Source organism: Burkholderia arboris (genome assembly GCF_902499125.1).
Classification (GTDB): domain Bacteria; phylum Pseudomonadota; class Gammaproteobacteria; order Burkholderiales; family Burkholderiaceae; genus Burkholderia; species Burkholderia arboris.
In genome coordinates, this window is record NZ_CABVPX010000025.1 from 1 (window position 1) to 54,524 (window position 54,524).

The window sequence follows — 54,524 nt, forward strand, 5'->3', positions numbered from 1 at the left end:
CGCCGCGCAGGCGCGCGCGTCGGCCGCGTCGCGGCCGGCCTCGCCGGGCGCGGTCGCGATCGAATTCGACGAGCAGGGCGCGGTGCTGCATGCGGCGGGCGCGCGTTACGCGCTCGAAGCCGCGCATCCGCTCGCGGACGACTGGATCGCGGCGCTCGCGGCATTCCTCGATTGCGGCTTCGCGCCGGTCGACGCGCTGGTGCTCGCGCTGGCGTGGCGCGACGGCGACGAGACGCGCGCCGACGACGCGTGGCCGGTCGACGCCGCGCGGTTCCCCCGTGTTGCCGGGCTGCCGCCCGCGCCGGAGCCGGCGTTTGCGCCCTGCCCCGCGCAACTCGGCCTCTATCCGGTCGTACCGGACGCCGAATGGGTCGAACGCGTGCTCGATGGCGGCGCGCGGACCGTGCAACTGCGCGTGAAAGGCGCAACGCCGGACGCGCTGCGTCGGGAAATCGCGCGTGCGGTCGCAGCAGGGCGCCGCTATCCGGATGCGCGCGTGTTCATCAACGATCACTGGCAGATCGCGGTAGATGAAGGCGCGTACGGCGTTCATCTGGGTCAGGAAGACCTCGAAACGGCCGATCTGGCGGCGATCGCGCGCGCGGGCCTGCGGCTCGGACTTTCGAGCCATGGTTATTACGAGATGTTGCGGGCGTTTCACGAGCGCCCGAGCTACCTCGCGCTCGGCCCCGTATACGCCACCGCCACCAAGGCCGTCGCCGCGCCGCCGCAAGGACTGGCGCGGATCGCCCGCTACGCGCGCTTCGCGGGCGCGCGGGCGCCGCTCGTCGCGATCGGCGGGGTGGGGCTCGATGCGCTGCCGGCCGTGCTGGAGACGGGCGTCGGCAGCGTCGCGGTGGTGAGTGCGGTCACGGGCGCCGCCGACTATCGGGCTGCGCTTATTGCGCTGCAGCAATGTTTTGCCGGACAATTTGACAATCATTGACCGCAGGGCCTGGAACGGCGTCACGACATCATTCCAATGCAGGCCCTATAATTCGGCGTTCTGCGTAAAAGGACTGCCAGCTCCGTGAGCCCCACTCCTACCGAGACCCTGCTGGAACTTCGCGACGTCGACTTTGGCTACGGCGACCGCCTCGTCCTGTCCAACCTGAACCTGCGCTTCGGGCGGGGGCAGGTCGTCGCGGTCATGGGCGGGTCGGGTTGCGGCAAGACCACCGTGCTGCGCCTGATCGGCGGCCTCGTGCGCGCGCGTCGCGGCCAGGTGCTGTTCGACGGCGCCGATGTCGGCACGCAATCCCGCGACGGCCTGTATGCACTGCGCCGCAAGATGGGCATGCTGTTCCAGTTCGGCGCGTTGTTCACCGACATGTCGGTGTTCGAGAACGTCGCATTCGCGCTGCGCGAGCATACCGACCTGCCCGAAGACCTGATTCGCGACCTCGTGCTGATGAAGCTCAACGCGGTCGGGCTGCGCGGCGCGCGCGACCTGATGCCGTCCGAGGTGTCGGGCGGGATGGCGCGCCGCATCGCGCTGGCGCGTGCGATCGCGCTCGATCCGCAGCTCATCATGTACGACGAGCCGTTCGCGGGCCTCGACCCGATCTCGCTCGGCATTACGGCGAACCTGATCCGCACGCTGAACCAGGCGCTCGGCGCGACCTCGATCCTCGTCACGCACGACGTGCCGGAATCGTTCGCGATCGCCGATTACGTGTACTTTCTGGCCAACGGCGGCGTGCTCGCGCAGGGGACGCCCGACGAGCTGCGCGCGTCGACCGATCCGAGCGTGCGGCAGTTCATCGACGGCGCGCCGGACGGCCCGTTCAAATTTCATTACACGAGCCCGCCGCTCGCAGCGGATTTCGGGCTCGGCGGAGGGCGCGCATGATCAGCGCGATCGGACGTTACGTCATCGGCGGCCTCGAGCGCGCGGGCTACGGCACGCGGCTGTTCGTGCGCCTCGTGCTGGAATTCTTTCCGCTGCTGCGCCGGCCGCGGCTGGTCACGAAGCAGATCCACTTCCTCGGCAACTATTCGTTCGTGATCATTGCCGTGTCGGGGCTGTTCGTCGGCTTCGTGCTCGGCCTGCAGGGGTATTACACGCTGAACCGCTACGGTTCCGAGCAGGCGCTCGGCCTGCTGGTCGCGCTGTCGCTCGTGCGCGAGCTCGGGCCGGTCGTCACCGCGCTGCTGTTCGCGGGCCGCGCGGGCACGTCGCTCACGGCCGAGATCGGTCTGATGAAAGCCGGTGAACAGCTCACCGCGCTCGAAATGATGGCGGTCGACCCGATCAAGAACGTGATCGCGCCGCGCATGTGGGCCGGCATCATCGCGATGCCGCTGCTCGCCGCGATCTTCAACGCGGTCGGCGTGCTCGGCGGTTACTTCGTCGGCGTCGTGCTGATCGGCGTCGATCCGGGCGCGTTCTGGTCGCAGATGCAGGGCGGAGTCCAGGTCTGGGCCGACGTCGGCAACGGCGTGCTGAAGAGCATCGTGTTCGGGTTCGCCGTGACCTTCATTGCGCTGTATCAGGGGTATGAAGCGAAGCCCACGCCGGAAGGCGTGTCGCGCGCGACCACCAAGACGGTCGTGTTCGCGTCGCTCGCCGTACTCGGCCTCGATTTCCTGCTGACCGCGCTGATGTTCAGCTAAGCCTCAGCCAAGCCAAATTTTGGGATGACGATGAAAAAGACTGCTCTCGACTTCTGGGTCGGCCTGTTCGTGGTGGTGGGCTTCCTTGCGGTGCTGTTCCTGGCGCTGAAGGTCGGCAACATGAGCTCGCTGTCGTTTCAGCCGACCTATGCAGTGAAGATGAAATTCGACAATATCGGCGGATTGAAGCCGCGCGCGGCCGTGAAGAGTGCCGGCGTCGTGGTCGGCCGCGTGAAGTCGATCGGCTTCGACACGAATACCTACCAGGCGCTCGTGACGATCGATGTCGACGGCCAGTACCCGTTCCCGAAGGATTCGTCGGCGAAGATCCTGACGTCGGGCCTGCTCGGCGAGCAATATATTGGTCTCGATCCGGGCGGCGACACGGAAATGCTGAAGGCCGGCGATACGATCACGATGACGCAATCGGCGATCGTGCTCGAGAACCTGATCGGCCAGTTCCTGTACAGCAAGGCCGCCGATGCGGGCGGTGCGAAGCCGGCAGCCGGTGCATCGGCTGCGCCGGCACCGGTGGCGGTACCGGCGTCGGCGGTGTCCGGCGCGGCGGCCCAATAACCACACGAGAGAAAACAAGAGGGTAATGACCATGCAGACGATCCGCATCAGGCACGCAGCGCTGGCGGTAGCGGCAGTCGCCGCGTTGAGCGGCTGCGCGACCGTGCAGACGCCGACCAAGGGCGATCCGCTCGAAGGCTTCAACCGGACGATGTACAAGTTCAACGACACGGTCGACACGTACGCGCTGAAGCCGGTCGCGCAGGGCTACCAGTACGTGGTGCCGCAGCCGGTGCGCGACAGCGTGACGAACTTCTTCTCGAACATCGGCGACGTCTACATCGCGGCGAACAACATCGTGCAGCTGCGGATCGCGGACGGCGTCGGCGACATCATGCGCGTCGTGATCAATACGGTGTTCGGCGTGGGCGGCCTGTTCGACGTCGCGACGATCGCGAAGCTGCCGAAGCACACGGCCGACTTCGGGGTCACGATGGGCCGCTACGGCGTGCCGTCGGGCCCGTACCTCGTGCTGCCGCTGCTCGGCCCGAGCACGCTGCGCGACACGGCCGGCCTCGGCGTCGACTACGTCGGCAACCCGCTCACCTACGTGAAACCGGATGGCCTGAGCTGGGGCCTGTTCGGCGTCAACCTCGTGAACACGCGTTCGAACCTGCTCGGCGCGGGCGACGTGCTGGATGCCGCGGCGCTCGACAAGTACTCGTTCGTGCGCAATGCGTACCTGCAGCGCCGCCAGATGCTGATCAGCAACGCGCGCGGCGAGGCGGCCGCGACGTCGGGCAACGACGCGCTGCCGAAGTACGACCTGCCGGAAGACGGCGCGGCACCGGTGGCGGCCGGTACGGCGGGCGCAGCGGCACCGGCCGGCGCATCGGGCGCGGCGGTTGCGTCGCCGGCCTCGGGCACGGCCGAATCGCCGAATCCGGCCAGCGAAACGAACGTGCCGGCGATGCAGGTGGCGCCGCCGTCGCCGGGCGGGTTCCGTTTCCCGAGCATCCGGCTGCACTGACGGATTTACATTCGTTACAGCCGGAAACGATTCATTCGGTAGCGTACGCGAACTTGCGCGTAAGCTACCTGCTCCAAACTTTGCATCGACTCATTCATGCAGGTCACTATGATGAAAAAACTGTTCCTGATCCCCGTTTTCGCGGCGCTGTTCTCGTTCGGCAGCGCAGCTCACGCGCAAGTCGACCAGTCGAACCCGCAGGCGCTGATCAAGACGGCGACGCAGCAGGTGCTCGACGAAGTCAAGCAGCAGACGATCAAGCAGGGTGATACCAACCGCATCATCACGATCGTCAACAAGGACATCCTGCCGTACACCGATTTCCGCCGCACCACGCAGCTCGCGATGGGCCGCAACTGGCGCACGGCAACGGCCGAGCAGCAGCAGCAGGTTCAGGAGCAGTTCAAGCTGCTGCTGATCCGCACGTACTCGGGTGCGCTGGCGCAACTGAAGCCGGACCAGCAGATCCAGTACCCGCCGTTCCGTGCCGACCCTGCCGATACCGATGTCGTGGTCAAGACGGTCGCGATGAACAACGGCCAGCCGGTCCAGATCGATTACCGTCTGTACAAATCGGCGAGCGGCTGGAAGGTGTATGACCTGAACGTGCTCGGCGCGTGGCTGATCCAGACGTACCAGCAGCAGTTCAACGAGAAGATCCAGCAAAGCGGCGTGGACGGCCTGATCCAGTTCCTGACGCAGCGCAACCAGCAACTTGCCGCTGGCAAGCAAGCGTCGTGAGCGGCTTCGAAGCCGGTTCCTCGCTGACCGTCGCGAGCGCGAAGTCCGCGCTCGCGGACGGTCTTGCGCGCATCGGCGCGGGCGCTACCGCCGTCGATTGCGCGGCGCTGACGCAGTTCGACTCGTCCGCGCTCGCCGTGCTGCTCGCATGGCAACGTGCCGCCAAGGCGCGCGGCGCGACCCTCGACATCCTCAATCTCCCTCCGAAGCTCGCCAGCCTCGCGCGCGCCTACGGCGTCGACGCGCTCATCGAAGGCACCGGGCGACATTGACCCTGTCCGACCGGAGCCTGCCGCGCCAGCCGGCGTGCGCATGCTTCAGGCCGCGCGCCTCCGGCGCCGGCTCCACCAGCCGGTTTGCCCTATAATCAAGCGTTTTGCGGGGCAGTCAATCGGCGTCCGGCCCCCATTTTCATTCGCAGCAAGCACAGAATAGGCGTCGCGGCCCTTGCGTCGCGCACAGTCATGTCAGCCATAGAAATCCGTCACGTCAAGAAGCGCTACAAGTCGCTTCAGGCGCTCAAAGGCGTCAGCCTGTCGGTCGAGGAAGGCGAGTTTTTCGGTCTGCTCGGCCCCAACGGCGCAGGCAAGACCACGCTCATCAGTATCCTCGCCGGGCTCGCCCGGGCCGACGAAGGCAGTATCTCGGTGCGCGGCCACGACGTCGTCAAGGACTTCCGTGGCGCACGTCGCGCGCTCGGCGTCGTGCCGCAGGAACTCGTCTTCGACCCGTTCTTCTCGGTTCGCGAGACGCTGCGGATCCAGTCCGGCTATTTCGGGCTGCGCCGCAACGACGACTGGATCGACGAAGTGATGGCCAATCTCGACCTCACCGAGAAGGCCGACGCGAACATGCGCGCGCTGTCGGGCGGGATGAAGCGCCGCGTGCTCGTCGCGCAGGCGCTCGTGCACCGGCCGCCCGTGATCGTGCTCGACGAGCCGACCGCCGGCGTCGACGTCGAATTGCGCCAGACGCTGTGGAAATTCATCTCGCGCCTGAACCGCGAGGGTCACACGATCGTGCTGACCACCCATTACCTCGAGGAAGCCGAGTCGCTATGCGACCGCATCGCGATGCTGCGCCGTGGCGAAGTGGTCGCGCTCGACCGCACCGATGCGCTGCTGCGCCGCTTCGCGGGGCTGCAGCTCTACCTGCGGCTCGCGACGGGCGCGCTGCCGGCCGAGCTGCGCGGGCTGGAGTCCGATCCGGCCGCGCGCGCGCCGGGCGAGCACCTGCTGCGCCTCGCGAGCTACGACGATGTCGAACGCATCCTCGCGCAATGCCGCGCGGCGGGCTGCTCGTTCGACGAGATCGAGGTCCGCAAGGCCGACCTCGAGGATGTGTTCGTCCAGGTGATGAACGGGGCCGAGGTGATCGAGGGATTGGCATGAGCGGGTTTCAAACGCTGTTCCACAAGGAACTGCTGCGCTTCTGGAAGGTGTCGTTCCAGACGGTGCTGGCGCCGATCGTCACGGCGCTGCTGTATCTGACGATCTTCGGCCATGCGCTGTCGGGCCGCGTCGAGGTCTATCCGGGCGTCGAGTACGTGAGCTTTCTCGTGCCGGGCCTCGTGATGATGAGCGTGCTGCAGAACGCGTTCGCGAACAGTTCGTCGTCGCTGATCCAGTCGAAGATCACCGGCAACCTGGTGTTCATGCTGCTGCCGCCGCTGTCGTACCGCGACATCTTCGGCGCGTACGTGCTCGCGTCGGTCGTGCGCGGGCTCGCGGTCGGCACCGGCGTGTTCGTCGTGACGATCTGGTTTATCCCGATGCATTTCGCGGCGCCGCTGTTCATCATTGCGTTCGCGCTGCTCGGCTCGGCGATCCTCGGCACGCTCGGCCTGATCGCCGGGATCTGGGCCGAGAAGTTCGACCAGCTCGCCGCGTTCCAGAACTTCCTGATCATGCCGCTGACGTTCCTGTCCGGCGTGTTCTATTCGACGCACTCGCTGCCGCCCGTGTGGCGCGAGATCTCGCGTCTCAATCCGTTTTTCTACATGATCGACGGCTTCCGTTTCGGGTTCTTCGGCGCGTCCGACATCAACCCGTTCGCGAGCCTCGCGATCGTCACCGGTTTCTTCGTGCTGCTCGCGCTGATCGCGATGCGGCTGCTCGCGACCGGCTACAAACTGCGTCATTGATATCGACAGGCAGCGGCCGCCCCCGGGGCGGCGCGCGCCGACAGGAGCCTTACACCATGTTGCCGACTCCCGAACAGGTCAAGCAATACATCGCCGGCGGTCTCGCCTGCACGCATCTGGAAGTCGAAGGCGACGGCCAGCATTTCTTCGCGACGATCGTGTCGGCGGCCTTCGAAGGCAAGCGGCCGATCCAGCGGCACCAGCTCGTCTACGCGGCGCTCGGCGATCGCATGAAGCAGGAAATTCACGCGCTCAGCATGAAGACGCTGACGCCCGCCGAATGGCAGAACGCATAACCGGAAATCACTGAGTGCAAGTCACCGTCAACGAGCGCGACGCCGTCAAGAGCGTCGCCACGGCACACCCGGCCGCCAATGGGGAATCGCAGGGACAGGGGATGGACAAGCTCGTGATCGAAGGCGGCAAGCGCCTGTCCGGCGAGATCGTCGTGTCGGGCGCGAAGAACGCCGCACTGCCGATCCTGTGCGCGGGGCTGCTCACCGCCGATCCGGTCGACCTCGACAACGTGCCGAACCTGAAGGACGTGCGGACCACGCTGAAGGTGCTGAACCAGATGGGCGTGAAGAGCGAGACCGACGGCTGCCGCGTGCAGCTCGACGCGTCGCGGGTCGACAACCTCGTCGCGCCGTACGAGCTCGTGAAGACGATGCGCGCATCGATCCTCGTGCTCGGGCCGCTGCTCGCGCGCTTCGGCGAGGCGAAGGTGTCGCTGCCGGGCGGCTGCGCGATCGGCGCGCGCCCGGTCGACCAGCACATCAAGGGCCTGCAGGCGATGGGCGCCGAGATCAGCATCGAGCACGGCTTCATCGAAGCACGCGCGAAGCGCCTGAAGGGCGCGCGCATCGTGACCGACATGATCACGGTGACGGGCACGGAAAACCTGCTGATGGCCGCGACGCTGGCAGACGGCGAGACGGTGATCGAAAACGCCGCGCGCGAACCGGAAGTGAGCGATCTCGCGCACCTGCTGGTCGCGATGGGCGCGAAAATCGACGGCATCGGCACCGATCGCCTGGTGATCCAGGGCGTCGAGCGGCTGCACGGCGCGCGCCATTCGGTGATCCCCGACCGCATCGAGGCCGGCACGTTCCTGTGTGCGGTCGCGGCGGCCGGCGGCGACGTGATGCTGACGGGCGTGCGCCCGCACATCCTCGACGCGGTGATCGACAAGCTGCGCGAAGCCGGCGTGTCGATCGAGGAAGGCGACAGCTGGCTGCGCGTGAAGATGGACCGCCGCCCGTCGGCGGTGACGATCCGCACGTCGGAATACCCGGCGTTCCCGACCGATATGCAGGCGCAGTTCATGGCCCTCAACACGGTCGCGACGGGCACCGCGCAGGTCGTCGAAACCATTTTCGAGAACCGCTTCATGCACGTGCAGGAGCTGAACCGGCTCGGCGCGAACATCACGATCGACGGCAACACGGCGCTCGTGACGGGTGTCGAGAAGCTGTCGGGCGCGAACGTGATGGCGACCGACCTGCGTGCATCGGCGAGCCTCGTGATCGCCGGGCTGCGCGCCGACGGCGAAACGCTCGTCGACCGCATCTATCACCTGGACCGCGGTTACGACCGCATGGAAGCCAAACTGACCGCCGTCGGCGCGAACGTGCGCCGCCTTTCCGGGAGCCAAGCATGACCGCGCCGCTGACCCTCGCCCTGTCGAAGGGCCGGATTTTCGAGGAAACCCTGCCGCTGCTGGCCGCAGCCGGCGTGCAGGTGGCCGAGGATCCGGAAACGTCGCGCAAGCTGATCCTGCCGACGACCGATCCGAACCTGCGCGTGATCATCGTGCGCGCGAGCGACGTGCCGACCTACGTGGAATACGGCGCGGCCGACTTCGGCGTGGCGGGCAAGGACGTGCTGGTCGAGCACGGCGGCTCGGGCCTGTACCAGCCGATCGATCTGAACATCGCGCGCTGCCGGATGTCGGTGGCCGTGCCGGCCGGCTTCGACTATGCGAACGCGGTGCGCCAGGGCGCGCGCCTGCGCGTTGCGACGAAGTACGTCGAAACGGCGCGCGAACACTTTGCCGCGAAGGGCGTGCACGTCGACCTGATCAAGCTGTACGGCTCGATGGAGCTCGCGCCGCTGGTCGGGCTGGCCGACGCGATCGTCGATCTCGTCAGCTCGGGCGGCACGCTGAAGGCGAACAATCTGGTCGAGGTCGAGGAGATCATGGAGATCTCGTCGCGCCTCGTCGTGAACCAGGCCGCGCTGAAGTTGAAGCGCGCAGCGCTCAAGCCGATCCTCGACGCGTTCGAACGCGCGTCGCAGAATGGCGGTTGAGCGCATCACCGTAACGGAACTCCCATGTCCATCACCATCCGCAGGCTCGATTCGACGAACGAAGGCTTCGGCGCCGCGCTGCGCGCCGTGCTCGCATTCGAGGCGAGCGAAGACGAAGCGATCGAGCAATCGGTCGCGCAGATCCTCGCCGACGTGAAGTCGCGCGGCGACGCCGCGGTGCTCGAGTACACGAACCGCTTCGACCGGCTGAGCGCGAACAGCGTCGCCGCGCTCGAACTGCCGCAGGACGCGCTTCAGACGGCGCTCGACGGTCTCGCGCCGAAGGCGCGCGCGGCGCTGGAAGCTGCCGCGGCGCGGGTGCGCGCGTACCACGAGAAGCAGAAGATCGAGTGCGGTACGCATAGCTGGCAGTACACGGAAAGCGACGGCACGGTGCTCGGCCAGAAGGTCATGCCGCTCGATCGCGTCGGCCTGTACGTGCCGGGCGGCAAGGCCGCGTATCCGTCGTCGGTGCTGATGAATGCGATTCCCGCGCGCGTCGCGGGTGTCGGCGAGATCGTGATGGTCGTGCCGACGCCGGACGGCGTGAAGAACGACCTCGTGCTCGCCGCGGCGCTGCTCGGCGGCGTCGATCGCGTGTTCACGATCGGCGGCGCGCAGGCGGTCGGCGCGCTCGCGTACGGCACGGCGACGGTGCCGGCCGTCGACAAGATCTGCGGCCCCGGCAATGCGTATGTCGCGTCGGCGAAGCGCCGCGTGTTCGGCACGGTCGGCATCGACATGATCGCCGGGCCGTCGGAAATTCTCGTGCTGTGCGACGGCACGACCGATCCGAACTGGGTCGCGATGGACCTGTTCTCGCAGGCCGAGCACGACGAACTCGCGCAGTCGATCCTGCTGTGCCCGGACGGCGCGTTCCTCGACCGCGTCGCGAAGGCGATCGACGAGCTGCTGCCGTCGATGCCGCGCCAGGACGTGATCCGCGCATCGCTCGAAGGCCGCGGCGCGCTGATCAAGGTGCGCGACATGGCTGAAGCGTGCCGGATCGCGAACGACATCGCGCCGGAACACCTGGAAATCTCGGCGCTGGAGCCGCAGCAATGGGGCCAGCAGATCCGCCACGCCGGCGCGATCTTCCTCGGCCGCTATACGAGCGAGAGCCTCGGCGACTACTGCGCAGGCCCGAACCACGTGCTGCCGACGTCGCGCACCGCGCGCTTCTCGTCGCCGCTCGGCGTGTACGACTTCATCAAGCGTTCGAGCCTGATCGAAGTCAGCGCGGAAGGCGCGCAGACGCTCGGCGAGATCGCTTCCGAGCTCGCGTACGGCGAAGGGCTGCAGGCGCACGCGAAGAGCGCCGAGTTCCGGATGAAGAGCTGACGGGGCGGGGCCGGGGCGGGCGCCGATGCGCCGGCGCCGGCTGCATCCCCCCGGGGCTGGAGACGAGTGCAGGGCGGCAGCCGCCGCCTTGCCGACCATTTGATGCCGGCGCGACGCACGCCGGCTTGAGACCATGACGACGCCACAAGACATCATCCGCCGCGACGTGCTCGCGATGACGAGCTACCCGGTGCCCGACGCGAGCGGGTTCGTGAAGCTCGACGCGATGGAGAACCCGTATCCACTGCCCGAAGCGCTGGCGGCGGCGCTCGGCGAGCGTCTTGCGCAGGTCGCGCTGAACCGCTACCCGGCGCCGCGCCCGGCCGCGCTGCTCGACAAGCTGCGCCACGCGATGCGCGTGCCGGCCGGATGCGACGTGCTGCTCGGCAACGGTTCCGACGAGATCATCAGCATGATCTCGGTCGCGTGCGCGCAGCCGGGCGCGAAGGTGCTCGCGCCGGTGCCGGGCTTCGTGATGTACGAGCTGTCGGCGAAGCTCGCGCAGCTCGAATTCGTCGGCGTGCCGCTGAAGGCCGACCTGACGCTCGACGTCGACGCGATGCTCGCGGCGATCGCCGAGCACCGGCCGGCGATCGTCTATCTCGCGTATCCGAACAACCCGACCGGCACGCTGTACGACGATGCCGACGTCGAACGGATCATTGCCGCCGCGCGGCACAGCCTGATCGTGATCGACGAGGCGTACCAGCCGTTCGCCGAGCGTTCGTGGCTGCCGCGCGCCGCCGAGTTCGACAACGTCGTCGTGATGCGCACGGTGTCGAAGCTCGGCCTCGCGGGCATCCGCCTCGGCTATCTCGTCGGTTCGCCCGCGTGGCTGAACGAATTCGACAAGGTGCGCCCGCCGTACAACATCAACGTGCTGACCCAGGCGACCGCCGATTTCCTGCTCGACCACCTCGGCGTGCTCGATGCGCAGGCGGCCGAATTGCGTGCGGAACGCACGCGTCTCGCGCAGGCCGTGGCCGCGCTGCCGGGCGCGACGGTGTTCCCGAGCGCCGGCAATTTCCTGCTGGTGCGGGTGCCGGATGCGGCCGCCGTGTTCGATGCGCTGCTCACCGAGCGGGTGCTGGTCAAAAACGTGAGTAAAATGCATCCATTGCTGGCCGAATGCGTGCGGCTGACCGTCGGTTCTCCCGACGAAAACGCCCGCCTGCTGGCCGCCTTGAAACTCGCGCTGCCCGGTTGAGCCCAGGGCGCGGCGCGCGACGATCAATCCCCATTTACATCAGACTCAATCAAGGAATTGCCATGCGTGTGGCGGAAGTCGTTCGCAATACCAGCGAAACGCAGATCCGTGTGAAGCTCGATCTCGACGGCACCGGCCAGCAGAAGCTGGCCACCGGCGTGCCGTTTCTCGACCATATGCTCGACCAGATCGCGCGACACGGTCTGTTCGATCTCGAGGTCGAAGCGCATGGCGACACGCATATCGACGACCACCACACGGTCGAGGACGTCGGCATCACGCTCGGTCAGGCCGTCGCGAAGGCGATCGGCGACCGCAAGGGCATCCGCCGCTACGGCCATTCGTACGTGCCGCTCGACGAGGCGCTGTCGCGCGTCGTGATCGACTTCTCGGGCCGGCCGGGCCTCGAATTCCACGTACCGTTCACGCGTGCGCGGATCGGCACGTTCGACGTCGACCTGTCGATCGAATTCTTCCGCGGTTTCGTGAACCACGCGGGCGTCACGCTGCACATCGACAACCTGCGCGGGATCAACGCGCACCATCAGCTCGAGACGGTGTTCAAGGCCTTCGGCCGTGCGCTGCGCGCGGCGGTGGAGCTGGACGAACGTGCGGCGGGGCAGATTCCGTCGACCAAGGGCAGCCTCTGAACTTCCGAACGGACGGACGCTAAGGACAACCTCACGGCTTCGGCGCGCGGCGCCGGCTTGCGATGGATCTGCTCAAATCGTTCATTTCGCTGCTGGCGCTGATCAATCCGGTCGGTGCGGTGCCGTTCTTCCTGAGCCTGACGGCGCAGCAGACGGACGACGAGCGGCGTCGCACGATCCGGATCGCCGCGGTGTCGGTGTTCTGCGTGATGACGGTGACCGCGCTGCTCGGGCAGCAGATCATCAACTTCTTCGGCATTTCGGTCGGGTCGCTCGAAGTGGGCGGCGGGATCATCATGCTGCTGATGGCGATCAACATGCTGAACGCGCAGATCGGCAACACGCGATCGACGCCGGAGGAGCGCCACGAGGCCGAGCTGAAGGACAACATCGCGGTCGTGCCGCTGGCGATACCGCTGCTCACGGGCCCCGGCTCGATCAGCACGGTGATCATCTATGCGGCGAACGCGCATCACTGGTATGAACGGGCCGGGCTGGTCGCGATCGGCGCGGTCCTGGCTTTTCTGTGTTTCGTCGCGATGCGGCTCGCCGAGCCGATCGCGAACTGGATCGGCCGCACGGGCATCAACATCGCCACGCGGCTGATGGGTCTGATGCTGTCGGCGCTGGCGGTGGAATTCATCGTCAATGGACTGAGGGCGCTACTGCCTGCACTGAGATGAAAACTTCGATTGCGATTGTGGATTATGGGATGGGCAACCTGCGCTCGGTCGCGCAGGCGCTCAAGAAGGCCGAACCGGCCGCCGACGTGGCGATCGTCGACACGCCGGCTGCGATTCGCGCGGCCGACCGCGTCGTGCTGCCGGGCCAGGGCGCGATGCCCGACTGCATGCGCTGTCTCGGCGAATCGGGCCTGCAGGAGGCCGTGATCGAGGCGTCGCGCACGAAGCCGCTGCTCGGCGTGTGCGTCGGCGAGCAGATGCTGTTCGACTGGAGCGCGGAAGGCGACACGAAGGGCCTCGGCCTGTTGCCCGGCAAGGTCGTGCGCTTCGAGCTCGACGGCCGCCTGCAGGACGACGGCTCGCGCTTCAAGGTGCCGCAGATGGGCTGGAACCGCGTGCGCCAGTCGCAGCCGCACCCGCTGTGGGACGGCGTGCCCGACGACGCCTATTTCTACTTCGTGCACAGTTATTACGTGACGCCGGACAACCCGGCGCATACGGTTGGCGAAACGGCATACGGCGCGCCGTTTACGTCCGCGGTCGCGCGGGATAATCTCTTCGCGACCCAATTCCACCCCGAGAAAAGCGCGGAGGTCGGGTTGCGTCTGTATCGCAACTTCGTACACTGGAAACCGTGAACGTCGCGTGCGTGCCACAGTTGGCGGGCTGGAAAGGCCTGTCGCACGGGGCTCACACGAGGGCCTGTTCCCGCCGATAACGGGCTTGCGCTGGCCGCCAGAAGGGCCGAGCGCAAGGATTGCGACGAAGCGAATACTCGACGTATTCGCGACGAGTATGACGTGGCGATCGGCCCTTCTGGCGGCCAGCCCCAGGAAGGATTTTGTTGAATTGCGGGAACGTGCGTTGCCGGCCGTATTGCGGCGTCGATCGTCGCTTGTTTGGCTCGGCCAAACGGCGCTCCTCACTCGTTGCACGACGACCGGCAACGCACGTTCGCAAGCCCGTTATTGGCGGGAACAGGCCCTAAGCGCCGAAAGAGTTGTACTAAACTAGCGAGACGGCGCGGTACCGGATTGGCCGGTACGCGCCGGATTCTTTTCTTTTTCCACGACGACACCCGATTGCTATGTTGCTGATTCCGGCCATCGATCTCAAAGACGGTCAGTGTGTGCGCCTGAAACAGGGCGATATGGACCAGGCCACGATTTTTTCCGAGGACCCGGCGGCGATGGCCCGCAAGTGGGTTGATCTCGGCGCCCGGCGGCTCCATCTGGTCGACCTGAACGGCGCATTCGCCGGCAAGCCGAAGAATCTCGAGGCGATCGAAGCGATCCTCGACGAAGTCGGCGATGAAATCCCCGTACAGCTCGGCGGCGGCATCCGCAGCCTCGAGACGATCGAGAAGTACCTCGATGCGGGCCTGTCCTACGTGATCATCGGCACGGCGGCCGTGAAGGACCCGGGCTTCCTGCAGGACGCGTGCACCGCGTTCGCCGGCAGCATCATCGTCGGCCTCGATGCGAAGGACGGCAAGGTCGCGACCGACGGCTGGAGCAAGCTGACCGGCCACGAAGTGATCGATCTCGCGAAGAAGTTCGAGGACTACGGCGTCGAATCGATCGTCTACACGGACATCGGCCGCGACGGCATGCTGCAGGGCATCAACATCGATGCGACCGTGAAGCTCGCGCAGGCGGTCGGCATCCCGGTGATCGCCAGCGGCGGCCTGTCGAACCTCACGGACATCGAGAACCTGTGCGAAGTGGAAGAGCACGGCGTCGAAGGCGTGATCTGCGGCCGTGCGATCTACTCCGGCGATCTCGATTTCGCGGCCGCGCAAAAGCGCGCGGACGAACTGAACGGCGAACTCGACAACGCGTAACGCGGTTGTCCCGTTCGCCGGGGCTGCCCGCAGGCGGCCCCGACCGGAAGCCTCGCGCGAGGCTTCCGCAACCGGCCGTCCCAGCGCGGCATTTGGCGCAACATCATGGCTCTAGCTAAACGCATCATCCCCTGCCTGGACGTGACAGCCGGGCGTGTCGTCAAGGGCGTCAACTTCGTCGAGCTGCGCGATGCCGGCGATCCCGTCGAAATCGCCCGCCGCTACGACGACCAGGGTGCCGATGAACTGACGTTCCTCGACATCACCGCGACGTCCGACCAGCGCGACCTGATCCTGCCGATCATCGAAGCCGTCGCGTCGCAGGTGTTCATTCCGCTGACCGTCGGCGGCGGCGTGCGTGCCGTCGAGGACGTGCGGCGCCTGCTGAACGCGGGCGCGGACAAGGTCAGCATGAATTCGTCGGCGGTCGCGAACCCGCAGCTCGTGCGCGACGCGGCCGACAAGTACGGCTCGCAGTGCATCGTCGTCGCGATCGACGCGAAGCGCGTGTCGGCCGACGGCGAGACGCCGCGCTGGGAAGTCTTCACGCACGGCGGCCGCAAGAACACGGGCCTCGACGCGATCGAATGGGCGCGCAAGATGGCCGAGCTCGGCGCGGGCGAGATCCTGCTCACGAGCATGGACCGCGACGGCACGAAGTCGGGCTTCGACCTCGCGCTCACGCGCGGCGTGTCGGACGCGGTGCCCGTGCCGGTGATCGCATCGGGCGGCGTCGGGTCGCTGCAGCATCTGGCTGACGGCATCAAGGACGGCCGCGCCGACGCAGTGCTGGCCGCGAGCATCTTCCACTACGGCGAGCACACGGTCGGCGAGGCGAAACGCTTCATGTCCGACCAGGGCATCCCGGTGAGGCTGTGATGAATACGGAAACGAAATCCCTGCCCGCGTGGCTCGACAAGGTCCGCTGGGACGACAACGGCCTCGTGCCGGTGATCGCGCAGGAAGCGTCGACGAACGACGTGCTGATGTTCGCGTGGATGAACCGCGAGGCACTCGCGAAGACGATCGAGACGCAGCGCGCGGTCTACTATTCGCGCTCGCGCAAGCGGTTGTGGTTCAAGGGCGAGGAGTCGGGCCACGTGCAGCACGTGCACGAGGTGCGGCTCGATTGCGACGAGGACGTCGTGCTGCTGAAGGTCGAGCAGGTGTCGGGCATCGCATGCCACACCGGCCGGCATTCGTGCTTCTTCCAGAAATTCGAAGGCACCGTCGACCACGGCGACTGGGTCACGGTCGAACCGGTGCTGAAAGATCCCGAACACATCTACAAATGACGCAATCGACTCAAGACACGCTGCTGCGCCTCGCGGCCGTGATCGATGGCCGCAAGGGCGGCGACCCCGACCAATCGTACGTATCGCGCCTGTTCCACAAGGGCGACGATGCCGTGCTGAAGAAGATCGGCGAAGAGGCGACGGAAGTCGTGCTGGCCGCGAAGGACGTGCGCCAGGGCGGCGCGCCGACCGCGCTCGTCAGCGAGGTGGCCGACCTGTGGTTCCACTGCCTCGTGATGCTGTCGCACTTCGACCTGAGCCCGGCCGACGTGATCGCCGAACTCGAGCGCCGCGAAGGCCTGTCGGGCATCGAGGAAAAAGCGCTGCGCAAGCGCCGCGAGCGCGAGGAAAACGGCGGGTGACAGGCGTTGCCCCGCCGCGGTGGCGACAGTGCGGTAAGCTGTAAGAATTGTCATCTAACGGGGGTAGCATCATGAACGATACGTCGAACCAGTTTCCGACGCCTGCGGTGCCGGGGGCGGCGGATGCCGAGCGCCTGAACGGGCTGCGCACGCTGACTCACGTGCTCTACGGCCTTTATGCATTTCACTGGCTGACGGGCGGCGTCACGGGCATCATCGCGATCATCATCAACTACGTGAAGCGTGGCGATGTGGCCGGCACGCCGTACGCCGATCACTTCGAGTGGCAGATCCGCACGTTCTGGCGCGCGCTGATCGCTTACGTGATCGGGTTCGCGCTGGCGTTCGTGGTGATCGGATTTGCAGTGATGTTTGTCACATGGATCTGGACGCTGTACCGTATCATCAAGGGTTGGCTGTACCTGAACGACAACAAGACGCTCGATCCGCAGGCGTGGTTCTGACCGGCCGCGCGCGGGTGTCTGCAGGAGCAACATGAGTCACGATCCGAATTGCCTGTTCTGCAAGATCGCGGCAGGCGAGATCCCGAGCACGAAAGTGCACGAGGACGACGAATTCGTCGCGTTCCGCGACATCCGCCCGGCGGCCGAGACGCACGTGCTCGTGATTCCGCGCCAGCATCTGCCGACGCTGTCGGCGGCGGGCGAGGCCGATGCGCCGATGCTCGGCCGGCTGATGCTGCTTGTCGCGCGTCTTGCCGACCAGCTCGGCGTCGCGTATACGGGCGGCGAAACCGGTTTTCGCACGGTGATCAATACGGGTCCGGGTGGCGGGCAGGAGGTATACCACCTGCACGCGCATATCCTGGCCGGCCCGCGCCCCTGGCAGCGGATGGGTTGACGACGCGGGGCGTTTCCCCGCATCCGATAGTCGAAGCCGGCGCGTCGCCGGCGATTTGCGCCGCGTAGCGGCGTGGTTGAGGAGAGGTTTCATCATGGGTGGATTGAGCATTTGGCACTGGTTGATCGTGCTGCTGATCGTCGCGCTGGTATTCGGTACGAAGAAACTGCGCAACATCGGCAACGATCTCGGCAGCGCCGTGAAGGGTTTCAAGGACGGCATGAAGGAAGGCGAAACGCCGGCCGACGCGCAGCAACTGCCGCGCACGGGCTCGGTCGACGTCAACGCGAAGGAAACGACGCGTTCCGATTCGAACAAGGCGTAACGCCGGCACGCTGACAGGCATTCGCGATGCTGGATCTCGGTCTTTCCAAGATGGCGCTGATCGGCGTCGTCGCACTCGTGGTGCTCGGCCCCGAGCGCCTGCCGCGCGTCGCGCGTACGGCAGGCGCGCTGTTCGGCCGTGCGCAGCGGTACATCAACGACGTGAAGGCCGAGGTCTCGCGCGAAATCGAACTCGACGCGTTGCGGACGATGAAAACCGATTTCGAATCGGCCGCGCGCAATGTCGAGACGACGATTCACGACAACCTGCGCGAGCACGAGAAAGACCTGAACGACACGTGGCATTCCGCGGTCGGCGGTCTTGACGGGGCTTCCGGCGACGCCGGGTCCTACGGTTCCGGCGCCCCTGCGGCGCCGTCGTGGCGCGGCAGTACGGCCGCGCTTGCGCCGAAGCGCCGCAACTGGCGCGTGAAGCAGGCGGCGACGCCTGTCTGGTACAAACGCACGACCACCCGCCGTACGCATGTGCAGTCGGGCGCCGCGCGTGTCGCGCGCCACCAGCCGGCCAGCCTGCGCCGGCCGACGCGCTTCTTCTGAGCCGAGCGCATGCTCGCTCGTCAATCCTACCGAGGGCCGGCGTGAGCGACCCCCAGCAGAACCCGGGCGACGCCCCGGAAGAAACCTTCATTTCCCATCTCGTCGAGCTTCGCGATCGCATCATTCGCGCGGGCCTGGCCGTGATCGTCGTGTTCCTCGGGCTCGTCTACTGGGCGCCCGACATCTTCCGGCTGCTCGCGCGGCCGCTGATGGAGAACCTGCCGAAAGACGGCAAGATGATCGTCACCGACGTCACCGGCTCGTTCTTCGTGCCGATGAAAGTCACGATGCTCGTCGCGCTCGTGATCGCGCTGCCGGTCGTGCTGTACCAGATCTGGGCGTTTATCGCGCCGGGGCTGTACCAGCACGAGAAGAAGCTCGTCACGCCGCTCGTCGGCAGCAGCTACGTGCTGTTCCTGTGCGGGATGGCATTTGCGTACTTCCTCGTGTTCCCGACGATCTTCCGCGTGATGGCGCACTACAACGCGCCGCTCGGGGCCGAGATGACGACCGACATCGACAACTACCTGAGCTTCGTGCTCGGGATGTTCATCGCGTTCGGGGTGACATTCGAGGTGCCGATCGTCGTCGTGCTGCTCGTCCGGATGGGCGTGCTGTCCTTGAAGAAGCTGAAGGAGATGCGGCCCTACGTGATCGTCGGCGCATTCGTGGTCGCGGCGGTCGTCACGCCGCCGGACGTGTTCTCGCAACTGATGCTCGCGCTGCCGCTGATCGTGCTGTTCGAGATCGGGCTGCTGGCCGCGCGGTTCTTCGTGCCGAAGAAGCCGGCCGAAGAGAGCGAGGCGGGGAACGGCGAAGCCGCGAGTTGACGGCGGCGCGCCGGGTGGCGGGCTGGCCTTCCGGTCAGGCCTGAGCGGCCCGGCGGCGCCGTCAGCCGCCAAGCGTGTGGTGACCACGTTCCCGGCAACGCGAATCGATCGACGCAAAGCAAAAGGGCAGCCGACCGGCTGCCCTTTTTCATTTCCACCGACGGCAACGCGCGTGGTGTCGCGCCGCCCGTCTGTCGACCCTCATTCGGTATCGCTGTCCTGCTCGTCGAGCGCCTGCTTCGGCGGCGGCGGGCGCTTGCCGATCACGACGTTCACGTCCAGCTCCTTGCCCTTGCGCACGACGTGCACCTTGGTCGGCGTGCCGGGCTTGATCTGCGCGACGGTGTTCAGCAGCTTCGTCGTGTCGGTGATCTCCTCGCCGTTCACACTCACGAGGATATCGCCCGGCTTGATGCCGGCCTTGTCGGCCGGGCCGCCCTGCAGCACGCCCGCGACGATCGCGCCCGATTTCTGCTGGAGCCCGAACGACTCGGCGATCTCCGGCGTGACGTCCTGCGGCTCGACGCCGATCCAGCCGCGCGTGACCGAGCCCGTCGTGATGATGCTTTCGAGCACCGTGCGCGCGGTCGACACGGGAATCGCGAAGCCGATGCCGAGCGAGCCGCCCGAGCGCGAATAGATCGCCGTGTTGATCCCGAGCAGGTTGCCGTTCACGTCGACCAGCGCGCCGCCCGAGTTGCCGGGGTTGATCGGCGCATCGGTCTGGATGAAGTTCTCGAACGTGTTGATGCCGAGGTGATTGCGGCCGAGCGCGCTGATGATCCCCATCGTGACCGTCTGGCCGACGCCGAACGGGTTGCCGATCGCGAGCACGACGTCGCCGACCCGCGACTGGTCGGAGCGGCCGAGCGTGATCGTCGGCAGGTTCGTCATGTTGATCTTCAGCACGGCGAGATCGGTCTCGGGATCGCTGCCGATCACCTTCGCGGTGGCCGTACGGCCGTCGGCGAGCGCGACTTCGATCTGGTCGGCGCCGTCCACGACGTGCTGGTTCGTTAGAATGTAACCTTCAGGGCTCACGATAACGCCCGAGCCAAGGTTGGCTGCCGGTTCGTCCTGCTGCTTGCGGGCGTTGCGGTCGCCGAAGAAGTAGCGGAACAGCGGATCTTTTGCGCGCGGGTCGGGCGGCAGCGAGCCGTCCTTGCTGGAGAACACGTTGACGACGGCCGGCATCGCCTTCTGCGCAGCTTCGGCGTACGACGTGGTCGCCGGTGCGCCGCCGATGCCCGGCGCGACTTCCCGCAGCGCAACGATCGGCGTGGCGAGCTGCTTGCCGAGCTGTCCTTGCCGTTGCAGCCATTGCGGCTTGAGCGTCACGACGATGAACATCAGCGCGAGCAGCACGGTAACCGCCTGCGCGAAGAACAGCCAGAAGCGTCTAAGCATCTGAATGGATTAGAGGTTTATATGGATCGGATCGAACTTGAATTGTACTTGAACAATACCCTTGAAACCGCGCGCTTCAAGGACTATTGCCCGAACGGCCTCCAGGTCGAGGGGCGCCGCAAGATCGAGAAGATCGCCACCGGCGTGACGGCGTCGGTCGCGTTCCTCGAGGCGGCGCTCGAATGGGGGGCAGATGCCGTGCTCGTCCATCACGGCTATTTCTGGCGCAACGAGGCGCCGCAGATCACGGGCCGCAAGTACCAGCGCCTGAAGCTGCTGCTCGCGAACGACCTGAACCTGTTCGCGTTCCACCTGCCGCTCGACGCGCATCCCGAATTCGGCAACAACGCGCAGCTCGGCGACAAGCTCGGGCTGATCGGCGAGCAGCGTTTCGGCGAAGGCGATCTCGGCTGGATGGCGACGCTGCCGATGCCCGTCACGCTCGAGCACTTCGTCGCGAAGGTCGAGCGCACGCTCGGCCGCACGCCGCTCGTGCTCGGCGACCCGGAGATGCAACTGCGTCGCATCGCGTGGTGCACGGGCGCCGCGCAGAGTTATTTCGACGCGGCGATCGACGCCGGCGCGGACGTGTACCTGACCGGCGAGGTGTCCGAATACGTGACGCACACGGCGGCCGAGAGCGGCGTCGCGTTCGTTGCGGCGGGGCACCATGCGACCGAACGTTACGGAATCCAGGCACTTGGCGCCCACTTGTCCGAAGAATTCGATCTCGAACACCTTTTTATCGATATCCATAACCCGGTCTGAACGGCGGATTTGCGGCGGTGCATCGAAATTTCGCAATGAAGCGTTCGCTTAAATGCGAAATGATTTAATCGCTCCGATAGTGGGGGATAACCCTTAACTATCAATCACTTCGAAGGGATTTTCATCTCCGGGCCTTGTAAATGGCGACTCCATTCGAGCAAACTAGCGGCGGAATGGAAAGTCGTGACGGAAAATCCAACTCAGAAGTGGGGCGTGTGATGCGAGACAAGGAAGAGAAACGCGTCGACAGCGGCCGCCGTACCTGGCTGATTGCGACATCCGTAGCAGGTGGCGTAGGAGGCGTAGCCACCGTTATACCTTTCGCGGCGTCGCTGGCGCCGTCCGCGAAAGCGAAGGCGGCCGGTGCACCGGTCGAGGTCGATATCAGCGGCCTGAAGCCCGGCGAAATGGTCACCGTGCCGTGGCGCGGCAAACCCGTCTGGATCCTGAATCGCACCGATTCGATGCTGTCCGACGTGGTCAAGGCCGACAAGGAAGTGGCCGATCCGACCACGAAATCCCCGTATTCGATGCCGTTGCCCGCGTATTGCGCCAACGAATATCGCTCGCGGGCCGATCGCAAGAACATTCTCGTCGTGATGGCCGTGTGTACGCACCTCGGCTGCACGCCTAGCCAACGCTTTACGCCTGGTCCGCAGCCGAACCTGCCGGACGACTGGCCGGGCGGTTTCCTGTGCCCGTGCCACGGTTCGACCTACGACCTCGCCGGCCGTGTGTTCAAGAACAAGCCGGCGCCTCAGAATCTCGACATCCCGCCCTACATGTTCACGTCGGCGACGACCCTCGTGATCGGCAAGGACGAGAAAGGAGAAGCGTGATGGCTGCCGACAACAAAGAAGTCTCCACGACAGGTCTCACCGGCTGGATCGACCAGCGCTTCCCGCTCACGTCCACCTGGAAGAAGCACGTTTCCGAGTACTACGCGCCGAAGAACTTCAACTTCTGGTACTTCTTCGGCTCCCTCGCGCTGCTGGTTCTGGTCAACCAGATCGTCACGGGCATCTTCCTGACGATGAACTACAAGCCCGACTCGACGCTCGCGTTCGCGTCGGTCGAGTACATCATGCGCGAGGTGCCGTGGGGCTGGCTGATCCGCTACATGCACTCGACCGGTGCATCGATGTTCTTCGTGGTCGTCTACCTGCACATGTTTCGCGGCCTGCTGTACGGGTCGTACCGCAAGCCGCGCGAGCTCGTGTGGATCTTCGGTTGCGCGATCTTTCTGTGCCTGATGGCCGAGGCGTTCTTCGGCTACCTGCTGCCGTGGGGCCAGATGTCGTTCTGGGGCGCGCAGGTGATCGTGAACCTGTTCTCGGCGATCCCGTTCGTCGGCCCGGACCTGTCGCTGTGGATTCGCGGCGACTATGTCGTGTCCGACGTCACGCTGAACCGCTTCTTCGCGTTCCACGTGATCGCGATTCCGCTCGTGCTGGTCGGCCTCGTGGTCGCGCACCTCGTTGCGCTGCACGAAGTGGGGTCAAATAACCCGGACGGTATCGAGATCAAGGCGAAGAAGGACGAGAACGGCATCCCGCTCGACGGCATCCCGTTCCATCCGTACTACTCGGTGCACGATTTCCTCGGCGTGTGCGTGTTCCTGATGGTGTTCGCACTGATCGTGTTCTTCTCGCCGGAGATGGGCGGCTACTTCCTCGAGGCGAACAACTTCGTCCCGGCGAACCCGCTGCAGACGCCGCCCGAGATCGCGCCGGTCTGGTACTTCACCGCGTTTTACGCGATGCTGCGCGCGACCACCGACCCGTTCAAGATCGTGCTGATGATCGTGATCGCGCTGCTCGGCGTGCTGGCGCTGATCCGTGCGCGCGGCAAGTGGAAGGCCGGGCTGCCGGTGCTGGCCGCGGCGATCGTCGTGTTCATGTACCTGACGGAGTCGAAGTTCTGGGGCGTCGTCGTGATGGGTTCGGCGGTGATCACGCTGTTCTTCCTGCCGTGGCTCGACCGCAGCCCGGTGAAGTCGATCCGCTACCGGCCGCTGTTCCACAAGGTGTTCCTCGGGATCTTCGTCGCGGCGTTCCTGACCCTCGCGTTCCTCGGCACGCGGCCGCCATCGCCGGCGGCGACGCTGATCGCGCAGGCTTGCGCGCTGATCTACTTCGCGTTCTTCCTCGGCATGCCCGTCTGGACGCCGCTTGGCACGTTCAAGCAGCCGCCGGAGCGGGTGCGCTTCAAGCCCCATTAACGTGAGCGAGGAGAGAACGACATGAAGAAACTGCTTTCGACACTCGCGCTGATCGGGGCGACCGCGTGTGCGCTGCTGGTGGCGCCGGCCGTGCGGGCGGAAGGTAATTTTCCGCTCGACCGGGCGCCCGATAACACGGAAAATCTCGTTTCGCTTCAGCACGGCGCGCAATTGTTTGTAAACTATTGCCTGAACTGCCACAGCGCGAACCTGATGCGCTACAACCGTCTGACGGATCTGGGCATATCCCAGAAGGAGATCGAATCGAATCTCCTGTTCACGACCGACAAGGTCGGGAACACGATGTCCGTCGCGATGCGGCCCGAGGACGCGAAGAACTGGCTCGGCACCTCGCCGCCCGACCTGTCGGTCGAAGAGCGCGCGCGCGGCCGCGACTGGCTGTATACGTATCTGCGGAGTTTCTACCGCGACGATACACGGCCGACCGGCTGGAACAACGCGGTGTTCGAGAACGTCGGCATGCCCCATGTGTTGTGGCAGCTGCAGGGGCAGCGCATTGCCAAATTCGAAGACAAGACGGACGAGGAGACGGGCGAGAAGGTCCACACGCTCGTCGGCTTCCAGCAGGTCACGCCGGGGACGCTCTCGTCGCCCGACTATGATGCTGCGGTTGCCGACCTGGTGGCCTATATGACATGGATGTCCGAGCCGGCCCAGCAGACCCGCAAACGCCTCGGCGTGTGGGTGCTGATCTTTCTCGGTGTCCTGACTTTCCTGGCCTGGCGGCTCAATGCCGCGTACTGGAAAGATATCAAGTAAACACGCCTGACCGGCGTGGGGCCGGCGCAAGGCGGAACCCGTGAAAGGGGCTCCGCCGCGTGCCGGCCCTCGGCTTTTTTGAGGAAATGCAAATATGATGGTTCTGTATTCCGGCACAACTTGCCCGTTCTCCCAGCGTTGCCGGCTGGTGCTGTTCGAGAAGGGCATGGACTTCGAAATCCGCGACGTCGACCTGTTCAACAAGCCGGAAGACATTTCGGTGATGAACCCGTACGGTCAAGTGCCGATCCTGGTCGAGCGCGACCTGATCCTGTACGAATCGAACATCATCAACGAGTACATCGACGAGCGCTTCCCGCATCCGCAGCTGATGCCGGCTGACCCGGTGCAACGCGCACGTGCGCGCCTGTTCCTGCTCAACTTCGAGAAGGAGCTGTTCGTCCACGTCAGCACGCTCGAAAACGAGAAGGGCAAGGCAGCAGAGAAGAATCACGAGAAGGCACGCCTTGCGATCCGCGATCGCCTGACGCAGCTCGCGCCGATCTTCGTGAAGAACAAGTACATGCTCGGCGAAGAGTTCTCGATGCTCGACGTCGCGATCGCACCGCTGCTGTGGCGCCTGGATCACTACGGCATCGAGCTGTCGAAGAACGCCGCGCCGCTGATGAAGTACGCCGAACGGATCTTCAGCCGTCCGGCCTACATCGAAGCACTGACGCCGTCCGAAAAGGTCATGCGTCGTTGATGATGCAATGAAGGCAAGACGGAGCGGGTGGCGCGGCGTGCCGCGCGCCCGCTCCGGGTTCGAGGATTGTGATGCAAGAGATTTCAACGAAGCCTTATCTGCTGCGTGCGTTGTACGAGTGGTGCACCGATAACGGTTACACGCCGCACATCGCGGTGAGAGTCGACAACTCGACGCGCGTGCCGCGTCAGTTCGTGCGTGACGGCGAGATCGTGCTCAACATCAGCTTCGAGGCGACGAGCCAGTTGCAGATGGGCAACGAGTGGATCGAGTTCACGGCCCGGTTCTCCGGGAAGGCGCACAAGATCGAGATTCCGGTGGCCAACGTGCTCGCGATCTATGCGCGCGAGAACGGGCAGGGCATGGCGTTCCAGGTCGATGCGGTCGCGGGCGAGGGCGCGGATTCGGGTGCGTTCGACGAAGAAACGCCAACCGAAGACGTGCAGCGTGACGAGCCTGCGTCGCCGTTGACGCCGGTCGCCGACAGCGGCGCGAACGAGGAACCGTCCGAAGGTGCCGACGAACCGCCGAAAACTGACGGCGACGGCTCGAAAGGCGGCAGCAGACCTCGCCTCAAGATCGTGAAATGAGGTAGAATCTCGCGCTTACGCCGGCTTAGCTCATCTGGTAGAGCAGTTGATTTGTAATCATCAGGTGGCGGGTTCGAGTCCTGCAGCCGGCACCACATTGAACGAAGGGCCGGGAGATTGATTCTCCCGGCCCTTCGTCTTTTCTGCGCGCGCTTTTCGGTCGAGCGGATTGTTGCCGTGCCGCAGGCCAACCCCGATCACATCTGCCTGAACAACCCCGCATACGCACGACTGACCGGCAGCATCTCCCGCTGCCCGTGCACGCGAATCCGCAGCCTGCCCAGCAAGTCGCGCTCGACGCGATCGATCGCTGCGTACGCAACGATCACGCCGCGATGCACCTGCGCGAACCGCTCCGGATCGAGCCGCTGCATCAGTTCCTTCAACGGCGTACGAATCACGAGCCGCTCGCTGGCCGTGACGATTTCCGTGTATTTCTCCGATGCCTGGAAGTACAGCACGTCGTCGACCGACACGAGCCGCGTCGCGTCCTTCACGCCGACGGTCAGCCAGCGGATCGGCGCGGCATCTCGCGCTTGCGCTGCCAGCGCCAGCGCATCCGCATGCGCGACGGCCGGCCCGCCGCGCTGAAGCTTCGCGATACAGCGCAGCAGCCGCTCGTCCGTCACCGGTTTCAGCAGGTAGTCGACTGCCGCGCGATCGAACGCATCGACCGCATATTCGTCGTAGGCCGTGACGAACACGACATGCACGTCCGGCGCGAGCGCAGCGAGCTTCAGCCCGTCGATGCCGGGCATCCGGATGTCGAGAAACGCGATGTCCGGGCGCAGCGACGCGTTCAGTGCGGCCAGCGTTTCGACGCCATTGCGCGGCATCGCGACGATCTCCAGTTCGGGCCAGACCTGCCGCAACCGCTGCGCGAGCGAGGCGGACAGGTTCGGTTCGTCGTCGGCGATGAGGGCGGTCGGCATGTCAGTCGATCGGAATCAGCAAGGTGGCGGTGACGCCATGCGCGGCATTGGCGTTCGTTTCGACGGCGACGCGGCCGCGCTCGCCGTGCAGTGCGCGGATGCGCGCGGCGACGTTGGCGAGCCCGACGCCGCCGTGCAGGCTCGAGCCGCCCTGGCCGAGGCCGACGCCCGTGTCGATCACGTTCAATTCGAGCCTGTCGCCGCGCATCCTGCCGCGAATGACGATCACGCCGCCGTCGATCGACGGCTCGATCCCGTGCAGCAGCGCATTCTCGACGAGCGGTTGCAACAGCAGCGGCGAGAACGGCAGCGCGTGCAACTCCGGCGGCACGTCGATCGTATAGGACAGCCGCTCGCCGAGCCGGATCGACGCGATTTTCAGCAACGCGTCGACGAGGTCGAGTTCCTCGCCGAGCGTCGACGTCGCATCGCGCGTGCGCCGCAGGCTGGCGCGCAGATAGCGGTTCAGGCTGTCGAGCATCGTCGATGCACGGGCCGGATCGCGCTCGATCAGGCTTTGCACGTTCGCGAGCGTATTGAACAGGAAGTGCGGCTCGATCTGCGCCTGCAGCAGCGCAAGGCGTGCGGCCGTTTCGGCCTGGCGTGCTTCGGCGGCTTCGCGTCGCTCGGTTTCGAGCGTCGCGCGCATGCGCATCGACTGCAGGAACAGCGACACGCAGACGAACAGCACGGCCGACACGAGGAACGACGGACCGTAGTTGTCCCAGGTTCCGATGCGGGCGTGCCCGAACACGTGCGGCACGTTCCCGTTGACGATGAGCGCTGCGATCTCGAAGCCGGCGAACACGCTGACCGGTGCAATCACGACGGCCTTCAGCACGAGCCCCGGCTTGCGCGGCAGCAGCCGGTCGGCGGCGCGGCTGAGCAGCAGCGCGCAGAAACCGATCGTATTGGCGACGACGACGTAGGGCAGCAGCGGTTCGCCGACATGGATGACCCAGAAGCCCAGGCCGACGACCGAGTTGAAGCAGGCGAACGCGAGCAGCGCGACCGGATCGCGCAGCAGCCGCGGCGCGGCGCCGGCAGGCGGCGGGATCGGTGAAGGGTCGGAGGTGGCTCGCATGGTGTCGGATGAGTATGGGCGCGCGATACGCATGGCGTGACCTTAGCGCCGGATCGGCCGGCGGCACGCGCGTTGCGACGAACGGCGCGCGGCTTCGACGAAGCGCTTTGGCGGACGACGGACGGCCGGCTTCCGTCACGAGTGTAGTGGAACGGGGGGCGGAAGGACACCGGGCGGCGCCGGCTTCGCGTCGTGCCGGATGCGGCGCACGGCCATCGCCGCGATGTGCCACTCGTCCGCGAATTCCGGCCGCTCGTCGCAAGCCGTGCCGTATGGCGCAACCGCGCAGTACGGTGTCGCCGTGTCCACTCCGATCAGGCGACCTCGACCATGTCCGCGCTCCTTCACCTGAAGTCTTACGTGTACGTGATGTTCTGCGTGCTGCTCTATATCGGCATCAAGCGCTGTTTCCCGCGCGAGGTGCCGGCCGCGCGGCCGTTGATCTCGCCGGTCGCGTTCGGGATGCTCGGCATCGTCAGCCTGAACGGGCTTTTCCCGCATACCGGCATCGACGCGAACGCGATTGCGCTCGCGGCCGTCCTGGGCGGCGCGTCGCTGGGCTGGCTGCACGCGAGCCGGTGGCGGCTCGCGTACCGTGCGGTACCGTCCGGCCTGCGCGTGCGCCTGCCGGGCGACGCGAGCCTGCTCGTCACGCTGATGCTGACCTTCGTCGCCGAAACCTGCATGCATTACGCGGTCGCCGCGCGCGCGCCGTGGGCGGCCACGAGCGGCTTCGTGATGCTGTCGTTCGCGGTATGGGGCGTGCTCGTCGGGATGACGCTCGGGCGTGCGGTGAACGTGGTCGTGCGCTGCATGCGTCACGCGAGCGGATCGGGGGACGGCGGTTTCCCGTATTCGGTCGACCCGCGATGACGCAGGCGAGCGCGATGCAGTCCGGCGTCGATCGGAGCCACATAGGATGACAACGGCGTATCGCGCACGTCGGTTTGCCCCTGTTTTGCTGTCACGGCCGCGTCACGAGGCGCCCCTAAGGTTGCACGTTCCCATCGCGGCGGCATCGCAGGATCGGGGCCGCGCGCAACCTGCTTTCGACGACGTGCCCGCGTCGCGGGCAAGGCAACCGGGATCTCGCTCCCGGCGGCGCAGCGGTCATGCATCGCGCCATTTCATTCGAAAACACGATCGACGCCGGTTCGAACCGGATCGCGGACGATCAGGAGACAGGGACCATGCTGAGCCCGCATGAATTCTCGATGCTGTTGCGCATTGCGCGTGCGCCGGACAGTGTCGATCAATCGAATCCGGCTTTCGCCGTGCTGGTCGAGAAGCGGCTGGTCGACGCGTCGCAGTCGCGCATGAATGCGGTGGCCGCGCGCCCGGCGCTGACGCCGATCGGCGAGATGCTGCTGGCGCGCTTCGACGAAGCGGCCTGAGGCGGCGCGTCACGCCTTCGTCGACACGAAGGGCGTGACGCGTCGTAACGGCAGACCGGGCCGCTTACTGCGCGACCGGCACCGTCACGTCGCTGCCGAACCAGTGCATCGAGATTTTCTTCAACGAGCCGTCCTTGCGCAGCGAATCGAGCGCATCGTTGATCGCCTTCTCGAACTTCGGGTTGCCCTTGCGGAACGGGATCGCCATTTCCTGCTTGCCGCCGTTCAGCACCGCACCGGCGCGCAGCGGCAGGTTCGACGTCTTGATCATGTACGGCAGCATCAGGCGGTCGTCGAGCGTCGCCTCGATCCGGCCCGCGGCGAGGTCGCGCAGCTTCTCCGGCGCGCCCGGATACGTCTGCACCTCGATGCCCGGCACGGTGCGCGCCATCTGGTCGTAGTTGGTGCCGAGCGTCACGCCGAGCTTCTTGCCCTTGAAGTCGTCGAGCGACTTGAAGTTGCGCGTGTCGTCCTTGCGCTGGATCAGCTGCGCGGCCGAGTACGTGTACGGCTCGCTGAAGTCGAGCGCTTCCTTGCGCTGCGGCGTGATCGTGACCTGGTTGACGATCACGTCGAACTTGCCGGCCTGCAAGCCGGCAATGATGCCGCTCCATTCGGTCGGGATGAACTGCGTCTTCACGCCGAGCTTGCCGGCGACCGCATTCGCGACGTCGACGTCGAAACCCTCGAGCTGGCCGGACGTGCCGCGCGAGTTGAACGGCGGATACGTGCCTTCGAGGCCGACGCGCAGCACGCCGGCTTTTTTCACGGAATCGAGCAGGTCGTCCGCGTGCGCGGCGACGGCCGTGAAGCCGAGGGCCGACGCGAGCAGCAGGCCCGACAGCAGGAACTTCGAACGTTTCATCGCAGATCTCCAGTGTTCAGTGTCGTCGTGATGAGCGCCGGGTATCGGTCGAACCCCGGGGGTGGCCGGAATACGGGCACGTAGACACTACTCGCAACCGCGCTGCGCCGAAAGTCGAATTGGCCCTGATTGCAATCGATTTCACCGGAAACCGGTGACGTGCCGGCGCATGCGGAATAATCTGATGAAAGCCGTCCACCGGACGGCGTCGAAGCCGTCAGGCCAGGAGCAGACCGCCATGGATTTCAGGTTTTTCGCCGACGTCGCGACCTACGCGTTCGAGGACGGCGTGCACGTCGTCGGTCTCGCGGATCGCGATCCGCCGGCGAACTACGTGATTCTGCAGCGTGGAACCGAAGACGACGAACAGGACCAGGCGCTCGGCCTCGACACGTACTACATGGAAGTGTGCGAGAACGGTGTCGCGGGCTATGGCGGTGTCGAATCCGTATCGCTGCGCGGCGAAATGCTGAATATCGAACTGGCGCCGGATGCGGGATGGGCGCAAGGGCTGAGGCTGGTCACGATCGTGGTGCGCGCGACCGGCGACCTGGAGCGCGTGAAGCAGGGGCTGGCGGCGGTTTTCGCGGGGACCCCGGCGAGGCTGCGCATCGACTGACGTGTGCCGGGAGGCGGGCGGGCGAGGAATTGGCATAATCACGGCCTGCCGCGGAAGTCGCGCGGCCGATGCAACGCAATCAATCCGGATACCACCGCAATACCCATGTCGCTCGATTCCACGACCGCAGTGCCGCTGCACCATATTCTCGAACGCCCCGGCGATTTCTCCGGGTGGCTTTACCTGCCGCCGATGCCGTGGGCGCTCGATACGGAGGGCGCATTCTCCGACGACACCGACGGCGACGCAGACGCCGCGGTGCCCGCCATCGCCCGGCAACCCGGCTGGCGGGTCACGCTGGACGGCGCGACGATCGAGGACATCGTGATCAACGCGCATGACCAGATCGACGAGCCGAGCATGGCCCAGCTGTTCGATGCGTTCGTGTTCTACATCGAAAACGACGCATTCATTCTGTTCTGACGCGATGCCGGCCGCTCGCCGGCGGCATGCCATGTTCAATCGAGAGGGAGCGATGCACGACGTGAATCTGACACCGCTCGCCGAAGCGTTGCGCGATCGCGATTTCGACGAGATCCACGTCTATGCCGGCGATTCCGACGATGGGCCGGTCCACGAGGCGCTTCCGGCTTGCGAGGTCGAGCCGGGCGTTTACGCGCTGCTGGCGTCGCCGGGCCTGACGCTGAATCTCGCACGGGGTGACGTCATTCGCATCGACGACCCCGATCGCCCGGCGACCGTGCTCCGGCGCGGCGGAAACTACTGCATCCAGATCTACGGCGACGTGATTCCGGCCCATGAAATCGACCGGCTCGAACGTGAGGTCGGGAGCGCGCTGGGCGGAGCGCTCGATGGCCGCCACGGCGGTTCGCTGGCGCTATCCGTGCCGGCGAGGGTGGGCGGCGAGCGGATTCGTGCCGTGTTCGACGGCTTTACCGCACGCACCGGGATCGCGTGGTACTACGCGAACATCTACCGGAATTTCGAAGATCCGGACGATGAAACGCTGCTCGACTGGTGGCGCGAATGCGAACCACGAAAGTGATCGAGGAAACCACCGTCGGCAGCCGTTCGCACGTAACCGAAGCGCCATGTGACGACACCGCGCAAGTGATCGCGGCCGTCGAAAGACTGAATGGCATCGATCGCTCGACACTCGTTTTCGATGCGAGCGACGCAACGGTCATGACGATCGGCGGCGGCAACGACGGCCGGTATGTCGTCTTCATCGCATCGGAGATCGATGCCGTCCTGCTGAACCTGGCAACGCCGGAAGCGCCGGCCGACGAAACGATCGAACTCGTCACGGGTGGCCAGCGAGGCGGCTATCCGGCGCAGCAGTGTGTCGATCGCGCGACGGCGACGCGGGCTGCCGTCTATTTCGTGTCGACCGGCGGGGCCGATCCACGGCTATGCTGGCAAACCGGTTGACTCGCCGCATGACAGGAAGGGAAATGAACATGGCAGACGATCCCGCGACGCTGCGTGCGCAACAGGAAGCCATTTGCGCGCGATATGGCCTGCATGCCGTCGAGCCTGAAGACCGGGTCGCTGTCGCGATATCGACGCTCGGGCGCATGCCTGTCTACGGCACGCGCATCTCGCTGTCCGAGGGCGAGAACGTCAGCTGGTTCTTCCATTGCGGCGAATACGCCGACGCCGTCGATTTTTATCAACCGCTGCATGCCGCGCATCTGTCGACTTACCTGCCGTTGGTTCTGCCGTATCTGCGGTTGCCGGCCGGTACGCGTTTCATCATCGACGATGCGGGTTATGAAGACGTCTGGATCGAGTGACGTATTGAAACGCGCGCCAATAAAAAAGGACCGCCCGGCGGTCCTTTTTCCATGAAGCAGCGTTAGAACGACGCGCGCTTCTTACGGCAGCGAAATCGTCAGATTGGCCGATTCCGGCCCGACCTTGATGACCTGCGAATAAGGGGCAAGCGCCTGCAGCGTCTTGTCCTTCAGGTACGTGTTGAGCCCGAGAAAACCGAGCAGCGCAACCAGCGCGAACACGGTCCCGATCGCCCAGACCGGCACCTCGCGCTTCAACCGGTGCGCGATCTGATCCGGCAGCGGCCAGTGGGGCGCGAACGGTGCGCGCTTGCCCTTCATGTGCGCGATCTCGTCGCCGAGCCGGGCCGTCAGATACGCGAGCTTCTCCGGCCCTTCGAGCAGATACTTGCCCTGGAACCCGAGCAGCAGGCACATGTGAAACACCTCGAGCGACTGCAGCCGCGCCGCGCCTTGCGCACGCCCCTCCTCGAGATACTGGTAGAACTTCTCGCCCGCGAGCTGCTCGCCGAACAGCACGAGCTGCAGCGGCCGGCGTTCCCATTCGGTCCGGATCTTGAACTGCGACGACAGCACCATTTCGTCGATGGCCGCGCAAAACGCGAACTTCGCGCTGTAGACATCCTCGGCGGCGATATTCAGCTTCTTCGCGCCGCGTTCGAAATCCGACAGGAATTCCTGGATCCGCGTGCTGAATTCGCTGGCGCTGTCCGGCTCCCGCCCGTTCTTGAGCAGGAACAGCATGAAGAAACCGTCGTACAGCAGGTCGAGCAGCGAGCGGGCCTGGAACGCGGAGTCCGTCGACGCCGGGGTATGCAGGGGGGGCGGCGCGTTGTCGCCGAACAGGGAAGGCGCGTAGCTCATGATGTGACCGCGATCAGTTCGAACTTCAGGTCATTGATGCCAGTCGGCGCGTAGATCATCGCGGACTGGGCCTGCAGCATGCGCTCGTACAGCGGGCTGCGCGAATCGAGCGCGAAGTAGCACGCGCCGGGCCGCACGGGAATCGCGGGCGGTACCTGCGGCGTGTACGACAGCCGCACGCCGGGCATGGCCGACAGCACGAGCTTGTCGACGTCGTCGGGCGCGCCGACCTTGAAGCGGGCCGGCACCGCATCGACGAGCTCGACGCTCGGCATGTCTGCCGACACGGCCAGGTAGAACTCGGTCTTGTCGTCGATCTTGCCGGAATCGAGGCGGCCGAGGTGGAACGACGGACGCACCTCGTCGAGCGTGATCGCGAAGTAGCGCGTCGAGATCACGGTGTCGAGCAGTTCGCGCAGCATCAGGTCGAGACGCGCAAAGCTCGGGCCCGGATCGTCGTGGCGGTACACGGGCAGGTCGGCGAGCGCATAACCCTTCGAGAAGGTCATCAGCTGGCCGGCAAGGCGCAGCAGTTCCTGGAACAGCCGCTCCGGATGCAGCGCGGCGTGCTGGTGCAGGTGCGCGAGCGTCGCGAACGCGGCATTCGCGGTGTGCAGCAGCCAGAACGACGCGATGTCGCCCGAGCGGAACTCGATGATGTTCTTCGACGGCTCGCGGTGGAAGCCGTACAGCGCGTTCACCTTCGCCTGCAGTGCGTCGATCAGCTGGCGCAGCCGCTGGTGCAGGATCGGCGATGCGTCGATCGCGAGGCACGGCGGCACGAAGCTGTCGTCGATCTCGAAACCGGACGTCGCGGTGCGGCGCACGCGCACGAGTGGTACCGACAGCAACTGGTCGCGCGGTTCGCTGTGCGCGATCAGCTTGACCTGCGTCTTCAGGAACGTGATGTCGGCTTCGGCGGCGTCGGTGAAGTTGTCGGCGACGCTCGTCTGCTCGCTGGCGAAACGCGTCATGAAGCCGGCGGCCGGATCGTCGCTGTAGTTGGTGCCGTTCTCGCGCAGCGGGTGCAGCGCGAGATAGAACACGAATTCGTTGATGCCCTCGGGCAACGTGTCCAGCGCGATCGGCGGCGGCAGGTCGTCGGCCTGCGGCGCGGCATACAGTGCGCCGTCCGGGAACACGAGCGCGAGTTCGGCGACCCGCAGCACGTTGCTGCCGAGCGCGTCGCGGTCGATGCGCACCGAGCGCACGCCCCAGTTGTACGGCTGGATCGCCTGGATGGACTCGAACAGGCGCGCCTCGTGGTACGCGTCCTGCCGCTGAAAGTGTTGAGGCCGGAGGAACAGCCCTTCCCCCCACAGCACCTTGGCCGAATAACTCATGTCAAATCCGGTTAATGTCGCGTTGCGATGTAATCGATTTGTTCGTGCCCGAATTAAATCGCCAATTGTTAACTCTTGTTAATTGACATTCGTGCGTCATGTTTAACCGCAGGACACCGAAGAAAGCAAATTCAGCGGTTGCGAAGGCGCACCCTGTTGCGGTGCGATGACCGTGCCGTCGGTGACCGTCATCGCGCAATTATGCAGGCCGATGATTATGCCGGATTTCTCCGACTTCACCGGATCGAACGTCAGTTTCCATCGTTGCAGTGCGGGATCGCGGAACAGCGCGACGATCCCGAATGCCTGCGCTTCGCGCGAAACCTTCTCGGTTGCGGTATAGCGCTGGCCGGGAATCAGCGTGATTTCACGCACATTCAGCAGGTCGGCGCCGAGTGCGGCCTTTTCTTTGGCCGGATCGGTAAAAGCGTCGAACGGCGCCTGCTGGAACGAGGTCGGGTCTTTCAGCGCATAGAGCCGGACAACGAGCGCGAGCGGCTTGTTGTCGGTCGCGGCATTCAGGTTCGGCGCGGCGGCCAGCGTGAGCCCGAGATTGCGCGGCGGCTTCTGCGCGTCCGGCAACTCGGGCTTGCCGATGCCGGCCGCGGACATCACGGCGCTCGCGGCCGAGCCGAGCAGCGGAGCGGCCGCGCATCCGGCCAGAAGGGCGCACGCAACCAGCGGCAGCGCGTAGCGAATCATGGACGATCTCATCGTGTTTCCGGCGTGCCGCCTTTATCCCTGTCAAAACTGCCGGGTATTCCGCGTTCGCTGCGTATCCCCGACTTTGCACTGTTCAACTATTAAGCACGCCTGCTTCGTGGCAGGCGTCCGGAAATTTTTTCCGCCGTCCGGGCGGGGCGTCGTGCGATCAGTAAAACTTGCGCATTCCAGCCGTGAGAAAAACCGCTGCGAGCCTGTAGCGAGAGGCCATTCGAGGGGGTAGCGCACGGATTTAAAAGGAATTACTCTTCACACGACGATTGAATTATGAAAAATTGATCGGTACTATACCCGCGCGCTTCTAGCAAAGCAAAAGAACCAGATTCTCAACGATTTAAAACTCACGCGCCGGTGGATATAACGATGAAAGACCGTCTCTTCGCAAAACTGTCTGGGGTAGTGGTGGCTTGCGGCGTGATCGCCGGCTGTGCGAGCCAGCCTCCCGCGCCGCCGACTGCGGAAGTCTTCAACAAGTCGCTGGCCGATGCAGACGCAGTCGCGAAGGCGGGTGACCAGGACAAGGCCCTCGGCCTGTATCAGCAACTCGCGAAGTCGGATCCGACGCGCGAGGAACCGTGGTCGCGCATCGCGCAAATCCAGTTCGCACAGAACCACTACGGCCAGGCGATCGTGGCCGCCCAGGAAGCGCTGCAGCGCGACGCGACCGATCGTCAGGCGAAGAGCGTGCTGGCCGTTGCCGGCCTGCGGATCGCGACGCAGTCGCTTGGCGAACTGCGCCAGGATTCGTCGCTCGCGGGCGACGCGAAGTCCGATGCACAGGCGCTCGCGAAGCAGTTGCGCGACACGCTGGGCGAATCGGCGCTGTTCCCGCCGGAAACGAAGGTGCAGCCGAAGAAGTACACCCGCCGTCCGGTGCATCGTCCGAAGGTCGCGGCAGGGGCCGCGGCAGCCGAGGCGGCCGCAACCACCACGCCGACGCCGCCCGCGGCGCAAAAGGGCGGCGCTGATCCGTTCGGGGCACTGCGCAACTGACCGCACCTGACCCGCAACTGACGCGATAACCACAACTAACCTGGGAGCCGTCGAGATGGCCAAGAAAGAAAGCATTCAGAAAAGCTTGCAGAAAATACGGCCGCCGCGCGTCCAGCTGACCTACGAGGTCGAGAAGGGCGATGCGATCGAGGTGAAGGAACTGCCGTTCGTCGTCGGGGTCGTTGGCGACCTGGCGGGCCAGTCCGAAATCGAGCAGCCGAAGCTGCGCGACCGCAAGTTCGTCAACATCGACCGCGACAACTTCGACGACGTGATGAAGGCGATCGAGCCGCGTGCCGCGTTCCAGGTGGAAAACCGCCTGAGCCCGGAAGGCGGCAAGTTCGCCGTCGACCTGAAGTTCCGCTCGCTGTCGGATTTCAGCCCGGACGAAGTCGTCGAACAGGTCGAGCCGCTGCGCCGCCTGCTCGAGGCGCGCTCGAAGCTCGCCGACCTGCGCAACAAGCTCGCCGGCAACGACAAGCTCGAGGATCTGCTGTCCGAGGTGCTGAAGAACACGCAGCAGCTGCAGGAGCTCGCGAAGGGCACGGGCAGCGACAAAGACGGCGAATGACGACGGAGTATTGAGATGAACCAGCAAACGGCTGCGGCCCAAGCGAGCGGCGCGGAATACGCCGCCGGGACCTCGCTGCTCGACGACATCGTCGAGAAGAGCAAGGTCGCGAAATCCGATTCCGAGCATGCGCGTGCGAAGGACCTGATCGGCGAACTCGTGCACCAGGTGCTCGACGGCACGGTGATCGTGTCGGACAACCTGTCGGCCACGATCGATGCGCGCGTCGCGGAACTCGACCGCCTGATCTCCACGCAGCTTTCCGCCGTGATGCACGCGCCGGAATTCCAGCGCCTCGAGAGCACGTGGCGCGGGATGGACTATCTGGTCAAGGAAAGCAATACGGGCCAGACGATCAAGATCAAGGCGCTGCACGCACCGAAGCGCGACCTCGTGCGCGATTTCAAGGGCGCGAGCGAGTTCGACCAGAGCGCGCTGTTCAAGAAGGTCTATGAAGAAGAATTCGGCACGTTCGGCGGCTCGCCGTTCGGTGCGCTGATCGGCGATTACGAGATCTCGCGCCAGCCGGAAGACATGTACTTCATCGAGCAGATGTCGCACGTCGCGGCGGCCGCGCATGCGCCGTTCATCGCATCGGCGTCGCCGGAGCTGCTCGGCCTCGAGTCGTTCTCCGACCTCGGCAAGCCGCGCGACCTCGGCAAGGTGTTCGATACCGTCGAATATGCGAAGTGGAAGTCGTTCCGCGACGCCGAAGATTCGCGCTACGTCGGCCTGACGCTGCCGCGCTTCCTCGGCCGCCTGCCGTTCAATCCGAAGGACGGCCAGACCGCGGAGAACTTCAATTTCGTCGAGGACGTCGACGGCACCGACCACGACAAGTACCTGTGGTGCAACGCGTCGTGGGCATTCGCGGCCCGCCTGACGGCCGCGTTCGACGACTTCGGCTGGTGCGCGGCGATCCGCGGCGTCGAAGGCGGCGGCCTGGTCGAAGACTTGCCGACCCACACGTTCAAGACCGACGACGGTGAAGTCGCGCTGAAGTGCCCGACCGAAATCGCGATCACCGATCGCCGCGAGAAGGAGCTGAGCGACCTCGGCTTCATCCCGCTCGTCCATTGCAAGAATTCAGATTACGCCGCGTTCTTCGCTGCGCAGTCGGTGCAGAAACCGAAAAAATACAGCACCGACAGCGCGAATGCGAACGCCGTCCTGTCCGCCCAGCTTCAGTACATCTTCTCGGTATCGCGCGTGGCGCACTACCTGAAGGCGATGATGCGGGACAAGATCGGCAGCTTCGCATCGGCGCAGAACGTGGAGACTTTCCTCAACCGGTGGATTTCGCAATACGTCCTGCTCGACGACAACGCCTCGCAGGAACAGAAAGCGCAATTCCCGCTGCGTGAGGCATCCATACAAGTGTCGGAGATTCCGGGCAAGCCGGGCTCGTATCGTTCGGTCGCGTTCCTGCGCCCGCACTTTCAGCTCGACGAACTCTCGATTTCTCTGCGACTTGTCGCTGATCTGCCCAAACCGGCAAATTCATAAGCGAGTAAATCGCCCGGGCGGGCCGCCTGGGTAGGACGTTAAAACCACCTCTTTGGGGAGTCGAAGGGCCATGTTACATATGCACTTGCAGTTTGGTAGTCCGGCGGTGAAGGGCGAATCCGCGGACAAAGACCATCAGGGCTGGATCGAACTGAAATCGTGGGATCACTCGATCGTTCAGCCGCGTTCGGCAACCGCATCGACCGCTGGCGGTCACACGATGACGCGTTGCGAACACGGCGACATGATCTTCACGAAGGAAATCGATTCGTCGAGCCCGCTGCTGTACCAGCACGCTTCGGGCGGTACCACGTTCGATGAAGTGACGGTCCATTTCTCGCGCGCAGACGGTGAAGGCAAGCGCGTGCAGTATCTGGAAGTCAAGCTCAAGTACGTGATCATCTCGAGCATCGCCCCGAGCGTTCGCGAGGAAGGTCTGCCGCTCGAGACGTTCTCGCTGAAGTACGCAGCCGTGCAGTGGAAGCAAACCCAGCAGAAGATCGGCGGCAACCAGGGCGGTAACACGCAAGGCGCCTGGAGCCTGACGAAGAACGACAAGACCTACGCGGTCTAAGGTCGGTTGCGGCAACGGGGCGCGTTGCGTCCCGTTGCCGTTTTCGCTGTGCACACCGGCCGATGAAACGATTCGAACCCAGTTTTCTCGACAAGCTGTTCGACGACGAACCGCACCTGCCGGCCTCGGCAGCGATGCGGCAATTGTCGCTGGACGAGCTCAAGAACACGGTCGCCCGCGATGTCGAGGCGATCCTCAACACCCGTATCGCGCACACCGAGAACGAACTGGCGACGCTGCCCGAATGCCAGAAATCGGTGCTGACCTACGGGCTGAACGATTTCGCAGGGCTGAGCCTCGCGAGTCACTACGACCGCGCGTTCATCTGCAAGTCGATCCAGCAGGCCATCGCGCGCCACGAGCCGCGCCTGCAGCAGGTGCAGGTGACGTTCGAGCTGAACGAGCAGGCCACCAACGCGCTCTATTTCGCGATCCAGGCGCTGCTCGTCGTGCACCCGGCCGAGGAGCCGGTGAGTTTCGACGCGATGCTGCAGCCGTCGACGCTGCAGTATTCGGTCACGCGCGCACGCGCCGCGAGAATGCAGTAAATCAAGCCGCCGAGCGGGCCGGACCGCCCGGTGGTAGATCAGGTCCGGCAGGAAATATTGAGGTTCGGGGTCGTCGATGGAAGAATTGCTGCCGTATTACGAGCGCGAATTATCGTTTTTGCGGCGCTATTCGCGAGATTTCGCCGAACGCTATCCGAAAATCGCGGCACGGCTCGCGCTGTCGGGCGAGCATTGCGAGGATCCGCACGTCGAGCGGATGATCGAGTCGTTCGCGCTGCTCGGCGCGCGCATCAACAAGAAGCTCGACGACGACTATCCCGAATTCACGGAAGCGCTGCTGGAAGTGCTGTATCCGCACTACCTGCGGCCGTTCCCGTCGTGCTCGATCGCGCAGTTCACGCCGGCGTCGCCCGGCCAGCAGACCGAACCGGTCGTGATCGACCGCGGCACCGAGCTGAAGAGCCGCCCGATCCGCGGCGTGCAGTGCCGGTTCCGCACCGCCTACGACGTGACGCTCGCGCCGATCCGCATCTCGGAAGCCCGCTACACGCCGGTCGCGCTCGCGCCGAGCGCGACGGTGCTGCCGTCGAACGCGACGGGCGTGATCTCGATCACGTTCGAATCGCTGGCCGCGCAGCTCGATCTCGGCGCGCTGAAGCTGTCGACGCTGCGCGCGCACCTGCATGGCGAGCAGTCGTTCGTCGCCGCGCTGACCGATTGCCTGTTCGTCAACGTGCTCGGCGCGTATGTCGAGCCCGAGCGCAACGGCCGCTGGACCGCGCTGCGCAAGCTGCCGATCGCGCAGGCCGGCTTCAGCGAGGACGACGCGCTGATCGACTATCCGGCGAAATCGCATCCCGCATACCGCCTGCTCACCGAATATTTCGCGTTCCCCGACAAGTTCGATTTCGTCGATTTCGACCTCGCGGCGATCGCGCGCGCGTCGGGCCGCTGCCAGCGTGCGACGCTGCATCTCGTGCTGCAGGACGTGCGCAACGATTCGCACGTCGCGCGCCTGCTCGAGCTGCTGACGGCGAGCCATTTCCGGCTGTTCTGCACGCCGATCGTCAACCTGTTCCGCCAGCACGGCGAGCCGATTCGCATCACGCACCGTGCGGTGTCCTATCCGGTGATCGCCGAGGCGCGCCGCGCGTTCGCGTACGAGGTGTACTCGATCGACTCGGTGAAGCTCGTCCGGCAGCAGGCGCATGAGGAATCGGTGATCGAGTTCCGGCCGTTCTATTCGCTGCATCACGGCGAAGCGGCGCGGATCGGCCACTACTGGTTCGCGCGGCGCAACGACTGGGTCGCGCAGAAGAGCCCCGGCTACGAAACCGAGATCTCGATCGTCGACATCGATTTCGAGCCGACGTCGCCGCAAACCGACACGCTGAGCCTCGACCTCACCTGTACGAACCGCGACCTGCCGGCGATGCTGGCATTCGGCCTCGAAGGCGGCGACCTGTTCCAGGAGGGCGGGGCGCAGACGAGCGGCATTTCGCTGCTGCGCCGCCCGACGCAGAGCGTGCGCTTCGAGCGCGGCCGCGCCGCGCACTGGCGGCTCGTGTCGCATCTCGCGCTCAACCACGTGTCGCTCGTCGCGCATGGCCTCGCACCGCTGAAGGAAATGCTGACGCTGTATGACCTGCGCCGCACGGCCGTGTCGATGCGCCAGATCGACGGCCTCGCCGGCGTCGAGCAGCGCGGCGCCGTGCAATGGCTACCCGGCAAGCCGTTCGCGACCTTCGTGCGCGGCATCGAGATCCGGCTGACGATCGACGAGGAGCATTTCGTCGGCGCGAGCCTCGCATCATTCGTGCGCGTGCTCGACAGCTTCTTCGGGCTGTACGTCCACCTCAACAGTTTCGTTCAACTAGTCGTCGTGTCGAAGCGCACCGGCGAGGAGATCATCCGATGCAAGCCCCGGACCGGCGAATCGATCCTGGCGTAGTCGACGCGCTGCTCGACGAGCCGCACCGCTTCGAGTTCTTCCAGGCGGTGCGCGTGCTCGAAGGGCTATTCGCGCGGCAGGCGTCGGATGCGCCCGGCGCGTGGCGGCAGGGCGACGTCGTCGCGCAGCGCATCGAATTCCGCAACACGCTGTCGCTCGGCTTTCCGCCGAGCGAGATCGAGGGCGCGCGTTCGTTCGACGATGACGGCACGCTGCTCGATTCGGGCGAGCAGCGCGGCGCCGCGCTCGCGGCCGGCGAACTCGGCCACGTCGAGCTGACGCCCGCGTTCTTCGGGCTGCTCGGCGGGCAGGGCGCGCTGCCGCTGCACTACACCGAGCAGATCGTCGCGCGCGAGCACCTGCGGCGCGACCACGCGGCTCGCGCGTTCTTCGACGTGTTCTCGAACCGCGCGACCGCGCTGTTCTATGCGGCGTGGAAGAAATACCGGCTGCCGTTCCATTACGAGCTCGACCGCGACGAGCGCTACCTGCCGCTGCTGCTCGCGATCGCGGGCGTGCCGAGCGACGAAGTGCGCGACAGCCTCGCGGCCGGCGTGGGCGGCGTGCTTGACGAAGCCGTGGCCGGCTATGCGCTGGCCGCGCGGCACCGGCCGATGTCGGCCGCGTACCTGCAACGCACGCTGTCCGATTACTTCCGCGTACCGGTGAAGATCGACCAGTTCGTCGGCAAGTGGTACGACGTGCCGCCCGATCAGTTGAGCGTGCTCGGCGAAGTCAACGCGGTGCTCGGCGCAACGGCGCTCGTCGGCGAGCGCGTGTGGCAGCGCGACATGCGCGCGCGGCTCGTCGTCGGCCCGCTGTCCAAGCGCGACTACGAGGCATTCCTGCCCGGCGGCGCGCAGGCCGTCGCGCTCGAGCGGATGCTGACGCTGCTCGCCGGCGTGACGCTCGAGTACGAGGTGAAGCTCGTGCTGAAGCGCACCGAGGTCGGCGCGAGCGTGCTCGGCGCGGGCTCGCGGCTCGGCTGGGACGCGTTCCTCTGCACGCGCGACACGGTCGAGGACCGCTCGGACGCCCGCTACGAGCTGCACGTGATTCACTGATTCCGAACGACAACAAACACGCAATCGAACCTGAGATCGACGCCATGAGCACGCCTCTGAAGACCCTGATCACGAAACTGAACCCGCTGTGCCGCCACGCGACCGAGCGTGCGGCGAGCGCGTGCCTGGCGCGCGGCCATTACGAGGTCGATCTGGAGCACCTGTTCCTCGCGTTGCTCGAGGAAGCGACGGGCGACCTGCCGCTCGCATTGCGCGCGAGCCGCGTCGATCCGCACGCGCTGCGCGCCGATCTGGAGCGCGAACTCACGCGCCTGAAGACGGGCAACACGCGCACGCCGGTGTTCTCCGTGCATCTGATCGCGCTGTTCGAACAGGCGTGGCTGATCGCTTCGCTCGACTCGCAGCTCGGCCGAATTCGCTCCGGCCACCTGCTGCTCGCGCTGCTGACCGCGCCCGATCTCGCGCAGTTCGCGCAACGGATGTCGTCGCAGTTCGCGGAAATGAACGTGACGGACCTGAAGCACAAGTTCGACGAGATCATGGCCGGCTCGAGCGAAGCCGAGCCGCGTCAGGCGGACGACGAGGGCAGCGACGTCGCGCCGGCCGCCGATGGCATGGCACCGGCCGCCGGCCCGTCGAAGACGCCCGCGCTCGACACGTACACGACCAACCTCACGCAGCGCGCGCGCGACGGCAAGATCGATCCGGTGATCGGCCGCGAAGCCGAGATCCGCCAGGCGATCGACATCCTGATGCGCCGCCGCCAGAACAACCCGATCATGACCGGCGAGGCCGGCGTCGGCAAAACGGCGGTCGTCGAAGGGCTCGCGCTGCGGATCGCGGCCGACGACGTGCCGCCCCCGCTGCGCGGCGTCGCGCTGCATGTACTCGACATGGGGCTGCTGCAGGCCGGCGCGAGCGTGAAGGGCGAGTTCGAGAACCGCCTGAAGAGCGTGATCGACGAGGTGAAGAAGAGCGCGCATCCGATCATCCTGTTCATCGACGAGGCGCACACGATCATCGGCGCGGGCGGCCAGGCCGGCCAGAACGACGCGGCGAACCTGCTGAAGCCGGCGCTCGCACGCGGCGAGCTGCGCACGATCGCTGCGACGACGTGGAGCGAATACAAGAAGTATTTCGAGAAGGATGCGGCGCTCGCGCGCCGCTTCCAGGTCGTGAAGGTCGAGGAGCCGAGCGAGCCGCTCGCGGCCGCGATGCTGCGCGGGATGTCGGGCCTGATGGAGAAGCACTTCAACGTGCGGATCCTCGACGATGCGATCACCGAGGCCGTGCGCCTGTCGCACCGCTACATCAGCGGCCGCCAGCTGCCGGACAAGGCGATCAGCGTGCTCGACACCGCGTGCGCGAAAGTCGCGCTCGCGCACAGCGCGACGCCGGCGGCGATCGACGACACGAAGAAGCGCATCGAGCGGATCGACGCGGAAATCGCATCGCTGGAGCGCGAGGCGGCGGGCGGCGCGCCGCACGACGAGCGGCTCGGCGAATTGCGCGGCGCGCGCGATACGGCCCTTGAACAACTCGCGAAGGACGAAGCGCGCTACGAGGCGGAGCGCGTGATCGTCGCCGAGATCGCCGGACTGCGCGACACGCTCGACAAGGCGCGCGGCCCGTCGGAAGACGGCCAGCCGGTCGACGTGCAGGCGACCCGCGACACGCTCGCGGAGCGCGTCGCAGCGCTGCATGCGCTGCAGGGCGGCGAGCCGATGGTGCCGCTGCAGGTCGACGGCCACGTCGTCGCCGAGATCGTCGCCGCGTGGACGGGCATTCCGCTCGGCCGGATGGTGAAGGACGAGATCGACACCGTGCTGAACCTGCAGCCGCTGCTCACCGCGCGCGTGATCGGCCAGGACCATGCGCTCGACGCGATCGCGCAGCGCGTGCGCACGGCCACCGCGAACCTCGAGGATCCGAACAAGCCGCGCGGCGTGTTCATGTTCGTGGGGCCGTCGGGTGTCGGCAAGACCGAGACGGCGCTGGCGCTGGCCGACGTCCTGTACGGCGGCGAGCGCAAGATGGTCACGATCAACATGAGCGAGTATCAGGAAGCGCACAGCGTGTCGGGCCTGAAGGGCTCGCCGCCGGGCTATGTCGGCTATGGCGAGGGCGGCGTGCTGACCGAGGCCGTGCGCCGCAATCCGTATTCCGTCGTGCTGCTCGACGAGGTCGAGAAGGCGCACCCGGACGTGCTCGAGATGTTCTTCCAGGTGTTCGACAAGGGCGCGATGGACGATGCGGAAGGGCGCGAGATCGACTTCCGCAACACGCTGATCATCCTGACGTCGAACGTCGGATCGGCGGCGGTGATGCAGGCCTGCCTGAACAAGCCGGCCGAGGAGCTGCCCGATCCGGACGCACTCGCCGAGACGCTGCGCCCGCAGCTGTACAAGACCTTCAAGCCCGCGTTCCTCGGCCGGATGAAGGTCGTGCCGTACTATCCGATTTCCGACGACGTGCTGGTCGAGATCATCGAGCTGAAGCTCGAACGCATCCGCCGCCGGATCGAGGCGAACCACAAGGCCGCGTTCGAATGGGACGAGTCGCTCGTCGAGGCGGTGCTCGCGCGCTGCACCGAGGTCGACTCGGGGGCCCGCAACGTCGACCATATCCTGAACGGCACGCTGCTGCCGGAGATCGCGGGCCACGTGCTCGGCCGGATCGCCGACGGCGCGGCCATCGCGCGCATCGCGGTGCGCGCGGACGAGGCCGGCGAATTCACGTACACCGTCGAATGAGCGCGGCCGCGCAACGCCCAAGCATTGATGAACTGACCGAACCATGCCGATCAATCTCCCCGAGCTGCTGACGCCGATCAGCGATGCGTCGCCCAGCGGCGGCGACCTGCTGTTTTCGAACGAATTCGACGCGATCCAGGACGCGCGGCGCTACGACGACCCGACGCTCGACCAGGGCGAATGGGTGACCGAGATCAAGGAGGCCGACTGGGGCTTCGTCGTCGACCATGCGGGTGAGCTGCTGCGCACGCGCACGAAGGACCTGCGGCTCGCCGTGTGGCTGACCGAGGCGCTCGCGCTGGAGGACGGCATCACCGGTCTCACCGAAGGCTATGCGCTGCTCGAGGGCCTGTGCCGGGAGTTCTGGGACACCGTCCACCCGCTGCCCGAAGACGACGACACCGAGCACCGGCTCGGCAACGTCGCGTGGCTGTCCGGCCGCACGGCCGAGCTGCTGCGCGCGGTGCCGATGACGGACGGCGCGTCGAACGCGTTCAGCACGCTCGACTGGGAAGTGGCGCAGCACGTCGCGCAGTCGATCAAGCGCGACCCCGAACACGCGGACGACATCGCGCGCGGCAAGCCGTCGATCGAGCAGATCGACGCGTCGCGGCGCGTGACGCCGATCGCGTTCTACACGGCGCTGCTGGCGAACCTGAAGGCGTTCGAATTCGCGCTCGATGCGTTCGAGGAGCGACTCGTCGAGCGCGCGGGCGATTCGGCGCCGAGCTTCCGGCAGGCGCGCGACGCGTTCGAGACCGTCTACCGGCTCGCCGAGCGCTTTGCGCGCGAGCAGGGCTATACGGGCAGCGCGCCCCACACGCAGGCAGCGCAGCAGGCGCAACCCGAGCGTATCGAGCCGGTATTCGGCCATCCGGTCCAGACCGAGGAGACTCACGTGCAGCAGCAGACCGCTTCGCGTCCGCCGGTGACGCAGATGATCGCCGGCATCCAGAACCGTGCGCAGGCCGTCGACCAGCTGCGGGCGGTGGCGCGCTATTTCCGCCAGACCGAGCCGCACAGCCCGGTCGCGTATCTCGCCGACAAGGCGGCCGAATGGGCCGACATGCCGCTGCACAAGTGGCTCGAGAGCGTCGTGAAGGACGACGGCTCGCTGTCGCATATTCGCGAGCTGCTGGGCGTGCGCCCCGACGAGCAGTCGTAAACGCACGACGGGCGGCGCATTGCTGCCGCCGCCCGTCGTGTGCCGCGCCGCTCCGCCACGGAGCGGCCGGCCGGTCCGCCGTTACTGCCCCACGCGGAATTCGATCCGCCGGTTCCGGGCCCGCCCGTCGGCCGTATCGTTCGGCGCGATCGGTTGATCCGGCCCGACGCCCGTCGTCGTCATCTGCTGCGGCTGAATGCTCTTCGTGATCAGGTAGCCCTTCACCGCGTCCGCGCGCGCCTGGCTCAGCGCGATGTTCGATGTCCGGTTCCCCGAGTTGTCGGTGTGACCGATGATGTCGACCGTGCGGTTCTGCATCTTCGCGAGCGCGGCCGCCATCTGGTCGAGGATCAGCCGGCCCTGCGGCGTCAGCGTCGCGCTGCCGGTCTCGAACTCGATCGTCCGGTTCGCGAGCGTCTGGTCGAGCACCCCCTGCTCGGACGCCGACACGCGCAGCCCGTTCTTGATCGTGTACGTCGGGTTCAGCGTGTTCGCCATGTCGCTCGCGAGCTGCTGGCGTTGCGCCTCGTTGTGTACCTCGCCCTTCACCTCGATCTGCGTGCCGTTGATCTTCAACTGGCCCTTGCTGATCTGCTTGAGCTGCGCGCCGAGCAGCTTCTGCACGTTCGCGCTCCAGTTCGGCGGCGTCGCGACGTCGCCCACCTCGATCTGGTCGACGACGTTGGCCGCGCCGTAGGTATCGCGCAGCTTCTGCAGCACGGCGGCCTTGGTCGCCTCGTCGGGTACCTTGCCGCCGGCCACCACCTGGCCGGGTGTCGCGTTCGCGGGCGGCGGCGTGATCGTGCCGGCCGTGCCGTGCACCACCGCGCCGGACGCGGCGCCGGCGTTCGGGTTCGCCTGCGGCAGCGTGGTCGTCGCGACCGTGCCGTTGCCGACCGGCGTGACGGTCGCGCCGGTGTTTTGTGCGAAGGCCGCGCCGCTTGCGACGAGGCCGGCGGCGAACAGGGCGGCGAGGGCGGGCGAGACGGCGGCCGAAAAGCGTGCGCGCCGGACGTGAATCGTGCGATGCATCCCGTCAGCCTCCGATGAACGCTTCGCGGAACGCGTCGATGGCGACGCGCAGCGAGAGTTGCGGTTGGTCGAGGTAGCTGACGAGCTTGCTGATCTGGTGATCGTTTTGCGCATGGGCGTCGATCCACTCGGGATCGTCGATGTCGATGTTGTGGGCGGCGTAGGTCTGCGGGTCGACGACGCTCAGCAGCGTCTTCGCCGACGCGCCGTTGAAGCCGATGACGAGCCGTTCGCGTTCGGCGATCGTGCCGATGAAGATCGCGAGCTCGAAGTCGGCCTGCGCGACGAACGGCGCGATCAGTTCGAGCCAGAACGCGGCGACGAGGCTGCGGTAGAACGGATCGACCGGCAGCGGCAGCGTCAGGCCGCGTTCGATGTGCGACGAGCCGCTCTGCATCACCGGCCGCAGCAGCGAGCCGAGCGCGAGCATCGCGCCGCGCAGCCGCACCGGATGACCGCTTTCGAGCAGCATCTCCTGCAGGCCGTACAGCGACTGGTGTTCGATGAAATCGTTGAAGGTGCCGTCATGCGATGTGCCGGGGCCGCCGACGTCGATCGGCACCTGCGTGTCGCCGAGCGCCTGCAGCGCGCCGGGCGGCTCGTCCTTGCCGAGCAGCGGCGGGATCTGCGTGGCGACGCGCGACCACAGCCGCGCGAACGCGAGCGGGCTGCGCGCGAGGAACGCGAGTGGCCGGTCGACCTCGAGCGCGGTTGCGCCGAGGAACGGGAAGCGGCGCATCGACACGTCGTGGCTCGCGACCATGTGGCCCGCGATCGCGAGCTTGCTGCGCGAGCCGAGGAACGCGAAATGCATCGGCTTCGCATCCTCGTAGACGATCTTCCAGCGCGGATCTTCCGCGAGCAGCTCGAGCGCCTGCGCAATCCAGCGGTCGAGCGTCTGCAGCAGCTGCGGATTGTGCGCGCTCTTCACGAAGTCGCCGCGCGACGGAATCTTGCCGAAGTAGGCGATCTGCGCCTGTACGGTTTGCGTCATTGCGCCCCCTGTGCATTCGTTGCGTTGGCGGCCGCGACGGCCGGCGCTGCGGCCGGCGCGCCCGTGCCGGCGGACTGGGTCGCGTTCTGCGCGGCGCCCGCGCTCGCGTCGGCGACCGACGACGGCAGTTGCAGGCCGCGCAGGCTTTGCTGCTGCGGCTGGTCACCGCCACCGCCCGACGGCTGCGACGTGCTGATGATGCGCATCGTCACCGACACGTTCACGCTGCCTTGTACCCACGTCAGGTCGAAGGTGCCGTCCGGACGGCGCTTGCGTTGCGCCGAGTTGATCAGCTTCTCGAGACCGTAGCGGCCCGGCTCGTTGACGAGCTGCACCGTGCGGCCGTCGAAGGTCGTCGCGGACAGCGTCGCGCCCGGCGAGCCCTGCGGGTTCGGCCACACGAAGTTGGTCCACTGCGGCGGCGTGTTGCGGTAGCGCAGTTGCTGGCCGTCGATCGCGATCGTGTATTCCGTCGTGCCCGTGCTCGGCTGCGGCAGGATCTGGAACACGGTCTGCGGCTCGGACGACGCGGCCGCGCTGCCGGCGGCACCGCCCGCGAGCGGGGCGACCCAGCGCGCGAAGCCGTTCGTGAAGTCCGGCGTGAGCCCGATGCCCATGTCGCCCCACGTGCGGGCGGCGAGCGTGTCGCCGCGGCGCACCGCGAGCGGCCCGAGCGTCGTGCCGACGAACTTCGCGATCGAGCCGTCCGGACCGAACACCTGCGCGATCTCGCCGGCGCCGGCCTCGACCTTCGCGCTGGCCGCGAACGGGTACTTCGTCGCGAGCGAGTTCTGGAACGGCTGGTAGACCTGCGCGTTCCACACCTTGTTGACTTCGGTACTGGCCGGCTGGATCACGACCGCGAACGCCTGCATCAGCGGCCGCACGAGCAGCGGACGCAGCGACTTGCGTTGCGAATCGGTGAGGCCCGTCAGCATCTGCTCGTCGACGAGCTTCAGCGAATCGGCGAGTTCCGAACCGTTGCCGTCGAGCGTCTGCTGCATCAGCTGGCGCGCGCCCGGGCCCGGGTCGCCCTGGTTCTTGATCACGTTGAAGCGCGTGCGGACCTTCGACAGCGAATCCATGTAGCCCTTGAGCATCGACGTGCCGTCATGCGTCGCGACGATCCGCGCGAGCCCGACGAACTCCTGGCCGATCGGACCCATCGGCACCTCGGCCGGATTGCCGTTGATGTCGATGTTGGCGGCCGCCACCTGGCCGGCCTGCGAGCGCGAGAACAGCTGCTTGACCCAGTTCACGACGCCGGTCTGCGCCTTCTTGATCGTCACGTTCGCGAGCGACGGGTTGTCCCACGACGTCTGGTCGTACGCAGTCTCGAGGATCTTGCGGATCGGCGAATCCTGCGGGTCGCCGAGGCGGTTCATCCCGTCGACGGCCTGGCCGAAGCTGCTGAAGCCCTGCACCGCGATGCCCTGCATGAACTTCTGCCAGTGCTGCGCGTACTCGGTCTTGTACATGCCGACGAGCGTCTTCTGGATCTGCTCGGGGCTGCCCTCGAGCGTCAGGTCGTCCTGCGTCGACGTGTTCAGCACCCAGTCCTTCGCCTGCAGTTCCTTGGTCGCCGCATCGCGGATCGCCGGCTGCACGTAGTCGAACCACGCTTCGCGCGTGAACGTGCCCGGAATCGCGTAGCTGCCGGCCACGAGTCCCTGGTTGCCGTCGCCGACGATGCGCGCGATGGTCATCGGCGCGAAGCGGGTCGACGCGCGTGCCTTGATTTCCTCGTAGACGCGCTGGCGGGCCGGCATGCCGCGCACGACGCGGCGCAGGTTCTCGCGGGTCTGGTCGACGAGCGCGAGGTTCGCGTCGATCATCGGCCAGTCGTTGTCGTTCACGCGGGACAGGTAGAACGAGATCATGCGCTCGGCGCTCTTGATCATCTCGTCACGCGGCATGTTGCCGCGATTCGTCTCGAGCCAGCCGCGCCAGAAGCGGGCGAGCTGGTCGGTCAGATGCGCCTGTTCGACGTGACGCTTGTCGGACAGCATCAGGTACGTCTTCAGCGCGTTGTACGCGTCCTGCACGTTGGTCGGCGATGCATCGCTGTAGAGGCCGCCCTGCGGTGCGGCAGCCTGTTGCGGAGCGGCGGCCGGCGTGGTGCCGGATGCGGCCAGCGCGGCGCCGGCCAGCGGCGCGGTGCCTGCCGCGTTCGTCGAGACCGGCAGCGTGCCGCCCTGTACCGCGCCCGATTCGGGCGGGCGCGTCATCGGCACGAGCTGCTCGGGGTGCGCGTTCACGTCCTTCATGAACGACGCGAGGTTTTGCGACACGGGGACCAGCAGGATCTGGCGCACGCCGTTGTAGTACTCGGTCAGCAGGTGCTGCTCGAGACGGTCGCCCTGGTACAGGCCGAGCGACACCGACAGCGGCTTGTCGCGGCGGAACTGTTCGAGCTGTTCGATCCGGTCTTCGAGGATGTCCATCGCCTGCAGGCGCGACTGCAGGTCGTTGCGGCCCTGCTGCAGGCGCGTGACGTTGTCGAGATCGGCCTGCACGTTCGAGACGAGCTGCTGGTTGCCGATCGTCGACCAGGTCCAGCCGCCGAGCGCGATCGCGAGCGCCGCGACGAAGCCGAAGAAGGTCGCGTAGCGCAGCCGCGTCTTGGTCGGGCTCGCGAACTGGCGCACCGTTTGACGGTCGGCGAAGATCACCTTCGAGAACAGGTCGCGCAGGAAGAAGCCGTTCTTCGAGAACGCGCTGTGCGGTTTCGGCAGCGCGTTCCCGTCGAGGCCGAAGCGGTGCGCGATGCGCTGCGCGGCCGTGCTGTTGGTTTCGCCTTCCTGCAACGCGCTGGTGAAGTAGAAGCCGCGGAAGATCGGCTTGTACTGGAACGGGTTGTTCTCGAACAGCGTCGCGAGGAACGCGCGCAGCGACGGCTTGATCGTCGAGAATTCGAGCGGGAAGCTCAGCTGGCCCGGCGACAGCTGGTTGCCGCGCGACAGCGACAGCTGCGCGACGCTGATCTCTTTCAGCCCTTCGTAGAGCTCCTCGAAGTGCGTGTCGAATTGCGCGACGACGTCACGCTTGTCGTCGGGCTCGTAGGGCAGGGTGGCGCCCCACACGCGGTCGTACTCGTGCTTGTCGCTGCTGCTGAAGAATTCGGTGAAGCCGGTGATCAGGTCGGCCTTCGTGAACATCACGTAGACCGGCGCGAACACTTCCAGCTTTTCCGTCAGCTCCTGAACGCGCTGGCGGAGGTTCTTCGCGAGGTTGATCGCGAACTCGGGGCGGTTGCCGGTGAGTTCGGCGATGCTCGCGGTGACGATGATGCCGTTGATCGGCGCCTTCGGACGATAGCGCTTGAGCAGGCCGAGGAAGCCGAGCCACTCGCTGCGGTCTTCTTCGTGCACCGAGTAGCGGCCGGCCGTGTCGAGCAGGATCCCTTCGGTCGTGAAGAACCAGTCGCAGTTACGCGTGCCGCCGATGCCGTGGATCACGGCGCTGTTCTTGTCCGCGAACGGGAACTGCAGGCCGGAATTGAGCACGGCGCTGCTCTTGCCCGCCGCCGGGTTGCCGATCACGATGTACCACGGCAGTTCGTACAGCGCGGAGCCGCCCGATACCTGGCCGATCTTCGACGTCTTGATCGTCTTCACCGCGTCCGACAGGCGCGTGCGCAGCACGTCGAGGTCGGCCGTCTTCGCGTCGGGCGCGAGCGCGGCGGCGGCGGGCGCGGTGATCTTGCCGGTTTCCGCCTGCTCTTCCAGTACCTGGCCGAGCTGCTGGTTCGCACGCTTCACGCGCCAGCGGCGCCACAGCGCGACGACGAGCCACAGCGCGAGGATCGCCGCAAAAGCCATTGCCGCCCACAGGAGCGGCAACTGCAGCATGTCGGCGACGATGAAGAGAATGGCCGCTAGCGCGACGATCCCGACAATCGAGAGCGTACGCGGATGAGTCAGCACGTTGAGGATGCGTTGCATAGGACGTTCAGGTTCCGGTGCGATTCGGTGAGGCGACGCAGGCGCGCCGAGCGGCAAGGGTGGCGCCGCGATGTGTCGCCATGCTGTCAAACGGGATGAAGGGGGCTGGCATCAATGCGCCCGCGGCATCGGAGAAGGCGCGCGCATTAATGAAAGGACGCTGTGAGATTTAAAACGGAAGCGGCGGCCGGAAAAAATCGCGCACCGGAATGCCCGAGTTTCTGCGTCGCCCATATCGTTTCCTGCCGGGATATTAAAAAGCCCCATGCCGCCCTCATTATTTCCTGTCCGGCAGCCCTGGCTAGCTGCCGCGTCCCAGTTTAAAACCGGGTTTATGGTATTCCACGTGCCCGAGATCCATCATTTTCCATCGGCCGCCCCAGGTCAGGCCGACTTGCTCGGCGACCTGGCCGTACAACTGATAGCCTCGCATCGCCCACGGATCTTTCTCGGAAATGACCAGCTTGCCGTCGCGCAGGAATGCGTTATCGGCCGCCAGCCCGAATTGGTGATAACTCTGGAAGGCTGCCGCGTTGGTCACGTTGCTGCCCATCTGCGCCAGCCGGTTCTGCCGATCCGGGCTCCGGTAACCTTCCAGCAGCGCCATTTCATAACCGTATTGTTCGTGCATGATCTTGTAGACCAGCAGCAAACGCGTACGGAAATCCGGGTCCAGCAGGTTCCAGTCGCGGCTCGCATCCTTCAGCGCCGGACGGATCTGTTCGACTTCCTTGGTGGCGAAGACTTCCGGCGGCAGCGGCGGGGGCGGCACGAGTTGTTCGCCCTGCAGCAGCGCGGCGATTTTCTCGTCGGGCACGCGCGCCGTGTCGTCGTACTGGAACAATTGCCGGCCGCGTAACGCAATGGCGACCAATGGCGGCGTCGCAAGAATACCTGCCGATACCATAATCATCAAGCGCCGCCGGATCAGTAAATTTTGCACATCGCTTAATGCGCCGCGCGTAACGCTTGCCGATTTAACAATCTGACTCCGCGTCCGGGCGGCGCGATCGTTCGCACGGCGCGTAAGACGGCCGTGAAACTGGGCAACGGATTCGAAAACGGTCGCGCGGATACCCGGTAAAAGCAACAGTGCCGCAACCGCGACGGCAAGGGCGAAATAGGCGACGAGTGCGACGGCAATCAAAGAAATCCCCGGAAATTGGAATTGATTGTGTTTTGCAATGCTTGCTCTTAGAATCAGGCTGCTTCGAGAGGCCGGGCTATATTATCGCGGTGAATTAAACCAGGATTCAATGAGACGCTGAATGAGTGCGCCGGAAAATTCAAATTCGAAAACTCCGCCCAGCCTGCTGTCCGATACTAAACCGGCAGGCGAGGGAGGACCTCGGCAGTCGCGCATTCTCGCGGATCTGGAAGGACGTGTCACGCCGCCCGCCGAGCCGCCGCGCCGTTCGCTGAAGGCGCCGATCGCGGCCGTCGTTGCTTTGGTGGTGGCCGTCGGCGGCTGGGGCGCATGGCGCATGCAGCAGCCGTCGGGCGAGCAACCCGCCGCCGTCGCGGCCGTGACGCCGCCCGCAGCGGCTGCGCCGGCCAAGGCCGCACCGGCCAGCGATACGGCCGTACAGGTCGCGCAGAATGGCGCGTCCGCCGCATCCGCTGTGCAACCGGCCACGATCGTCAACGACGATGCAGCCTCCCAGTCCGTTGCATCCGCATCCGCTTCGTCCGCGTCTGCCGCGGACGGCAGCCGCCTGTCGCGCGCACTTGCCAATGGCGCCGATGACGCGTCGGGCGCGGCCACGGGCGGTGCGGCCGCAACTGCCGCGGCCGCCGCAGCCGCGACGACCAAGGCCGCGAAGGCCGACGCCGCGAAGAGCGCGAAGGTCGCCGCGCACGGCAAGGCCGACACGAAGGCCGATGCGAAGGCGGAAGCCCGCAAGCATCACAAGGAACAGCAGGCCGAACTCGCGCAGGCGAAGAAGCGTCGCGATGCGACGCCGGCCCGTACCGCGAAGGCTGGCGGGAAGGACGATCCGGATGCCGATCTGCTCGCGGCGCTCGTCGCGCGCACGAAGCCGGCCGACAAGAAACTCGCCGCCCAGAAGGGGCAGGCCGTGCCGACCAAGGCGGCCGCGGCGACCGGCGGCTCGCTGGGGGCGCGCGTGAAGGAGTGTTCGGAG

General features: G+C 65.9%; 60 protein-coding genes and 1 tRNA gene (1 of these 61 running past the window's edge). 50 read left to right on the forward strand and 11 right to left on the reverse strand.

Features of this window, described 5'->3' with window-relative positions; translation table 11 throughout:
- The 26 genes from thiE to tatC form a co-directional block, all read left to right on the forward strand.
- A partial coding sequence (thiE, locus tag BLA15945_RS26265; RefSeq protein ID WP_174993765.1) for a thiamine phosphate synthase occupies positions 1–946 on the forward strand: 946 nt, incomplete at its 5' end.
- 84 nt (positions 947–1,030) lie between these two features.
- Positions 1,031–1,852 carry an ABC transporter ATP-binding protein gene (locus BLA15945_RS26270; RefSeq protein ID WP_059232577.1) on the forward strand — a complete coding sequence of 274 codons (822 nt, stop codon included), beginning with the start codon at positions 1,031–1,033 and terminating at the stop codon, positions 1,850–1,852.
- Positions 1,849–2,616 carry a lipid asymmetry maintenance ABC transporter permease subunit MlaE gene (mlaE, locus tag BLA15945_RS26275; RefSeq protein WP_006477137.1) on the forward strand — a complete coding sequence of 256 codons (768 nt, stop codon included), beginning with the start codon at positions 1,849–1,851 and terminating at the stop codon, positions 2,614–2,616. Before BLA15945_RS26270 ends, mlaE begins: the two co-directional genes overlap by 4 nt.
- A gap of 30 nt (positions 2,617–2,646) precedes the next feature.
- Positions 2,647–3,192 carry an outer membrane lipid asymmetry maintenance protein MlaD gene (gene mlaD, locus BLA15945_RS26280; protein WP_059236507.1) on the forward strand — a complete coding sequence of 182 codons (546 nt, stop codon included), beginning with the start codon at positions 2,647–2,649 and terminating at the stop codon, positions 3,190–3,192.
- Positions 3,193–3,223: 31 nt separating this feature from the next.
- Positions 3,224–4,162, forward strand: coding sequence for an MlaA family lipoprotein (locus BLA15945_RS26285; RefSeq protein WP_174993803.1), 939 nt, complete (start codon positions 3,224–3,226; stop codon positions 4,160–4,162).
- Positions 4,163–4,273: 111 nt separating this feature from the next.
- Positions 4,274–4,903: an MlaC/ttg2D family ABC transporter substrate-binding protein gene (locus tag BLA15945_RS26290; protein ID WP_059236505.1), complete on the forward strand. Its 630-nt coding sequence runs from the start codon at positions 4,274–4,276 to the stop codon at positions 4,901–4,903.
- Entirely contained in the window at positions 4,900–5,175 is a 276-nt protein-coding gene (locus BLA15945_RS26295; protein WP_027788544.1) for an STAS domain-containing protein, read from the forward strand. The genes BLA15945_RS26290 and BLA15945_RS26295 overlap by 4 nt, the downstream gene beginning before the upstream one ends.
- A 192-nt stretch (positions 5,176–5,367) precedes the next feature.
- On the forward strand, positions 5,368–6,294 hold the full coding sequence (locus tag BLA15945_RS26300; protein WP_059232575.1) for an ABC transporter ATP-binding protein: 927 nt from the start codon (positions 5,368–5,370) through the stop codon (positions 6,292–6,294).
- Positions 6,291–7,046, forward strand: coding sequence for an ABC transporter permease (locus BLA15945_RS26305; RefSeq protein WP_059232574.1), 756 nt, complete (start codon positions 6,291–6,293; stop codon positions 7,044–7,046). The genes BLA15945_RS26300 and BLA15945_RS26305 overlap by 4 nt, the downstream gene beginning before the upstream one ends.
- A 56-nt stretch (positions 7,047–7,102) precedes the next feature.
- Entirely contained in the window at positions 7,103–7,342 is a 240-nt protein-coding gene (locus BLA15945_RS26310) for a BolA family protein (protein ID WP_006477131.1), read from the forward strand.
- Between the two features lie 14 nt (positions 7,343–7,356).
- Positions 7,357–8,706: a UDP-N-acetylglucosamine 1-carboxyvinyltransferase gene (gene murA / locus BLA15945_RS26315; RefSeq protein WP_059232573.1), complete on the forward strand. Its 1,350-nt coding sequence runs from the start codon at positions 7,357–7,359 to the stop codon at positions 8,704–8,706.
- Positions 8,703–9,356: an ATP phosphoribosyltransferase gene (hisG, locus tag BLA15945_RS26320; RefSeq protein WP_059232572.1), complete on the forward strand. Its 654-nt coding sequence runs from the start codon at positions 8,703–8,705 to the stop codon at positions 9,354–9,356. The genes murA and hisG overlap by 4 nt, the downstream gene beginning before the upstream one ends.
- Before the next feature lie 24 nt (positions 9,357–9,380).
- Complete coding sequence (gene hisD, locus BLA15945_RS26325) at positions 9,381–10,697, forward strand: histidinol dehydrogenase (protein WP_059232571.1); 1,317 nt, start codon at positions 9,381–9,383, stop codon at positions 10,695–10,697.
- A gap of 133 nt (positions 10,698–10,830) precedes the next feature.
- The gene (gene hisC, locus BLA15945_RS26330) at positions 10,831–11,904 is read left to right on the forward strand and encodes a histidinol-phosphate transaminase (protein WP_059232570.1); all 1,074 of its coding nucleotides are present in this window, start codon (positions 10,831–10,833) and stop codon (positions 11,902–11,904) included.
- 62 nt (positions 11,905–11,966) lie between these two features.
- Positions 11,967–12,554: an imidazoleglycerol-phosphate dehydratase HisB gene (gene hisB, locus BLA15945_RS26335; RefSeq protein ID WP_059232569.1), complete on the forward strand. Its 588-nt coding sequence runs from the start codon at positions 11,967–11,969 to the stop codon at positions 12,552–12,554.
- Positions 12,555–12,616: 62 nt separating this feature from the next.
- Positions 12,617–13,237: a YchE family NAAT transporter gene (locus BLA15945_RS26340; RefSeq protein ID WP_059232568.1), complete on the forward strand. Its 621-nt coding sequence runs from the start codon at positions 12,617–12,619 to the stop codon at positions 13,235–13,237.
- The gene (gene hisH, locus BLA15945_RS26345; RefSeq protein WP_014898304.1) at positions 13,234–13,875 is read left to right on the forward strand and encodes an imidazole glycerol phosphate synthase subunit HisH; all 642 of its coding nucleotides are present in this window, start codon (positions 13,234–13,236) and stop codon (positions 13,873–13,875) included. The genes BLA15945_RS26340 and hisH overlap by 4 nt, the downstream gene beginning before the upstream one ends.
- A 449-nt stretch (positions 13,876–14,324) precedes the next feature.
- A complete protein-coding gene (hisA, locus tag BLA15945_RS26350; RefSeq protein ID WP_059232567.1) occupies positions 14,325–15,080 on the forward strand; it encodes a 1-(5-phosphoribosyl)-5-[(5-phosphoribosylamino)methylideneamino]imidazole-4-carboxamide isomerase in 756 nt (251 codons plus the stop codon).
- Positions 15,081–15,185: 105 nt separating this feature from the next.
- Positions 15,186–15,959 carry an imidazole glycerol phosphate synthase subunit HisF gene (gene hisF, locus BLA15945_RS26355; protein ID WP_006751800.1) on the forward strand — a complete coding sequence of 258 codons (774 nt, stop codon included), beginning with the start codon at positions 15,186–15,188 and terminating at the stop codon, positions 15,957–15,959.
- Positions 15,959–16,375 carry a phosphoribosyl-AMP cyclohydrolase gene (hisI, locus tag BLA15945_RS26360; protein ID WP_059232566.1) on the forward strand — a complete coding sequence of 139 codons (417 nt, stop codon included), beginning with the start codon at positions 15,959–15,961 and terminating at the stop codon, positions 16,373–16,375. The genes hisF and hisI overlap by 1 nt, the downstream gene beginning before the upstream one ends.
- Positions 16,372–16,737, forward strand: a complete 366-nt coding sequence (locus BLA15945_RS26365; protein WP_059232565.1) for a phosphoribosyl-ATP diphosphatase — start codon at positions 16,372–16,374, stop codon at positions 16,735–16,737. The genes hisI and BLA15945_RS26365 overlap by 4 nt, the downstream gene beginning before the upstream one ends.
- A 71-nt stretch (positions 16,738–16,808) precedes the next feature.
- Complete coding sequence (locus BLA15945_RS26370) at positions 16,809–17,201, forward strand: DUF4870 family protein (protein ID WP_059236499.1); 393 nt, start codon at positions 16,809–16,811, stop codon at positions 17,199–17,201.
- 31 nt (positions 17,202–17,232) lie between these two features.
- Entirely contained in the window at positions 17,233–17,598 is a 366-nt protein-coding gene (locus BLA15945_RS26375) for a histidine triad nucleotide-binding protein (protein WP_059232564.1), read from the forward strand.
- Positions 17,599–17,692: 94 nt separating this feature from the next.
- Entirely contained in the window at positions 17,693–17,923 is a 231-nt protein-coding gene (tatA, locus tag BLA15945_RS26380) for a Sec-independent protein translocase subunit TatA (RefSeq protein ID WP_059232563.1), read from the forward strand.
- A gap of 26 nt (positions 17,924–17,949) precedes the next feature.
- Positions 17,950–18,480 carry a Sec-independent protein translocase protein TatB gene (gene tatB / locus BLA15945_RS26385; protein WP_174993766.1) on the forward strand — a complete coding sequence of 177 codons (531 nt, stop codon included), beginning with the start codon at positions 17,950–17,952 and terminating at the stop codon, positions 18,478–18,480.
- A 41-nt stretch (positions 18,481–18,521) separates the two neighbouring features.
- The gene (gene tatC, locus BLA15945_RS26390) at positions 18,522–19,310 is read left to right on the forward strand and encodes a twin-arginine translocase subunit TatC (protein WP_059232561.1); all 789 of its coding nucleotides are present in this window, start codon (positions 18,522–18,524) and stop codon (positions 19,308–19,310) included.
- A gap of 201 nt (positions 19,311–19,511) precedes the next feature.
- Here tatC and BLA15945_RS26395 read toward each other — a convergent pair whose 3' ends face one another.
- Positions 19,512–20,717 carry a Do family serine endopeptidase gene (locus tag BLA15945_RS26395; RefSeq protein WP_059236494.1) on the reverse strand — a complete coding sequence of 402 codons (1,206 nt, stop codon included), beginning with the start codon at positions 20,715–20,717 and terminating at the stop codon, positions 19,512–19,514.
- 21 nt (positions 20,718–20,738) lie between these two features.
- On the opposite strand from BLA15945_RS26395, the gene BLA15945_RS26400 reads away from it, so the two are divergent.
- The 7 genes from BLA15945_RS26400 (at position 20,739) to BLA15945_RS26430 (ending at position 25,877) form a co-directional block, all read left to right on the forward strand.
- Entirely contained in the window at positions 20,739–21,485 is a 747-nt protein-coding gene (locus BLA15945_RS26400; RefSeq protein WP_059236492.1) for a Nif3-like dinuclear metal center hexameric protein, read from the forward strand.
- 218 nt (positions 21,486–21,703) lie between these two features.
- Positions 21,704–22,324, forward strand: a complete 621-nt coding sequence (gene petA, locus BLA15945_RS26405; protein ID WP_059236490.1) for a ubiquinol-cytochrome c reductase iron-sulfur subunit — start codon at positions 21,704–21,706, stop codon at positions 22,322–22,324.
- Positions 22,324–23,706 carry a cytochrome b gene (locus BLA15945_RS26410; protein ID WP_059236488.1) on the forward strand — a complete coding sequence of 461 codons (1,383 nt, stop codon included), beginning with the start codon at positions 22,324–22,326 and terminating at the stop codon, positions 23,704–23,706. Before petA ends, BLA15945_RS26410 begins: the two co-directional genes overlap by 1 nt.
- A 21-nt stretch (positions 23,707–23,727) precedes the next feature.
- Complete coding sequence (locus BLA15945_RS26415) at positions 23,728–24,486, forward strand: cytochrome c1 (protein ID WP_059236487.1); 759 nt, start codon at positions 23,728–23,730, stop codon at positions 24,484–24,486.
- A gap of 94 nt (positions 24,487–24,580) precedes the next feature.
- On the forward strand, positions 24,581–25,192 hold the full coding sequence (locus BLA15945_RS26420) for a glutathione S-transferase N-terminal domain-containing protein (protein WP_006400565.1): 612 nt from the start codon (positions 24,581–24,583) through the stop codon (positions 25,190–25,192).
- A gap of 71 nt (positions 25,193–25,263) precedes the next feature.
- Positions 25,264–25,782, forward strand: a complete 519-nt coding sequence (locus tag BLA15945_RS26425) for a ClpXP protease specificity-enhancing factor (protein ID WP_059236485.1) — start codon at positions 25,264–25,266, stop codon at positions 25,780–25,782.
- 19 nt (positions 25,783–25,801) lie between these two features.
- A tRNA-Thr gene (locus BLA15945_RS26430) sits at positions 25,802–25,877 on the forward strand.
- 102 nt (positions 25,878–25,979) lie between these two features.
- Here BLA15945_RS26430 and BLA15945_RS26435 read toward each other — a convergent pair.
- Positions 25,980–26,714, reverse strand: a complete 735-nt coding sequence (locus BLA15945_RS26435; protein WP_174993767.1) for a LytR/AlgR family response regulator transcription factor — start codon at positions 26,712–26,714, stop codon at positions 25,980–25,982.
- Position 26,715: 1 nt separating this feature from the next.
- On the reverse strand, positions 26,716–27,798 hold the full coding sequence (locus tag BLA15945_RS26440; protein ID WP_174993768.1) for a sensor histidine kinase: 1,083 nt from the start codon (positions 27,796–27,798) through the stop codon (positions 26,716–26,718).
- Positions 27,799–28,128: 330 nt separating this feature from the next.
- Between BLA15945_RS26440 and BLA15945_RS26445 the strand changes: the two genes are divergently transcribed.
- Positions 28,129–28,671, forward strand: coding sequence for a hypothetical protein (locus BLA15945_RS26445; protein ID WP_174993769.1), 543 nt, complete (start codon positions 28,129–28,131; stop codon positions 28,669–28,671).
- A gap of 317 nt (positions 28,672–28,988) precedes the next feature.
- Positions 28,989–29,192, forward strand: a complete 204-nt coding sequence (locus BLA15945_RS26450) for a hypothetical protein (protein WP_059236932.1) — start codon at positions 28,989–28,991, stop codon at positions 29,190–29,192.
- A 64-nt stretch (positions 29,193–29,256) separates the two neighbouring features.
- Here the strand turns inward: BLA15945_RS26450 and BLA15945_RS26455 are convergent, their stop codons facing one another.
- Positions 29,257–30,057: a transporter substrate-binding domain-containing protein gene (locus tag BLA15945_RS26455; protein ID WP_059236476.1), complete on the reverse strand. Its 801-nt coding sequence runs from the start codon at positions 30,055–30,057 to the stop codon at positions 29,257–29,259.
- 238 nt (positions 30,058–30,295) lie between these two features.
- Here BLA15945_RS26455 and BLA15945_RS26460 point away from each other — a divergent pair, with 238 nt between their 5' ends.
- The 5 genes from BLA15945_RS26460 to BLA15945_RS26480 all read left to right on the forward strand — a co-directional run bounded on the left by BLA15945_RS26460 (position 30,296) and on the right by BLA15945_RS26480 (position 32,433).
- The gene (locus BLA15945_RS26460; protein WP_063805259.1) at positions 30,296–30,676 is read left to right on the forward strand and encodes an Imm10 family immunity protein; all 381 of its coding nucleotides are present in this window, start codon (positions 30,296–30,298) and stop codon (positions 30,674–30,676) included.
- Positions 30,677–30,781: 105 nt separating this feature from the next.
- Positions 30,782–31,099, forward strand: a complete 318-nt coding sequence (locus tag BLA15945_RS26465; protein WP_174993770.1) for a DUF7716 domain-containing protein — start codon at positions 30,782–30,784, stop codon at positions 31,097–31,099.
- 52 nt (positions 31,100–31,151) lie between these two features.
- Positions 31,152–31,682, forward strand: coding sequence for a DUF4265 domain-containing protein (locus BLA15945_RS26470; RefSeq protein WP_174993771.1), 531 nt, complete (start codon positions 31,152–31,154; stop codon positions 31,680–31,682).
- The gene (locus BLA15945_RS26475) at positions 31,664–32,068 is read left to right on the forward strand and encodes an Imm1 family immunity protein (protein WP_174993772.1); all 405 of its coding nucleotides are present in this window, start codon (positions 31,664–31,666) and stop codon (positions 32,066–32,068) included. Before BLA15945_RS26470 ends, BLA15945_RS26475 begins: the two co-directional genes overlap by 19 nt.
- Positions 32,050–32,433, forward strand: coding sequence for an immunity protein Imm33 domain-containing protein (locus BLA15945_RS26480; RefSeq protein ID WP_233464301.1), 384 nt, complete (start codon positions 32,050–32,052; stop codon positions 32,431–32,433). The genes BLA15945_RS26475 and BLA15945_RS26480 overlap by 19 nt, the downstream gene beginning before the upstream one ends.
- 81 nt (positions 32,434–32,514) lie before the next feature.
- Here the strand turns inward: BLA15945_RS26480 and icmH are convergent, their stop codons facing one another.
- The 3 genes from icmH to tssJ all read right to left on the reverse strand — a co-directional run bounded on the left by icmH (position 32,515) and on the right by tssJ (position 35,354).
- Positions 32,515–33,297: a type IVB secretion system protein IcmH/DotU gene (gene icmH, locus BLA15945_RS26485; protein WP_059236467.1), complete on the reverse strand. Its 783-nt coding sequence runs from the start codon at positions 33,295–33,297 to the stop codon at positions 32,515–32,517.
- Positions 33,294–34,640 carry a type VI secretion system baseplate subunit TssK gene (gene tssK / locus BLA15945_RS26490; protein WP_059236465.1) on the reverse strand — a complete coding sequence of 449 codons (1,347 nt, stop codon included), beginning with the start codon at positions 34,638–34,640 and terminating at the stop codon, positions 33,294–33,296. The genes icmH and tssK overlap by 4 nt, the downstream gene beginning before the upstream one ends.
- 102 nt (positions 34,641–34,742) lie before the next feature.
- On the reverse strand, positions 34,743–35,354 hold the full coding sequence (gene tssJ / locus BLA15945_RS26495) for a type VI secretion system lipoprotein TssJ (protein WP_059236462.1): 612 nt from the start codon (positions 35,352–35,354) through the stop codon (positions 34,743–34,745).
- A 372-nt stretch (positions 35,355–35,726) separates the two neighbouring features.
- Between tssJ and BLA15945_RS26500 the strand changes: the two genes are divergently transcribed.
- The 9 genes from BLA15945_RS26500 to tssA all read left to right on the forward strand — a co-directional run bounded on the left by BLA15945_RS26500 (position 35,727) and on the right by tssA (position 46,410).
- Positions 35,727–36,356, forward strand: a complete 630-nt coding sequence (locus BLA15945_RS26500; RefSeq protein WP_059236460.1) for a tetratricopeptide repeat protein — start codon at positions 35,727–35,729, stop codon at positions 36,354–36,356.
- Positions 36,357–36,411: 55 nt separating this feature from the next.
- Positions 36,412–36,927, forward strand: coding sequence for a type VI secretion system contractile sheath small subunit (tssB, locus tag BLA15945_RS26505; RefSeq protein WP_027783377.1), 516 nt, complete (start codon positions 36,412–36,414; stop codon positions 36,925–36,927).
- A gap of 15 nt (positions 36,928–36,942) precedes the next feature.
- A complete protein-coding gene (tssC, locus tag BLA15945_RS26510; RefSeq protein WP_059236457.1) occupies positions 36,943–38,433 on the forward strand; it encodes a type VI secretion system contractile sheath large subunit in 1,491 nt (496 codons plus the stop codon).
- A gap of 70 nt (positions 38,434–38,503) precedes the next feature.
- Positions 38,504–39,007 (forward strand): Hcp family type VI secretion system effector, encoded by a 504-nt coding sequence (locus BLA15945_RS26515; protein ID WP_006477093.1) that lies wholly within the window; start codon positions 38,504–38,506, stop codon positions 39,005–39,007.
- A gap of 62 nt (positions 39,008–39,069) precedes the next feature.
- Entirely contained in the window at positions 39,070–39,555 is a 486-nt protein-coding gene (gene tssE, locus BLA15945_RS26520; RefSeq protein ID WP_021161818.1) for a type VI secretion system baseplate subunit TssE, read from the forward strand.
- 76 nt (positions 39,556–39,631) lie between these two features.
- Positions 39,632–41,467, forward strand: coding sequence for a type VI secretion system baseplate subunit TssF (tssF, locus tag BLA15945_RS26525; protein WP_059236455.1), 1,836 nt, complete (start codon positions 39,632–39,634; stop codon positions 41,465–41,467).
- Complete coding sequence (tssG, locus tag BLA15945_RS26530; RefSeq protein WP_174993773.1) at positions 41,431–42,531, forward strand: type VI secretion system baseplate subunit TssG; 1,101 nt, start codon at positions 41,431–41,433, stop codon at positions 42,529–42,531. The genes tssF and tssG overlap by 37 nt, the downstream gene beginning before the upstream one ends.
- Positions 42,532–42,575: 44 nt before the next feature.
- Positions 42,576–45,245 carry a type VI secretion system ATPase TssH gene (gene tssH, locus BLA15945_RS26535; RefSeq protein WP_174993774.1) on the forward strand — a complete coding sequence of 890 codons (2,670 nt, stop codon included), beginning with the start codon at positions 42,576–42,578 and terminating at the stop codon, positions 45,243–45,245.
- Between the two features lie 43 nt (positions 45,246–45,288).
- Positions 45,289–46,410, forward strand: a complete 1,122-nt coding sequence (gene tssA / locus BLA15945_RS26540) for a type VI secretion system protein TssA (RefSeq protein ID WP_059236448.1) — start codon at positions 45,289–45,291, stop codon at positions 46,408–46,410.
- An 81-nt stretch (positions 46,411–46,491) separates the two neighbouring features.
- Here the strand turns inward: tssA and BLA15945_RS26545 are convergent, their stop codons facing one another.
- From BLA15945_RS26545 to BLA15945_RS26560, 4 genes are all read right to left on the reverse strand, one after another.
- Positions 46,492–47,442, reverse strand: coding sequence for an OmpA family protein (locus BLA15945_RS26545; protein ID WP_059236446.1), 951 nt, complete (start codon positions 47,440–47,442; stop codon positions 46,492–46,494).
- A 4-nt stretch (positions 47,443–47,446) separates the two neighbouring features.
- Complete coding sequence (tagF, locus tag BLA15945_RS26550) at positions 47,447–48,436, reverse strand: type VI secretion system-associated protein TagF (RefSeq protein ID WP_059236444.1); 990 nt, start codon at positions 48,434–48,436, stop codon at positions 47,447–47,449.
- Positions 48,433–52,380, reverse strand: coding sequence for a type VI secretion system membrane subunit TssM (gene tssM / locus BLA15945_RS26555; protein ID WP_174993775.1), 3,948 nt, complete (start codon positions 52,378–52,380; stop codon positions 48,433–48,435). The genes tagF and tssM overlap by 4 nt, the downstream gene beginning before the upstream one ends.
- A 301-nt stretch (positions 52,381–52,681) precedes the next feature.
- A complete protein-coding gene (locus BLA15945_RS26560; protein ID WP_059236440.1) occupies positions 52,682–53,527 on the reverse strand; it encodes a M15 family metallopeptidase in 846 nt (281 codons plus the stop codon).
- Positions 53,528–53,648: 121 nt separating this feature from the next.
- Between BLA15945_RS26560 and BLA15945_RS26565 the strand changes: the two genes are divergently transcribed.
- Positions 53,649–54,524 carry the 5' portion of a phage tail protein gene (locus tag BLA15945_RS26565; protein ID WP_174993776.1) on the forward strand. 105 nt of this gene lie beyond the right edge of the window, so the window shows 876 of its 981 coding nt (coding positions 1–876); its start codon is at positions 53,649–53,651; its stop codon lies beyond the right edge, outside the window.

What these genes read in the sequence shown, in the direction of transcription:
- BLA15945_RS26415 (WP_059236487.1), top strand. Translation starts at nt 23,728, where the DNA reads ATGAAGAAACTGCTTTCGACACTCGCGCTGATCGGGGCGACCGCGTGT.
- BLA15945_RS26395 (WP_059236494.1), bottom strand. Translation starts at nt 20,717, where the DNA reads ATGCTTAGACGCTTCTGGCTGTTCTTCGCGCAGGCGGTTACCGTGCTG.
- BLA15945_RS26455 (WP_059236476.1), bottom strand. Translation starts at nt 30,057, where the DNA reads ATGAAACGTTCGAAGTTCCTGCTGTCGGGCCTGCTGCTCGCGTCGGCC.
- BLA15945_RS26465 (WP_174993770.1), top strand. Translation starts at nt 30,782, where the DNA reads ATGTCGCTCGATTCCACGACCGCAGTGCCGCTGCACCATATTCTCGAA.
- tagF (WP_059236444.1), bottom strand. Translation starts at nt 48,436, where the DNA reads ATGACGCAAACCGTACAGGCGCAGATCGCCTACTTCGGCAAGATTCCG.
- tatB (WP_174993766.1), top strand. Translation starts at nt 17,950, where the DNA reads ATGCTGGATCTCGGTCTTTCCAAGATGGCGCTGATCGGCGTCGTCGCA.
- tssE (WP_021161818.1), top strand. Translation starts at nt 39,070, where the DNA reads ATGAAACGATTCGAACCCAGTTTTCTCGACAAGCTGTTCGACGACGAA.
- hisI (WP_059232566.1), top strand. Translation starts at nt 15,959, where the DNA reads ATGAATACGGAAACGAAATCCCTGCCCGCGTGGCTCGACAAGGTCCGC.
- tssG (WP_174993773.1), top strand. Translation starts at nt 41,431, where the DNA reads ATGCAAGCCCCGGACCGGCGAATCGATCCTGGCGTAGTCGACGCGCTG.
- BLA15945_RS26440 (WP_174993768.1), bottom strand. Translation starts at nt 27,798, where the DNA reads ATGCGAGCCACCTCCGACCCTTCACCGATCCCGCCGCCTGCCGGCGCC.
- BLA15945_RS26515 (WP_006477093.1), top strand. Translation starts at nt 38,504, where the DNA reads ATGTTACATATGCACTTGCAGTTTGGTAGTCCGGCGGTGAAGGGCGAA.
- BLA15945_RS26290 (WP_059236505.1), top strand. Translation starts at nt 4,274, where the DNA reads ATGAAAAAACTGTTCCTGATCCCCGTTTTCGCGGCGCTGTTCTCGTTC.
- BLA15945_RS26365 (WP_059232565.1), top strand. Translation starts at nt 16,372, where the DNA reads ATGACGCAATCGACTCAAGACACGCTGCTGCGCCTCGCGGCCGTGATC.
- tatA (WP_059232563.1), top strand. Translation starts at nt 17,693, where the DNA reads ATGGGTGGATTGAGCATTTGGCACTGGTTGATCGTGCTGCTGATCGTC.
- BLA15945_RS26475 (WP_174993772.1), top strand. Translation starts at nt 31,664, where the DNA reads ATGCGAACCACGAAAGTGATCGAGGAAACCACCGTCGGCAGCCGTTCG.
- BLA15945_RS26425 (WP_059236485.1), top strand. Translation starts at nt 25,264, where the DNA reads ATGCAAGAGATTTCAACGAAGCCTTATCTGCTGCGTGCGTTGTACGAG.
- tssA (WP_059236448.1), top strand. Translation starts at nt 45,289, where the DNA reads ATGCCGATCAATCTCCCCGAGCTGCTGACGCCGATCAGCGATGCGTCG.
- tssJ (WP_059236462.1), bottom strand. Translation starts at nt 35,354, where the DNA reads ATGAGATCGTCCATGATTCGCTACGCGCTGCCGCTGGTTGCGTGCGCC.
- BLA15945_RS26300 (WP_059232575.1), top strand. Translation starts at nt 5,368, where the DNA reads ATGTCAGCCATAGAAATCCGTCACGTCAAGAAGCGCTACAAGTCGCTT.
- hisH (WP_014898304.1), top strand. Translation starts at nt 13,234, where the DNA reads ATGAAAACTTCGATTGCGATTGTGGATTATGGGATGGGCAACCTGCGC.
- BLA15945_RS26370 (WP_059236499.1), top strand. Translation starts at nt 16,809, where the DNA reads ATGAACGATACGTCGAACCAGTTTCCGACGCCTGCGGTGCCGGGGGCG.
- hisA (WP_059232567.1), top strand. Translation starts at nt 14,325, where the DNA reads ATGTTGCTGATTCCGGCCATCGATCTCAAAGACGGTCAGTGTGTGCGC.
- BLA15945_RS26305 (WP_059232574.1), top strand. Translation starts at nt 6,291, where the DNA reads ATGAGCGGGTTTCAAACGCTGTTCCACAAGGAACTGCTGCGCTTCTGG.
- BLA15945_RS26340 (WP_059232568.1), top strand. Translation starts at nt 12,617, where the DNA reads ATGGATCTGCTCAAATCGTTCATTTCGCTGCTGGCGCTGATCAATCCG.
- tssC (WP_059236457.1), top strand. Translation starts at nt 36,943, where the DNA reads ATGAACCAGCAAACGGCTGCGGCCCAAGCGAGCGGCGCGGAATACGCC.
- BLA15945_RS26480 (WP_233464301.1), top strand. Translation starts at nt 32,050, where the DNA reads ATGCTGGCAAACCGGTTGACTCGCCGCATGACAGGAAGGGAAATGAAC.
- BLA15945_RS26410 (WP_059236488.1), top strand. Translation starts at nt 22,324, where the DNA reads ATGGCTGCCGACAACAAAGAAGTCTCCACGACAGGTCTCACCGGCTGG.
- BLA15945_RS26375 (WP_059232564.1), top strand. Translation starts at nt 17,233, where the DNA reads ATGAGTCACGATCCGAATTGCCTGTTCTGCAAGATCGCGGCAGGCGAG.
- hisC (WP_059232570.1), top strand. Translation starts at nt 10,831, where the DNA reads ATGACGACGCCACAAGACATCATCCGCCGCGACGTGCTCGCGATGACG.
- petA (WP_059236490.1), top strand. Translation starts at nt 21,704, where the DNA reads ATGCGAGACAAGGAAGAGAAACGCGTCGACAGCGGCCGCCGTACCTGG.
- BLA15945_RS26400 (WP_059236492.1), top strand. Translation starts at nt 20,739, where the DNA reads ATGGATCGGATCGAACTTGAATTGTACTTGAACAATACCCTTGAAACC.
- hisB (WP_059232569.1), top strand. Translation starts at nt 11,967, where the DNA reads ATGCGTGTGGCGGAAGTCGTTCGCAATACCAGCGAAACGCAGATCCGT.
- tssK (WP_059236465.1), bottom strand. Translation starts at nt 34,640, where the DNA reads ATGAGTTATTCGGCCAAGGTGCTGTGGGGGGAAGGGCTGTTCCTCCGG.
- BLA15945_RS26450 (WP_059236932.1), top strand. Translation starts at nt 28,989, where the DNA reads ATGCTGAGCCCGCATGAATTCTCGATGCTGTTGCGCATTGCGCGTGCG.
- hisD (WP_059232571.1), top strand. Translation starts at nt 9,381, where the DNA reads ATGTCCATCACCATCCGCAGGCTCGATTCGACGAACGAAGGCTTCGGC.
- tssF (WP_059236455.1), top strand. Translation starts at nt 39,632, where the DNA reads ATGGAAGAATTGCTGCCGTATTACGAGCGCGAATTATCGTTTTTGCGG.
- mlaD (WP_059236507.1), top strand. Translation starts at nt 2,647, where the DNA reads ATGAAAAAGACTGCTCTCGACTTCTGGGTCGGCCTGTTCGTGGTGGTG.
- mlaE (WP_006477137.1), top strand. Translation starts at nt 1,849, where the DNA reads ATGATCAGCGCGATCGGACGTTACGTCATCGGCGGCCTCGAGCGCGCG.
- hisG (WP_059232572.1), top strand. Translation starts at nt 8,703, where the DNA reads ATGACCGCGCCGCTGACCCTCGCCCTGTCGAAGGGCCGGATTTTCGAG.
- BLA15945_RS26500 (WP_059236460.1), top strand. Translation starts at nt 35,727, where the DNA reads ATGAAAGACCGTCTCTTCGCAAAACTGTCTGGGGTAGTGGTGGCTTGC.
- BLA15945_RS26460 (WP_063805259.1), top strand. Translation starts at nt 30,296, where the DNA reads ATGGATTTCAGGTTTTTCGCCGACGTCGCGACCTACGCGTTCGAGGAC.
- tssH (WP_174993774.1), top strand. Translation starts at nt 42,576, where the DNA reads ATGAGCACGCCTCTGAAGACCCTGATCACGAAACTGAACCCGCTGTGC.
- BLA15945_RS26420 (WP_006400565.1), top strand. Translation starts at nt 24,581, where the DNA reads ATGATGGTTCTGTATTCCGGCACAACTTGCCCGTTCTCCCAGCGTTGC.
- BLA15945_RS26445 (WP_174993769.1), top strand. Translation starts at nt 28,129, where the DNA reads ATGTCCGCGCTCCTTCACCTGAAGTCTTACGTGTACGTGATGTTCTGC.
- icmH (WP_059236467.1), bottom strand. Translation starts at nt 33,297, where the DNA reads ATGAGCTACGCGCCTTCCCTGTTCGGCGACAACGCGCCGCCCCCCCTG.
- tssB (WP_027783377.1), top strand. Translation starts at nt 36,412, where the DNA reads ATGGCCAAGAAAGAAAGCATTCAGAAAAGCTTGCAGAAAATACGGCCG.
- tssM (WP_174993775.1), bottom strand. Translation starts at nt 52,380, where the DNA reads ATGCAACGCATCCTCAACGTGCTGACTCATCCGCGTACGCTCTCGATT.
- hisF (WP_006751800.1), top strand. Translation starts at nt 15,186, where the DNA reads ATGGCTCTAGCTAAACGCATCATCCCCTGCCTGGACGTGACAGCCGGG.
- BLA15945_RS26470 (WP_174993771.1), top strand. Translation starts at nt 31,152, where the DNA reads ATGCACGACGTGAATCTGACACCGCTCGCCGAAGCGTTGCGCGATCGC.
- BLA15945_RS26310 (WP_006477131.1), top strand. Translation starts at nt 7,103, where the DNA reads ATGTTGCCGACTCCCGAACAGGTCAAGCAATACATCGCCGGCGGTCTC.
- BLA15945_RS26285 (WP_174993803.1), top strand. Translation starts at nt 3,224, where the DNA reads ATGCAGACGATCCGCATCAGGCACGCAGCGCTGGCGGTAGCGGCAGTC.
- BLA15945_RS26545 (WP_059236446.1), bottom strand. Translation starts at nt 47,442, where the DNA reads ATGCATCGCACGATTCACGTCCGGCGCGCACGCTTTTCGGCCGCCGTC.
- BLA15945_RS26435 (WP_174993767.1), bottom strand. Translation starts at nt 26,714, where the DNA reads ATGCCGACCGCCCTCATCGCCGACGACGAACCGAACCTGTCCGCCTCG.